General features: G+C 45.8%; 48 protein-coding genes (2 of these 48 cut by a window edge). 26 read left to right on the top strand and 22 right to left on the bottom strand.

Annotated features, from left to right (window positions below; genetic code table 11):
- Positions 1–959, top strand: the 3' portion of a protein-coding gene (locus RA178_RS17465) for an aromatic amino acid transport family protein (RefSeq protein WP_173248682.1). The gene continues 217 nt to the left of window position 1, outside the view; the window shows 959 of its 1,176 coding nt (coding positions 218–1,176); its start codon lies off the left edge, out of view; its stop codon occupies positions 957–959.
- Between the two features lie 269 nt (positions 960–1,228).
- Positions 1,229–3,385, top strand: a complete 2,157-nt coding sequence (locus RA178_RS17460; protein WP_306683048.1) for a S46 family peptidase — start codon at positions 1,229–1,231, stop codon at positions 3,383–3,385.
- Between the two features lie 460 nt (positions 3,386–3,845).
- Here RA178_RS17460 and RA178_RS17455 read toward each other — a convergent pair whose 3' ends face one another.
- On the bottom strand, positions 3,846–4,208 hold the full coding sequence (locus tag RA178_RS17455; protein ID WP_263172440.1) for a hypothetical protein: 363 nt from the start codon (positions 4,206–4,208) through the stop codon (positions 3,846–3,848).
- Positions 4,209–4,637: 429 nt separating this feature from the next.
- Between RA178_RS17455 and RA178_RS17450 the strand changes: the two genes are divergently transcribed.
- Complete coding sequence (locus RA178_RS17450) at positions 4,638–6,095, top strand: OmpA family protein (RefSeq protein WP_263168098.1); 1,458 nt, start codon at positions 4,638–4,640, stop codon at positions 6,093–6,095.
- Between the two features lie 162 nt (positions 6,096–6,257).
- Here RA178_RS17450 and RA178_RS17445 read toward each other — a convergent pair whose 3' ends face one another.
- Both RA178_RS17445 and RA178_RS17440 read right to left on the bottom strand, forming a co-directional pair.
- Positions 6,258–6,968 carry a 23S rRNA pseudouridine(2604) synthase RluF gene (locus tag RA178_RS17445; protein ID WP_306683045.1) on the bottom strand — a complete coding sequence of 237 codons (711 nt, stop codon included), beginning with the start codon at positions 6,966–6,968 and terminating at the stop codon, positions 6,258–6,260.
- 888 nt (positions 6,969–7,856) lie between these two features.
- On the bottom strand, positions 7,857–9,188 hold the full coding sequence (locus RA178_RS17440; protein WP_131525979.1) for a Na+/H+ antiporter NhaC family protein: 1,332 nt from the start codon (positions 9,186–9,188) through the stop codon (positions 7,857–7,859).
- A 723-nt stretch (positions 9,189–9,911) separates the two neighbouring features.
- On the opposite strand from RA178_RS17440, the gene RA178_RS17435 reads away from it, so the two are divergent.
- On the top strand, positions 9,912–10,757 hold the full coding sequence (locus RA178_RS17435; protein WP_173496924.1) for an FAD:protein FMN transferase: 846 nt from the start codon (positions 9,912–9,914) through the stop codon (positions 10,755–10,757).
- A gap of 245 nt (positions 10,758–11,002) precedes the next feature.
- Here the strand turns inward: RA178_RS17435 and RA178_RS17430 are convergent, their stop codons facing one another.
- The 3 genes from RA178_RS17430 to RA178_RS17420 all read right to left on the bottom strand — a co-directional run bounded on the left by RA178_RS17430 (position 11,003) and on the right by RA178_RS17420 (position 15,150).
- A complete protein-coding gene (locus RA178_RS17430) occupies positions 11,003–12,325 on the bottom strand; it encodes an IS4-like element ISSba6 family transposase (protein WP_259216148.1) in 1,323 nt (440 codons plus the stop codon).
- Between the two features lie 149 nt (positions 12,326–12,474).
- Entirely contained in the window at positions 12,475–14,106 is a 1,632-nt protein-coding gene (locus tag RA178_RS17425) for a methyl-accepting chemotaxis protein (RefSeq protein ID WP_212600405.1), read from the bottom strand.
- A gap of 153 nt (positions 14,107–14,259) precedes the next feature.
- Positions 14,260–15,150, bottom strand: a complete 891-nt coding sequence (locus RA178_RS17420) for a DMT family transporter (protein WP_212600404.1) — start codon at positions 15,148–15,150, stop codon at positions 14,260–14,262.
- Positions 15,151–15,363: 213 nt separating this feature from the next.
- On the opposite strand from RA178_RS17420, the gene RA178_RS17415 reads away from it, so the two are divergent.
- Complete coding sequence (locus RA178_RS17415) at positions 15,364–16,140, top strand: AraC family transcriptional regulator (RefSeq protein ID WP_212600403.1); 777 nt, start codon at positions 15,364–15,366, stop codon at positions 16,138–16,140.
- A 772-nt stretch (positions 16,141–16,912) separates the two neighbouring features.
- On the opposite strand, the gene RA178_RS17410 is transcribed toward RA178_RS17415, so the two are convergent.
- The 4 genes from RA178_RS17410 to RA178_RS17395 form a co-directional block, all read right to left on the bottom strand.
- On the bottom strand, positions 16,913–17,317 hold the full coding sequence (locus RA178_RS17410) for a GreA/GreB family elongation factor (RefSeq protein WP_212600402.1): 405 nt from the start codon (positions 17,315–17,317) through the stop codon (positions 16,913–16,915).
- Positions 17,318–17,922: 605 nt separating this feature from the next.
- On the bottom strand, positions 17,923–18,057 hold the full coding sequence (locus RA178_RS17405) for a DUF2474 domain-containing protein (RefSeq protein ID WP_105250029.1): 135 nt from the start codon (positions 18,055–18,057) through the stop codon (positions 17,923–17,925).
- Between the two features lie 101 nt (positions 18,058–18,158).
- Entirely contained in the window at positions 18,159–19,166 is a 1,008-nt protein-coding gene (gene cydB / locus RA178_RS17400) for a cytochrome d ubiquinol oxidase subunit II (protein ID WP_263208610.1), read from the bottom strand.
- A 60-nt stretch (positions 19,167–19,226) separates the two neighbouring features.
- The gene (locus RA178_RS17395; RefSeq protein WP_011790509.1) at positions 19,227–20,561 is read right to left on the bottom strand and encodes a cytochrome ubiquinol oxidase subunit I; all 1,335 of its coding nucleotides are present in this window, start codon (positions 20,559–20,561) and stop codon (positions 19,227–19,229) included.
- Positions 20,562–20,719: 158 nt separating this feature from the next.
- Between RA178_RS17395 and RA178_RS17390 the strand changes: the two genes are divergently transcribed.
- Positions 20,720–22,159, top strand: a complete 1,440-nt coding sequence (locus tag RA178_RS17390; RefSeq protein ID WP_306683041.1) for an aminotransferase-like domain-containing protein — start codon at positions 20,720–20,722, stop codon at positions 22,157–22,159.
- A gap of 122 nt (positions 22,160–22,281) precedes the next feature.
- Entirely contained in the window at positions 22,282–23,580 is a 1,299-nt protein-coding gene (locus RA178_RS17385; RefSeq protein ID WP_306683039.1) for an O-acetylhomoserine aminocarboxypropyltransferase/cysteine synthase family protein, read from the top strand.
- A 106-nt stretch (positions 23,581–23,686) separates the two neighbouring features.
- On the opposite strand, the gene RA178_RS17380 is transcribed toward RA178_RS17385, so the two are convergent.
- Positions 23,687–26,845 (bottom strand): DUF2339 domain-containing protein, encoded by a 3,159-nt coding sequence (locus RA178_RS17380; RefSeq protein WP_306683038.1) that lies wholly within the window; start codon positions 26,843–26,845, stop codon positions 23,687–23,689.
- A gap of 212 nt (positions 26,846–27,057) precedes the next feature.
- A complete protein-coding gene (locus tag RA178_RS17375) occupies positions 27,058–28,194 on the bottom strand; it encodes a methyltransferase (RefSeq protein ID WP_306683036.1) in 1,137 nt (378 codons plus the stop codon).
- 83 nt (positions 28,195–28,277) lie between these two features.
- Here RA178_RS17375 and RA178_RS17370 point away from each other — a divergent pair, with 83 nt between their 5' ends.
- The 16 genes from RA178_RS17370 (at position 28,278) to dinB (ending at position 43,767) form a co-directional block, all read left to right on the top strand.
- Entirely contained in the window at positions 28,278–28,892 is a 615-nt protein-coding gene (locus RA178_RS17370; protein WP_263211568.1) for an alpha-ketoglutarate-dependent dioxygenase AlkB family protein, read from the top strand.
- Positions 28,893–29,044: 152 nt separating this feature from the next.
- The gene (locus tag RA178_RS17365; protein WP_028761572.1) at positions 29,045–29,365 is read left to right on the top strand and encodes a BolA family protein; all 321 of its coding nucleotides are present in this window, start codon (positions 29,045–29,047) and stop codon (positions 29,363–29,365) included.
- A gap of 253 nt (positions 29,366–29,618) precedes the next feature.
- Positions 29,619–30,737 (top strand): TRAP transporter substrate-binding protein, encoded by a 1,119-nt coding sequence (locus RA178_RS17360; RefSeq protein ID WP_263200414.1) that lies wholly within the window; start codon positions 29,619–29,621, stop codon positions 30,735–30,737.
- 167 nt (positions 30,738–30,904) lie between these two features.
- Positions 30,905–31,414: an S-ribosylhomocysteine lyase gene (luxS, locus tag RA178_RS17355; RefSeq protein ID WP_028761570.1), complete on the top strand. Its 510-nt coding sequence runs from the start codon at positions 30,905–30,907 to the stop codon at positions 31,412–31,414.
- 164 nt (positions 31,415–31,578) lie between these two features.
- On the top strand, positions 31,579–33,633 hold the full coding sequence (locus RA178_RS17350) for a TonB-dependent receptor domain-containing protein (RefSeq protein ID WP_306683030.1): 2,055 nt from the start codon (positions 31,579–31,581) through the stop codon (positions 33,631–33,633).
- A 401-nt stretch (positions 33,634–34,034) separates the two neighbouring features.
- Positions 34,035–35,369 (top strand): Na(+)-translocating NADH-quinone reductase subunit A, encoded by a 1,335-nt coding sequence (locus RA178_RS17345; RefSeq protein ID WP_028761568.1) that lies wholly within the window; start codon positions 34,035–34,037, stop codon positions 35,367–35,369.
- Positions 35,369–36,568, top strand: coding sequence for an NADH:ubiquinone reductase (Na(+)-transporting) subunit B (locus tag RA178_RS17340; protein ID WP_105250021.1), 1,200 nt, complete (start codon positions 35,369–35,371; stop codon positions 36,566–36,568). The genes RA178_RS17345 and RA178_RS17340 overlap by 1 nt, the downstream gene beginning before the upstream one ends.
- Positions 36,561–37,349 (top strand): Na(+)-translocating NADH-quinone reductase subunit C, encoded by a 789-nt coding sequence (locus RA178_RS17335; RefSeq protein ID WP_028761566.1) that lies wholly within the window; start codon positions 36,561–36,563, stop codon positions 37,347–37,349. Before RA178_RS17340 ends, RA178_RS17335 begins: the two co-directional genes overlap by 8 nt.
- Entirely contained in the window at positions 37,349–37,981 is a 633-nt protein-coding gene (locus RA178_RS17330; RefSeq protein ID WP_006080467.1) for an NADH:ubiquinone reductase (Na(+)-transporting) subunit D, read from the top strand. The genes RA178_RS17335 and RA178_RS17330 overlap by 1 nt, the downstream gene beginning before the upstream one ends.
- A 5-nt stretch (positions 37,982–37,986) precedes the next feature.
- The gene (gene nqrE / locus RA178_RS17325) at positions 37,987–38,595 is read left to right on the top strand and encodes an NADH:ubiquinone reductase (Na(+)-transporting) subunit E (protein ID WP_006080469.1); all 609 of its coding nucleotides are present in this window, start codon (positions 37,987–37,989) and stop codon (positions 38,593–38,595) included.
- 46 nt (positions 38,596–38,641) lie between these two features.
- On the top strand, positions 38,642–39,898 hold the full coding sequence (gene nqrF / locus RA178_RS17320; RefSeq protein ID WP_306683017.1) for an NADH:ubiquinone reductase (Na(+)-transporting) subunit F: 1,257 nt from the start codon (positions 38,642–38,644) through the stop codon (positions 39,896–39,898).
- Between the two features lie 98 nt (positions 39,899–39,996).
- Entirely contained in the window at positions 39,997–41,043 is a 1,047-nt protein-coding gene (locus RA178_RS17315) for an FAD:protein FMN transferase (protein ID WP_131523870.1), read from the top strand.
- A gap of 15 nt (positions 41,044–41,058) precedes the next feature.
- The gene (gene nqrM / locus RA178_RS17310) at positions 41,059–41,283 is read left to right on the top strand and encodes a (Na+)-NQR maturation NqrM (protein WP_105250019.1); all 225 of its coding nucleotides are present in this window, start codon (positions 41,059–41,061) and stop codon (positions 41,281–41,283) included.
- Positions 41,284–41,536: 253 nt separating this feature from the next.
- Entirely contained in the window at positions 41,537–42,010 is a 474-nt protein-coding gene (bfr, locus tag RA178_RS17305; RefSeq protein ID WP_011845996.1) for a bacterioferritin, read from the top strand.
- Positions 42,011–42,019: 9 nt separating this feature from the next.
- On the top strand, positions 42,020–42,487 hold the full coding sequence (gene bfr / locus RA178_RS17300) for a bacterioferritin (protein WP_011918791.1): 468 nt from the start codon (positions 42,020–42,022) through the stop codon (positions 42,485–42,487).
- 203 nt (positions 42,488–42,690) lie between these two features.
- Positions 42,691–43,767, top strand: a complete 1,077-nt coding sequence (dinB, locus tag RA178_RS17295) for a DNA polymerase IV (RefSeq protein WP_263208629.1) — start codon at positions 42,691–42,693, stop codon at positions 43,765–43,767.
- 44 nt (positions 43,768–43,811) lie between these two features.
- Here the strand turns inward: dinB and RA178_RS17290 are convergent, their stop codons facing one another.
- A complete protein-coding gene (locus tag RA178_RS17290) occupies positions 43,812–44,711 on the bottom strand; it encodes a LysR family transcriptional regulator (RefSeq protein ID WP_173246432.1) in 900 nt (299 codons plus the stop codon).
- A 92-nt stretch (positions 44,712–44,803) separates the two neighbouring features.
- On the opposite strand from RA178_RS17290, the gene RA178_RS17285 reads away from it, so the two are divergent.
- Positions 44,804–45,736 carry a DMT family transporter gene (locus RA178_RS17285; protein WP_306683011.1) on the top strand — a complete coding sequence of 311 codons (933 nt, stop codon included), beginning with the start codon at positions 44,804–44,806 and terminating at the stop codon, positions 45,734–45,736.
- A gap of 152 nt (positions 45,737–45,888) precedes the next feature.
- On the opposite strand, the gene RA178_RS17280 is transcribed toward RA178_RS17285, so the two are convergent.
- From RA178_RS17280 to RA178_RS17270, 3 genes are all read right to left on the bottom strand, one after another.
- On the bottom strand, positions 45,889–47,535 hold the full coding sequence (locus RA178_RS17280; RefSeq protein WP_306683009.1) for a methyl-accepting chemotaxis protein: 1,647 nt from the start codon (positions 47,533–47,535) through the stop codon (positions 45,889–45,891).
- 95 nt (positions 47,536–47,630) lie between these two features.
- Positions 47,631–48,185, bottom strand: a complete 555-nt coding sequence (locus RA178_RS17275; RefSeq protein ID WP_028761558.1) for a cache domain-containing protein — start codon at positions 48,183–48,185, stop codon at positions 47,631–47,633.
- Positions 48,186–48,429: 244 nt separating this feature from the next.
- Positions 48,430–49,890, bottom strand: coding sequence for an aminoacyl-histidine dipeptidase (locus RA178_RS17270; RefSeq protein WP_306683007.1), 1,461 nt, complete (start codon positions 49,888–49,890; stop codon positions 48,430–48,432).
- A gap of 219 nt (positions 49,891–50,109) precedes the next feature.
- Between RA178_RS17270 and RA178_RS17265 the strand changes: the two genes are divergently transcribed.
- Together RA178_RS17265 and RA178_RS17260 are read left to right on the top strand one after the other, a co-directional pair.
- Positions 50,110–51,648, top strand: a complete 1,539-nt coding sequence (locus RA178_RS17265) for a M17 family metallopeptidase (RefSeq protein WP_306683004.1) — start codon at positions 50,110–50,112, stop codon at positions 51,646–51,648.
- 914 nt (positions 51,649–52,562) lie between these two features.
- Complete coding sequence (locus RA178_RS17260; protein ID WP_306683002.1) at positions 52,563–53,045, top strand: hypothetical protein; 483 nt, start codon at positions 52,563–52,565, stop codon at positions 53,043–53,045.
- Between the two features lie 45 nt (positions 53,046–53,090).
- On the opposite strand, the gene RA178_RS17255 is transcribed toward RA178_RS17260, so the two are convergent.
- The 6 genes from RA178_RS17255 to RA178_RS17230 form a co-directional block, all read right to left on the bottom strand.
- A complete protein-coding gene (locus RA178_RS17255; RefSeq protein WP_173246420.1) occupies positions 53,091–53,435 on the bottom strand; it encodes a DUF2956 domain-containing protein in 345 nt (114 codons plus the stop codon).
- Between the two features lie 115 nt (positions 53,436–53,550).
- Positions 53,551–54,390, bottom strand: a complete 840-nt coding sequence (locus RA178_RS17250; RefSeq protein ID WP_306683000.1) for a heme ABC transporter ATP-binding protein — start codon at positions 54,388–54,390, stop codon at positions 53,551–53,553.
- A gap of 10 nt (positions 54,391–54,400) precedes the next feature.
- Positions 54,401–55,417 carry a FecCD family ABC transporter permease gene (locus RA178_RS17245; protein WP_028761552.1) on the bottom strand — a complete coding sequence of 339 codons (1,017 nt, stop codon included), beginning with the start codon at positions 55,415–55,417 and terminating at the stop codon, positions 54,401–54,403.
- Positions 55,418–55,467: 50 nt separating this feature from the next.
- On the bottom strand, positions 55,468–56,454 hold the full coding sequence (locus RA178_RS17240; protein ID WP_263222595.1) for a hemin ABC transporter substrate-binding protein: 987 nt from the start codon (positions 56,452–56,454) through the stop codon (positions 55,468–55,470).
- 96 nt (positions 56,455–56,550) lie between these two features.
- Entirely contained in the window at positions 56,551–56,988 is a 438-nt protein-coding gene (locus RA178_RS17235) for an ExbD/TolR family protein (RefSeq protein ID WP_263222597.1), read from the bottom strand.
- On the bottom strand, positions 56,985–57,671 hold the 3' portion of the coding sequence (locus RA178_RS17230; RefSeq protein ID WP_263222599.1) for a MotA/TolQ/ExbB proton channel family protein. 69 nt of this gene lie beyond the right edge of the window; the window shows 687 of its 756 coding nt (coding positions 70–756); the start codon falls outside the window, past its right edge — the gene reads right to left on this strand; the stop codon is at positions 56,985–56,987. Before RA178_RS17230 ends, RA178_RS17235 begins: the two co-directional genes overlap by 4 nt.

The raw sequence follows: 57,671 nt of genomic DNA, 5'->3' as shown, positions 1-57,671 counted from the left end.
AAAAAGGTCAAATAATTCAAGGCGCTTCTTTCTTAAGTTTATTATTTGCTTTGACCGCCGCTTATCTCACCGGTGGGTCATCGCTATTAGTGCTTAAAGCGAAGAACATGTTTGATATCGTGCTCGATAATCAAGTCGCAGTGTTGTTATTTACACTGGTGCTCGGTGGCTTTGCGGCGCTAGGTGTTGCTTGGGTCGATAAAGTTTCACGTTTCCTATTTTCGTTAATGATTCTATTGCTCGTGGTGGTGGTATTATTTTTATTGCCCGAAGTCAGTATTGCTAGCATGGCAACTGGCGCGATTGCCGAGTCTATGACCAGCAATTGGATGGCGGCAATTCCCGTAGTGTTTACTTCGTTTGGTTTCCACGTTTGTATCGCCACTTTAGTGCGTTATCTCGATGGCGATGCGGTATCACTGCGTAAGGTGTTGTTAATCGGCTCGACGATCCCACTCGCTTGTTATGTTCTGTGGTTATTGGTGACTTTAGGCACAGTAGGCGGATATGAGGTGAATAGTTTTGAAGGTTCACTACCTTCACTCGTCACGGCATTGCAGGATATTGCTCATACGCCTTGGATCAGCAAATGTATTTCATTATTCGCTGACTTAGCTTTAGTGACCTCATTCCTCGGTGTGACCTTAAGTTTATATGACTTTATCGCCGAATTAACTCGTGCCAAAGAAACGTTTGCCGGTCGTATTCAAACTTGGTTACTCACCTTTATTCCGCCTGTTTTGTGTGCCTTGTATTTGCCTGAAGGCTTTGTGGCGGTACTGGGATTTGCGGCCGTACCATTGGTCGTGATGATTATCTTCTTGCCAATTGTTATGGCACTGCGTCAACGTCAGTCGCAGCTGGGTGGTTATCAAGTGTCTGGCGGATCTGTTGCATTAGTCATTGCAGGCTTGTTAGGTGCCGTGATTGTGGGTGCCCAACTATTTGTTGGGATCTAATTCATTGCGATAGATGAGGGCTTTTTAGCGAATACATCTGGGTAACTTTGATTAAATGTATTTGCTTTGTAAGCGAGTTTTTCAGAGTCTGTTATAGAGAGTGTCGCATGTGATAAAGTCAGGCCCCGGCCTGACTTTTTGCTTTTTAGGTTTTAAAGCGAGTGATGCTGGGTTTTAGCACAGTTATTTAAAATTAAAACAACGCTATTAAAACGAGAAAATGGCCCAGCTTGCGCGTGGCTTCATTCACATAAAACGGACTTAACACAATGAAAAAATGGTTACTCACAGTTGCCGTGGCCGCTAGTTTTGGCGCACAGGCTGACGAAGGTATGTGGCAGCCCCATCAACTGCCTGCTATGGCTGATGAGCTGAAAGCAAAAGGCCTTGAAATTGATGCAAAATCGATTTCTAAACTCACCGAATTCCCGATGAATGCCGTGATAAGCCTCGGCGGTTGCACTGCATCATTTGTATCGCCAAAGGGCCTAGTCGTGACTAACCATCACTGTGCCTATGGAGCGATTCAATACAACTCCACTCCTGAGAAAAACCTGTTGCAGGATGGTTTTTTAGCTAAGACCTTCGCCGATGAATTACCTGCGACCCCAGGCTCACGTGTCTATGTGACTGAAGATGTCACTAATGTCACTGAGCGAGTTAAAAACGGGCTTGAAGGTAAAGTGGGCAGCGCCTTCTATCAAGGCATTGAAAGCCAAGAAAAAGCGTTAGTTGCTGAATGTGAAAAAGAAGATGGTTACCGTTGCCAAGTGTATAGCTTTCACGGTGGTCTCGAATATTATCTGGTTAAACAACTGGAAATCCGTGATGTGCGTTTAGTCTATAACCCAGCCGCGAGCGTGGGTAAATACGGCGGCGATGTAGACAACTGGATGTGGCCACGTCACACAGGCGATTTTTCTTTCTACCGTGCTTATGTCTCTAAAGCGGGTAAACCCGCAGAATTTAGCAGCGACAACGTGCCATACGAGCCAAAAAGTTTCTTAAAAGTATCGGCTAAAGGCGTGAGTGAGGGTGATTTTGTGATGGTGGCAGGCTACCCAGGTCGCACCAACAGATATCGCACAGCCACTGAAGTTCAAAATGAGTTTGAGTGGGCTTATCCCGAAGGCAAAATGCTGCGTGAACGCTTTATAGAGATCATTAAAGAAACCGCGCCAGAGGGCAGCGACGAGCGTATTAAGTACGAGAGTCAAATTGCTGGCCTTGCAAATTACGCGAAAAACTTCACTTCTATGATCGAGTTTTACGGTAAATCAACCATGTTGGCCGACCGTAAAGCCCTCGAAGCTAAGCTTGCGGCGTGGATAGCCAAAGACAGCAGTCGTGAAGCGAAATACGGTAAAACCTTAGCGGAATTAGATGCCTTGATTGCCAAAGGCAAAACGCATCAAGAGCGTGACATGATCTTAAGCTACATAGGCAGTACGACTATGTTGCCGACGGCGCGCAGCTTATATCGCCTCGCGAACGAGAAACAACTGCCAGATATGCAGCGTGAACCGGGCTTCCAAGATCGTGATATGACACGTCTAAAAGCCAGCATGGAGCGTATCGACCGTCGTTATGCGCCAAGCGTTGATAAAGCGGTATTGCTCGACATGCTAAAACGCTACGCCGCACTGCCAGAAGATCAGCGCCTACCCGCATTGGATAAAGCCTTTGGTATCGATAAAAAGTTTAGTGAAGCTAAGCTTTCTAAAACCTTAGATAAAATGTACGCCAAAACTGAGTTAGGTAAGAAAGATGTTCGTCTGGCGTGGATGGATAAATCCGTTGCCGATTTTAAAGCCTCTAAAGATCCTTTCATTCAATTCGCTGTCGCTATGTATGACACTGATATGGCTGAAGAAAAGAAAGAAAAAGAACTAGCGGGTGAACTAATGAAGGTGCGTCCGCAATATATGGATGCCATTATTGCTTACAACCTAGAGCAAGGTAAGCCAGTGTATGCCGATGCTAACTCAAGCTTACGTGTCACAGTTGGCCATGTGAAAGGTTATTCGCCAAAAGATGGCTTAGTGGCCGTGCCATTCACTCGCCTTGAAGGCATAGTGCAAAAGGACACGGGTGTTGACCCATTCGATGCACCGAAGAAAGAGTTAGAGCTGATTAAGCAGAAGCAATATGGTGATTTCTATATGAAATCAATAGATTCTGTACCAGTAAACTTTTTATCAACTTTAGATACTACTGGCGGAAATTCTGGCTCACCGACCTTAAACGGCCGTGCTGAACTCGTCGGCCTATTGTTCGACGGTGTGTATGAAAGCATTATCGGCGGTTGGGCATTTGATAACGAGATTAACCGTTCTATTCATGTCGACAGCCGTTATATGCTGTGGGTAATGAAGTATTTAGATCATGCCGACAATTTATTAGCTGAGATGGAAATCGTTAAGTAATCCATTGCCGCACCAGCAATGGTGCGGCCTATAATGGCATAGTGAATTTGGATTATCAGCATTCAAGTGCGATTTAGTGCTTTAAGAATACTGAAATAACAAGACAACAAAATAGCGATAAACTCACTGGGTTTATCGCTATTTTTTTGTGCAATGACTGCTGATAGCTGTTGAGATAGCTTCGCTATGGTATTAGCTCACCGACTCGCAGCAAGTCCATCCGTGGATGCTCGACCGCCCCGTCCATGGGGCGGACGGTCGTCTCGCAAATCACCATAGCTCGCCTTTTTAGCATTAGCGGAACCTGTAGATTTAAAAGATTACGTAACATACTTTGGGACATAACCTTGTTAGATTTTTTACTCTAACCCATTGGTTTGGGATTAATATTTCTATGGATTAATACCGCCCACAGCAGCCTAGCGCAGCGAGGTCCAGCGCGCAAAGATGCTTGGCTTTGTTATGTGTGTGATAGAAGGTAAGAACCATATTCATCTTGAACAACGCCTTGGTTTACAAAATTGAGCGAACTTATACCCAACTCTTTAGTCGCATTCTCGATATTTTCAGAATGTACCACTTTGACCGGCTCATAGTACTCACCTGTTGGAGAGTCAAAGGTATAGATATCTAGGTAATCTTCTGAACCTTGGTCATAAACTTCCCAAAGACTACCGCTAATACCTTTCTCCGTCTTTGCAAAGGAAGCCCAACGAATGCACCTTTCATCATTGAGAGTAAACCCTCCGATGAATATCTCAACTAATTTTCCGCGATGCAGCGCGGAATTCGCTTCTTCAATAGTGAGGTATCTACGAGTCATAATTTATCCAAAATTGAATTACCACCGTTACTTTGGTCACTTTGAAGCATTACTAAAATTTGTTCAACTAGCGGATTACTTGCAAAGTGCTGATGTGGCACAAAAATCATTTTGGGGCAATAGCTTTTTTAGCTGAATGAAAAGCTAGTGGGTTAGTGAGGATTGGCATTGTTGCAACTGTGACCGTTGACGGCGGACATGGCTGCTCTTCATATTCGTATGTTCGCGGCATCTCCACTTCTGTGTGCTATTTAAAGATGGAGGGCTTTATATTCTCTCTTTATTTCTTCTGTGTATTTCCTTTTCAATAAAAAGTATTACTTTTATGCCGTTTATACCTAGATAAAAATTTTTATCGTATTATCCCATCACTATTTCTTTATCTAGTTGATTCGCGAGAGCTAGATTCCCCACAGAAAAGGATTATTTATGGGACATAAGACATTATTGAGTGCTGTACTTTTAACCGCGACCTGCGGTGTCGCCACTTTTGCGGTGAATGCTGAATCGCTGTTTACTCCCTTTCCTGACGCCAAATCGCCTGAAGAAAAGCGCATCCACTTTACGCCCTTTGAACTTATCACCGCAGTGAATGGTGACAAGTTCACTCTGTTGCCTGTATCGGGGAAATTGACTCGACAAAGCGTTGAGTTACCAGAGGGGTATAGTCCTGAGCATGTTATCAATAACTATTTGGCACAGCTAAAAAAGCTGAATGCTGAAGTGTTATTTAGTTGTCAGGCCGTCACCTGCGGTGATGGTCAAGCCATGCAAACTCAGCTAAAGCCGCTTAAAAGCGTGAATGCCGACTATCACAGTGCTTACGTGGCGGCAAAACTGAAAGGTACTCGCGGTGAGGTTTACACCAGTATCTATGTCGTCAATCGCGAGGACAGATATACCTATCTGCAAGTCGATATTCTCGACGCTATCCCTGAGCCGCTGGACTTAATCCAAGCGAATAGTGACTTTTTACAGCAGGCGCCGAAGAACATTGAGATTAAAGATAGGCGTAGTGACGATGCTCAAGGCTCGACAGACCATCCTTTGCTGGGACGTATGCCCGGCAGTTATATTACAAGTTACAAACAAACTAACTTTACCCAAGTGCCTGTATTAGTGGGGATCTCGGGCGCAAATTATCAAACCAAATCGCTGGACGCCAAGCTTACCCAAATAAGTTATCAGATGCCTGAAAGCTATTCCCTGTTTGAAATTAACAGCAATTATGCCGCAGCCGCACAAAAGCTTGCAGCAGAGCGGGTATTCCATTGCAAAGGCACGGCTTGCGGCGACGATGATAGCCTGATTAATGCCATCAAATTAATCAAGGACGATAAAGAGGACGAATGGCAGGAGTATCAGCTGTTTAAGCTTAGTCACGCAAAGGGCGATGTTTACTTCGATATCTATTCCCAAGGATATTTCGATGGCACACCTGCCGATACTACCCTCAGGGTAATGGAACTCTCTACTCTGAAGGATGATCGAGTGGCGATTGACCTCAATGCTTTGACCGATGCGATTAGCCAAACTGGCAAGGCGACGTTGGAGGGATTGCTGTTTGATTATGACAGTGAGCGCATGTTGCCTGAGTCCAAACCTGTACTGGAGGTGCTGGCAAGCTATCTTAAGCAGCATCCGACACTGAGTTTCTATGTGGTTGGACATACCGATGACAAGGGCGAGCGGAGTTACAATCAAAGCCTGTCGGAGCGCCGCGCCGCAGCTGTGATTAAGCAGTTGAGTGACGGGTTTCAAATTCCGTCGGCCCAATTAACCGCCCACGGTAACGGGGAATATAGCCCTGTCGCCAGCAATACTAATGACGCCGGACAAAAACTGAATCGCAGAGTGGAGTTAGTACTTCGTTCCGATAAAAAGTAGCTCATATTAATAAGCTTGAAAGGGGAGCTTCGTTTTATAGAAACGCCTGAGTCATCTCAGGCGTTTCTATCTTCATTGGAGTTCATTGGAAGATATTGTTCGCGCGGGCATTTGTCTAAAATTGAGGTTAGTAGCTTGAGTGTATTCGCCACTTGTCTTTCTCTAAATTGTCACTGCGGCTTTAAGCACTGCAACTTCCTGTGGGGTGAGTGGCCGCATCGCTCCTTCGGCTAAGGATTCTAGCGTTAATGTCATTAATGCGACGCGCTGTAAGTCAATTACCTTATAGCCTAAGGCGCTGGACATACGCCGAATTTGTCGATTTAGTCCCTGAGTCAGCACGATTTCAAAGCTGTCCGAACTGAGGCGGCGGACTTGGCAGGGCAGGGTTTGCACATCTTTATAATTCACTCCACTTGCCATTTGCTCAACAAAATCATCTGCGAATGGCCTATCGAGGCGCACATGGTAGGTTTTGCTGTGGGCAAAACTGGGGTGCATCAGTTTATGGGTCAGCTCACCATCGTTAGTTAACAGCAGTAGGCCGCGAGAATCTTTATCGAGTCTGCCGACGGGGTAGAGTCTTGGCGCTTTGGGAAGCAGGTGTATGAGGCTCGTTTCATCTTGCTCAAGCAGACGGCAATCCGTGCCCACTGCTTTGTTCAATACCCAATAGGCGAGTGTTTCGGTTTTAGTGATAGGTTTGCCATCAAACTCAATACGGTCGAGGCAGTGTAATGACTCGTCCAAACAGATGGGATCTGTGTGGCGGGCGATACCGCCATTGAGTGTGATGCGCCCAGCCTCAATCAAACGGCAGGCTTCACGGCGTGACCCTATGCCACACTGGGCGAGGTATTTTGCTAAGCGCATGGATTACCCTAAAGTATTTGGCGTTCTTGGGCGCGATGATACAGTATTTTTGATAGGCGCCGCATTGCAAAGGCTAGGCTTAAACACCAAATGATACTCAAGTTAGTTTGGAGCCACATATTGGCTGAGACAGGACAAAAGTGTGTTTGGGGCACACAGGGAGGGAAATCCAATATTGTCCAATCTAATTGCAGGGTTAAACTCACTGCACTACAAAAGCTGATCAGGCTCAAATAGAACAGTGGCTTTGGGCAAATAAACCGAGGCACTATCCCCGCTATAATCACAAGGCTGTGTAAGATGAGGGTGCTTAATAGATAACTCGTTGAAACTATTCTGTGTATGCTCAAAAAATTAATGGGGAATATTCCCATCAAAATCACAGAGACTCCTACCCAAGCACCTGTAAGTGCTATGCATTGGCTAAACGTATCTAGTTTTAGTAAGTAGAGCCCGGTCATTGAAATGAGTATGCAGAGCCCTGCAGCTAATAAGCTTAAATTAAACACATAAGCGAGGGGTGAGTTGATATAGTTACCTAAAAAATCAGCTCGTATTTGTAAGACTTGAACTCCAACGTTTTGATATTCAGCATAAATAGCAATTAAAACTCCAGAAGCACTAATAAAGGCTGCGCCTACAATCAACCATGTAATAAGACGATGTAGATCGTAATAACTTGGTTCTTGGTGATAAAGAGGATTCATGGGGGACTAAAAATATACTGACGGGAGATGACCACATTGAATGCGGTAACTTGCCTGAATTGTTTAATGAAGGCAAGCGAGTTAATGCTTTTTCGTCAAAAGAGGGCTTTAAAATGACAAGGAACGCCTAGTGCGTTCCTTGTCATAAACGTTAGATTCTACTCATGCATTCAAATATCATTTAGTGTCGTTTGCGGAAAATTACAATAGCAACAGCCACTGCGGCTAAAATCATACAGTACCAAGCGTGTGATACCGCTGCTAATGGCGTGATGCTAAAGGTTGAAGCAATCAAGAGTGCCTGTGCACCATACGGGATTAAACCTTGGATAATACAGGCGAAAATATCGAGTATGCTGGCGGCACGTTTCGGACTCACGCCATGTTTCTCTGCTAAGTCTTTTGCAATATCACCCGTCACCACGATAGAAACTGTGTTGTTAGCCACACAAGAGTTAGTCACTGCGACTATACCTGCCATGCCTAGCTCAGCAGCGCGGCATGAAGCTTCACCTTGCGCCTTGGAGAAACGAGTGATCAGCTTTTCAATCTGTTTACTCACAAAGGCAAGACCACCTTGCTGCTGCATGAGTGCGGCTAAACCACCCACTAGCATAGACAGAATGAAAATCTCCTGCATATTGCTAAAGCCAGCATAAATATCTTTACCGAATTGGATCACACCGTAATCCATAGTAAACAGGCCGGTTGCGCCCGCTAATAAGATACCTAAGGTCAAGACCACAAATACGTTCAGACCTGCCACAGCTAAGATCAAAATGGTCAGATAAGGAATGACCTTAATAAGATCGATATTCTGCGTTGCTAATTCTGCTTGGCCTTGTCCGGCAAATACAAAGGCGATTAAAGTTAGCAGTGATGCGGGAATAGCGAAAATCAAATTTTCACGAAATTTATCTTTCATATCACAGCCTTGGGTGCGCGTAGCTGCAATTGTGGTATCGGAAATAATCGACAAGTTGTCACCAAATAGAGCGCCAGACATCACGGCTCCTGCCATCAGTGCATAGTCGATTTGCGCTTGGTCGGCTACGCCTAGAGCGATGGGAGCGACAGCAGCGATTGTCCCCATAGAGGTTCCCATGGCCGTTGCGATAAAAGCGGCAATCACGAAGAAACCAGGTAGTAACAGGTTCGATGGGATTAACGATAAACCAAGAGCAACAGTAGCATCGACGCCGCCAGTGGCTTTAGCGACTGCAGCGAAGGCGCCTGCAAGTAAGTAAATTAAACACATTGCAATAATATTGCTGTGACCAATACCGCCAATAAAGGTATCAATCGATTGATTTAATTTCTGTTTTGATAAAATCAACGCCAGAATGATTGCAGGTAAAATAGCGATAACGCTGGGTAATTGATAGAAGGCAAAGTCGACACCTTGGCTTTGGAAATACACACCCGCGCCAATGAAAAGACCAAGGAAAACAAATAATGGCAACAGGGCAATAAAAGATGCCGGGCTGTGCTGTGCTGCTGTTGGATTGCTCAAATGTTATCTCTCTTTCGCTTAGGGTTTTTCCGCAGGATCCTTGGCAGTCAAACTCGCTTAAATTCAGTGTTGCCGCGGCATCGTATCCTAGCAACTTGAGGCAAAGCATATTTGATCCCTGACAACCTGTCAATTTAGACGTCTAGATGTTTTTACTTCCGTTGTGATCGCTAGGTTATTAATAGGTTGTATAAGATGAAAATTAGTCTTTATTTTAATTATTAATCAATATTTTACTTGTTTGTGTTTAGGTTGGGTTAGAGGGTTTATATCTGATTTAGCGTGTATTTCAACTGAATAGAATAGCGTGAAATTTAAGCGGATGACTGGTGTGATGGAGTAAGCTGGCTATTTATCGCTCCATTTAGTGTGAGCTGTTGGTGGGTAAGACAGCATAAATAGCGTAAATGATGAGTGGTATTAATCAATAGGGCTCATTTGGGGACGTATTGACTTAGTTCGCTTGTGCAGCGTTGTGATAGCAATGATAAGTCAAATAACTTTAATAAAACCTTAATAAGCAATCTATTGTTTTTAAATGTAAAACAGTTTCAAGCATCTAAAATCTCCATAAAAACTAATGGCAACAATTTGTATTGAAGTAGAGACTTTAATAGAATCCGCACAAATTATGTTAATTACTCTTAGTGCTTTGTTTAAATTTAACTGGATGAAGCGTTTATTGCTGATCCCTCAGATCTTCCTACTACAGTGGGTATTATCATGATACGTCGCGCTAAGCCATTACTCGGAACGCTGGTGGAAATTGCTGCCGAGTCACTGCCAAATCAAAGCGGTGAGGTACAACTTAAAGATAAAGCATTGGAAGCGGCTATTAGCGCGGCTTTTTCGCGTGTGACCCATATTGGGCGGTTGCTGAGCTTCCATCAACAGGACAGCGAGTTAAATCAGTTAAATCGGCAGCCTGGAATTTGGGTAACGTTAAGCCAAGATAGTTTACGAGTGCTCAAGTTGGCTAAGGGGCTGGGTAAGGCGAGCAACAACTTATTCAATTGTACCGTTGGCGGCGAAATGATGTCTCGCGGCGCTTTGCCTGCTTACCTTGGTATGCCATTGTTATTGCAAGGTGACTGGCAAGATATTGAAATAAAAGGTAATCAAGCGCGATTAGCTAGACCGCTAATTTTAACCTTAGATGGTATAGCTAAAGGTTATGCGGTTGATATGGCAGTGAGTGAGCTGCGTCGCGCTGGCGTGAGCGGAGGTTGGGTCAATGCGGGTGGCGATTTAAAAGTTTTTGGCAGTGCATCTTTAAATGTAGTGTGCCGCGGTCCATTAGGAGCGAGCCAAAAGCTCTGCGTTAGCAATATGGCGCTCGCCAGCTCAAGGGTCTCACAAACCTTAAGTCATGATTACCCTGCACTATTACTGCCAACTGGCAATGTTGCCGATACGAACGTCGATGCTGAAAGCGAGCGTATTGTTAGTGTGAGAGCCTCTTTTGCTTGGCGCGCCGATGCGTTAACGAAAGTCGCAGGCTATCTTAATCCCGACTTGGCCGCTGAAAAAATTGCTCACTTGGGTGGTCAATTAGTCAGTTTTGATTGATGTATCTTTTGGTTGTTTTACAGCTTTTGCAGATGATTGAATTAGAAATTCAATCATTACTGTGAGTTAACATTAAACAGTTAGTACTGTTATTCGCACTTTAACGGGTGAATCGATACAACTTGGGTTCAGTATCGTTACCGTTATTTGCAACTTGCATACGGTTGTTGGCTTTTATTGTCTTCAAGCTTTTCTTGGTATTATTTCCATTAAAAAGAGTGCCCATATTGGGTAATGCCGTTCACTTAAGAGTGAACGGCATTTTTCTTTGGTCTAACCGGGAACTTGTTTTTGCTCATTTTAAGAACTCGTGGATATGCCCTTTCCCGTTTACCATCCAGCTTAAATTGCCGTGCATTTCGTTCTATATCCAATACGTCTCTCGGGACATTCCCCGGTGTTTGTGATGACAGTTGTGTCAACTTGAAGATGATATAACTCGCCGCATCTCGAAAACTCAGTTGATTGGGGTGGACCGATGGCAAGCTTTTAGCCATCAGCAACATCTTATATCTAATGAGATTATAGGCCAGTAGCACGCCCCATAACTCTTGAGTCACCAGCTCCGGTAGTTGACTACGGAGCGTAAAACGGCTCTCCAGTAGATGTTGCTTCATCTCTCTGTAGCCCAGTTCTATTTCCCATCGATGGGCATATAAGTCGACGATGTCTTCGCTGGGGTAACGCATCGGGTCTGTCAACGAGGTCAAAATGGCGACTGGCTTACCTTTCACTGTCTTAGTCAATAAACGCGCTTCAAGAGTTTCAGGCAGCTGCGGCCATTTCTTTCTGGCCTGAGGTGTAGTGGTGAGTTTCACCCACTGATCATGCTTTCCTAGCGTTCGCACCACCTCATATTGAGTGCCTTTCTTCAATGGCAACAACCAGTGGCTATCAGGTTGCGCTTGCTGCCAAGCGTGTAACAGGCCGAGCGAGTAAAATCCTCGGTCAAATAGGGTTAGGCTGTAATTGGGAATGCTAGGAATGAGCTGGGATGCTAAGTTCATTTCATTTTCGGCAACCGAATCAAAGGCGCTGTTGACCAACAAATGGCTGCTTAATTCCATCAAGCAAACCATGCGAATTTGCGGATAAGCAGCTTCGCCTGAAGCGTTTGCGGTACGCGCAAAGGCGGCTTGATTTTGGACACTATCGGGTGTCCGCCACACTACACCGTCAACACCATACAAGTTAAGGCCGCACCAATGAGGATGTTCAGCTCTCGCGTGCCAGGTATTGGCGCTGCGACTAAATACTTCTCTAATAACCTCACTGCCCAATCGTTTACGCGCCTGAGTCACGGCGCTGCGTGCAACATAATCAATCTCTTGCGGCAAAACAATGTCGAGTTTGTTGATGAGTGACCGAACAGATTCCCCTCGGAACAAAGCCATTCCGATAACGGCCCAAATCATCGCGTCCATCGGCAATTTACGCCGTCTTAACGTCGCAACGCCCTGAGAGTCTAGGCAAGATTGAATTAACTCAGGTTCTAACACATCTGCTAAGCAGGTGAATTCGGTTAGGCGGGTAATATGAGTACGGGCGAGTGCTTCTGAGAGTTGCATAAAAAAATCCGATGACATGAGGTCATCGGATTTTGATCTTTTCAGCGAGATCGTCAAGCGATCTGTCTTAACTGATCGGCATTACCCATATTGGGCACTCTTTTCGTTTCAATAGCTAATCGCTAACTATGTGTCGTTAGTCATTTATCTTAAGCGACTTTAAATCGCGCAACTTCTTTTTGTAGGTTGCTGCAAATGGCTTTAGTGTTGACGACTATTTGCTGCGTTTCTTGGATCACTAAGTTGCAGTATCTTGTTTTATCGGATAATTCGGTCAAGTTACGATTAATTTCTTCGGTCACATGGGTTTGCTCTTCGGTCGCAGTCGCCGTTTGAGTGGACATCTCACTGACCTTAGAGGTAGAGTTTAGAATTTCATCTAATGCATCTTGGGTCTGGCTGGCGAGGGTGACGGTTGATGTAGTCAGGCTGGCGCCTGATTCAATACTCTTAACCGCATCATTTACGCCGCGTTGTAATTCTTCAATCATACGTTGAATATCTTGGGTCGAGGTTTCGGTGCGACTCGCCAGTGTACGCACTTCGTCGGCGACCACGGCAAAGCCGCGGCCCTGTTCGCCAGCGCGCGCCGCTTCAATCGCTGCGTTAAGGGCGAGCAGGTTAGTTTGCTCTGCAATAGAGCGGATTACATCGAGCACTGAGGCAATATTGGCTGAATTAACTGAGAGTTTTTCGATAACCGTTACGGCATTTTTAACTGATTCAGACAGTTGCTGAATATGATTAACGGACTGGGCGAGGATATTTTTACCTTCCACCGTTTGGTCGTTCACCTTAGTGATTTCGGTTGCCGTGTGCAGGGCATTGCTGGCGACTTCCCTTACGGCGGCACTCATTTCATTTACTGCTGTGACAATGGTATCGACAAACTGCTCTTGCTCATGGCTGATGTTGATTGTGGTGGCTGACTTAGTTGCAAGACTTTCAACGGTTTGGCTCACATCCTTAGTTTGACCAATAATCGAGATGACCATTTGCTGTAGCTGCTCTACAAATAAGTTAAATGCATGGGCGAGCTCGCCGATTTCATCCTGACGTGTGATAGGGATCCTTTGGGTTAAGTTACCGTCACCATCGACAATGTCGTTGATTCTGCTAGTGATATCTTCAATTGCATTGACTATGATTTTAGGGCCGAAGTAGGCAATCAACAGCGCCACAATGGCGACTAAGCTCGCTATCGTTAAGGATATTTGGGTTTGGGTGGTTGCCTGTTCCGTTGCTTGTAAATCTAGCTCTTTTACTCTGTTATCGGCGGCTTCGCCCGCGGCATTGTAGATATCTCTTAATGCCTTAAATTCTTGCTTGGATTTGGTTTCGTGGAGTTGTTTCGCGCGTTCAAAATCATTACTTTTAACGGCATTAATGACCTCTGATGAGGCTTGATACCAGAGCGAAAACTGCGCCTCAAAGCCATTGGTTGATTGCAGTACTTGCAGGTGATCTGTAAGGATTTTTTTAAATTCTCCCATTCTGTCACGGGCTTGATCGACATTCTCTTGCCAGTTATCAATCTCATTTTTGCGATTATCGGCAGATAATTCTTCCCTGAGTAACACTTCTTCACTTAGCTGCGCTTGATAAAGGTCGCGATCTGCATTGAGAATTGCCGAAATTGCGGGATTAAATAACTGACTAAATTCCTGCATCTGTTTCACAGTAGCACGGCTTTGCATAGCATCGGTGACCGCCATGACAATGAGGGCTGTCGCCATAATGGCAAACATCAGTGAAAACTTAACGCGAATACTGTTAAACATAGGACGATCTCCATTAATAACTTAATAAATAGCTTAGCCGTTATTTATAGAATTGCCTTTGCGTGCAGCAGATTGCGATGGGATTTTGTACGCATTGAAATAAGCGAAACCGCCTTGGTCACTATTACCAAGGCGTTGACGCATTACTTTGGATTATTCAGGACAAGCTAGGGTAGGGATGACTTTAGGCTTAGGTTTTATCTGCACTAGCATGACACCAATAATCACCATAGAACCGCCAATATAATGATAAATGGCTAAGGTTTCATCTAGGATGATGGCCGCCAGTATCGCCGCAATAATAGGCATTAAATTAAAGAATACGCTGGTGCGATCGGCGCCGAGTTTGCTTATGCCATTGATCCAAGCCCACGGCGCTAAAAGTGAGGCAGCGATAGCAGCGTAAAGTATCAGTGGTGCTGATTGGGCACTGATCGCTATGCTGGGACTCGTAAACAGCAGTGGCGTTAGCATGAATACGGCTATGAGTCCTTGAATATAAACCGATTCCCAAGTCGGTAGTGGCAGTTGCCAGCGTTTCAGTAATACGCCATAGAGCGCATACACAAAGGCGCTAAAGAGCAACAGTAAATCACCTTGGGTCACGCCGATGGCAAGGTTCATCATATCGCCGTGACTGAGCATAAAAATCAATCCAAATAGCGAGATTAAGGTGCCACCAAAGGCTAACGGTGATAATTTTTGCTTGAGTAATGGCACGGCTAAAAACAGACTGATCATAGGCACGAGAGAGGTGATTAATGCCATATTTGTTGCCGTGGTGGTTGCCGCCGCAAAATAGGCCAGACTTTGGTTTAGCACCATACCTAAGAAAGCCAAAGTAGCGAACTTAGGTAACAAAGGTAGTATCACTTGGCGTTTTTGCCAGACGCGACTTGCGACAAAGGGTGTTAACAATAACATAGCGAAAAACCAACGGTAAAATGCTATGGCTTCAGGATCGATAATCCCAAATGAGAGCTTGTTGACTATCGAATTGCCTGCCCAAATTAATACGGCCAACAGGGGAAACAAATACAGCATGGTCTTGCCTTTAGGTACTGGCTAAAGTGACTGGCCATAGCTTATGGCTTATCACTTAAGCATCCAGATAATAGATTAGTGGCTATTATCCATGGTCGGTTATGATATAAATATCGCTTATCAGACAAGGTCAATTCCTCTACGGACAAGCGTAATCTGGGTTAGCGATTTCGTTTGAGTTTTTTGGACCACCATAGCTTTGAGGGCATCAAAATGCGCACGGTTTACCATCCGCTCACGGCAGAACAAGAGCCTGCTGCAGATATCTTCTTCAACTATGAAGCTTTCCTGCCAAATACGGTAACGCCAAAACATCAACATGTTTGGGGGCAACTGCAGTTAATCAGCGGTGGAATTATGGAGTTACATGCTGCAGGGCAACGGTTTTTATCGCCGTCACAATATGCGATTTGGGTTCCTGCGGGGATAGAACATGAAAGTTACACTCGGCGCAGTATTCATTATTGCTCGATGAATATAGTTGCCGAGCGGGCTGCGGCTTTTCCCATAGAGACCTGTCTTTTAGCCGTGACATCCATTGCCCAATCGATCGTTAACGATCTGCGGGAACGGCAAGTCACTGTGGCAGAAACTGCGGCGGATAAGCGACTGGTTGAGGTTTTGCTCGATCAGCTGACCTTGGGTAAAGCTCTACCGCAATTTCTGCCCACCGTTTCAGATAAACTGTTACAGCCGTTGTTGCTGGCACTTGAAGCCGACCCTGCGAGTTCGAAAACCTTTAAATCTTGGGCCAGTGAATTACATACCACAGAGCGTACCTTAGCTCGTCGCTGCCAAGAGGTTCTGGGGATGAGTTTTACTGAGCTAAGACAAAGGCATAAGTTTATCTATTCATTACATCTATTACGTCAGGGACTTGCGATCAAAGAAGTGGCATTGACGCTCGGCTATAACCAAACTTCGCCTTATATCGTGATGTTTAAAAAATATGCTCAGTGCTCACCTGAGCAGTATCGCCGCCGATTGTGATTGAGTGGCTGATGGAGCAAGGCTTAATAAAGGCGAGATGATGAGATCTTATGCGAAAGTCACGTTAGATGATGCACTAAAAATATTGGGGGAAACTGTGAAATAAGATAGGGTGCTAAAGTGTTAACACCCTATTTTCGGCCTATTTAAAGAGAGGATTTAAGGTTTTTTACAGAGTTAGATAAGTTAGTCGGAAGCCTTTTGGCGGTTCCGTTTATCTTGACGCTTCTCTTTTAAGGTTTTCATTGGCGGTTTTTTGTTTTTTTCTTTACTCATAGATATAAACTCCAAAGTGAAGGTTACTATCCGAACCCGCGCCGCAAATCGGTTTCGATAGTTGGGCTCAATTTTTATTTCAGGCTTTAATTGAGACGGTTTATTTATAAAGAGTATAAAAATAAATTTAACGATTGAGGCGCCGTGCTAAACCTCTTAACCCCTTTGCTGTTTACTCTAAAGCGCTGCCATGACTTATACGTAAATAGTTGCAAAGAGTCGTTAATTGCAGTGTTAAACTTATCTAAAGTGTCTCTTTAATAAATATCGCGGCCAGTTAATGACTTCAAAATAACATTCCCTCTTATGATATTATGTTGAAAATGCCGCTATAAGCCGCCGCTAATAGCGAGTTCAAAGCATGTTGCCACTGAATTGAACATGCTTTATTTTAAAATGCTTACAGCCTAATAATCATATCTTTAAAATTTTATGAAATGTTGTCAAGTAGCAATATTCAATAGCCATTTACAAAAAGTATGCCCAAATGATTTTTCTATACAGACTTTTTAGGTTGTTTTTTCGTTAAACTGACATCTTTAATCATAAACAGAACTGGTTTGCCTAAAATGCTCACCTCTGCCAGTTCGCCCTTTGACAACCCAAGTAAGCTGACGCCTAAATCTGATATGACAGAGAAACGTCCTGCACTGGGTTTATGCCTTGGTGGATACACGAGTTCAATTTGGTACTCTTGCTGATCCTGCAGATTAACTAAGTGAATTTCCCGTCCCACAGTCACTTTATCACTCGTCGTATCATGCTTTAGCTGCTCAAGCTTACTAATCACGCCTGCCAAAGCCGTTGGGCGTAGAGAGGCATTAAAACTGTTTTGTAAATAATAGGTTTCAGTTTTTAGAATAAAATTCTGGAAAAGACTACTAAAAAAAGAATATGCCATTGCCGCCTCTGAAATAACAAAGTTAAAATATAAGCATAGAAATTAAAATGTGTATTACTCTGTGCTTATTTCACAAGAAGTTATAATTCTGCCGAGCGCGAGTGACGCTCGGCTTAGACTGGGAATTTGAGCGAGAGGCGGATTGAGCTTACTGAACTAGATGTGTTAGCTAACACATGGGAGAATAGTGATGAAAATGCAGTGCTAAACATAGTGTTACATCTCCAGTCAAAAGTTGATATTCAATTGATTATTTATTTTTGTATATCGATTTAGTATATCGGTCTTGCCATTAACTAAATAAGTAATTGCTTGGCTGATACCATAGGTCAAGTAAAAATATAAAGCAAGCCTAACTAAGCTAATCTTGCTGAATATACTGATAACAGTAAAACTGGATTTAACATTGTTTTAACTTTGTCATATTGGGGCTAGTCTTCGTCAATTTAATGCTAGCACTCGTAAAGTAAACTGAGCACTTGTTAATTTGGCTTAACTGAAAGCCAAATTAATTCAACCATTGAATGTTCTAGTGCAATGTCGCTAGATGCTATGGGTACTAACTGAATTAAGCCTTAATATAAGCTTCTAAAGTCAATATTTACTTAGGTTGTTAAGCCCGCACCTTTTAAAAGTATTTTGATACACATAGAGACGAGGAACAGACAGCTTACGCTTGTACACCAAATCAGCACTAACCAGCCGAGTCGATAGGCGAGGGATTTCGTTTGGGTCGTCATGTTGATCTCCTGCATATGTAAAGTCATCTAAAGTGAATCAGCGACCTAAGCCAAGTTAGCTTAGGTCGCGTTGTGGGAAGCCTCTTTTACCTGAGTCATGGCTAGTGATAGCCTGCATCCTTGGTTACTTTGCCGCGGAACACGTAGTAGCTCCAAAAGGTATAAACCAAAATCAGCGGGATGATCATCAGGGCGCCGACGAGCATAAAGCTTAGGCTGCTGTCTGGGGCTGCTGCCTGCCAAAGGCTGATGTTGGGGGGAATAATGTGCGGCCAGATGCTGATCCCTAAGCCACTAAATCCTAAGAAAATCAGCCCTAGAGTGAGTAGGAATGGCTGATAGTTATCATCACGATTTAGGGATTTTATCAAGGCCCAACTGCAGGCTAATACCAGTATTGGCACTGGGGCGAAGTAGAATAAATTCGGTAAACTAAACCAGCGCAGGGCAATATTGGGTTGCACGAAGGGGGTCCATAAACTGACTAAACCTATGGTCATCAACAGGCATAATGTCAGTGCTTTGCCGAGTTGTTGCATGGTCGTTTTAAGCTCGCCTTGGCATTTTTTTACTAACCAAGTCGCGCCGAGCAGAGCATAGGCCAGCATAAGGCCAAATCCACAGAAAAGTGAGAAGGGCGTTAACCAATCGAAACTACTGCCGCTAAATTGTTGGTTACTCACCGAAATGCCGGAGATAAACGCCCCCAGCACTACGCCCTGTGAAAAGGTGGCCGTGATAGAACCGAACATAAACGCTTTATCCCAGAATGGTTTAGCTTCTGCGCCCGACTTAAATCTAAACTCAAATGCCACGCCGCGAAAAATCAATGCCAGCAGCATGATGAGCAGCGGTATGGTTAGTGCTTCGAGTACTATTGCATAGGCGAGGGGAAACGCACCGAGCAGACTAGCGCCGCCGAGCACTAACCAGGTTTCATTACCATCCCAAACGGGGGCGACGGTATTGACCATAATATCCCTGTCGTCCTCATCGTGAATGAAGGGAAACAGTATGCCGATGCCGAGATCGAAGCCATCCATCACGATATACATTAAGGTGGCAAAAATGATGATCCCGAACCAAATCAAGGGTAGATCGAATTCCATGGTGAGCCCTTAAATATGTTTAAGATTGAATAAGTAAAACTAGATTCATTTACTTTAAAATTAATGGCTTGTTGCCGCGATATCTGGCCCTTTGCGGATGAGTCGCATCATATAGCGATAACCCACGCCGAAGATGCCGCAGTAACTGACGATGAAAATCCCTAGGCTGATACTCAAGTGGGTAACGCTGTGGGAAGACACGGCATCCTGAGTGCGCATCAATCCTTGGATCACCCAAGGTTGACGGCCAAGCTCGGTGGTAAACCAACCCGCTAGTGTCGCGAGCAATCCGGCGGGGCCGAGCACGAGTACAAATCGCAGAAAGTGTTTGTTGCTGTAGAGGCTCCCTTTGCGCCTGAGATAAGCACTCCACAGTCCAGCAAAAATCATCAATAAGCCTAAGCCGACCATGAGCCTAAAACTCCAAAACACTAACAGCACATTGGGTCTGTCCTCGGCGGGATACTCAGTTAAAGCTGGCACTTGTTTGCTTAAATCATGCTTTAAGATCAGGCTCGCCAGCCCTGGGATTTCGAGACTGAAGTGGTTTTTCTCTGCGTCCATATCAGGAATCGCAAACAAGATAAGCGGTGTGGGTTTGTCACCCTCATTACGCCAATGGCCTTCCATCGCCGCGACTTTTACAGGTTGATATTCAAGGGTATTTAAGCCGTGAAAATCACCAATTACAGCTTGCAGCGGCGCGACAATTAACGCCATCCACATCGCCATAGACAACATCTTACGGATCGCGGGCGTGTCGTTACCTTTGAGTAAGTGCCAAGCCGCCGATGCGCCCACAAAGAAAGCCGATGAAATAAAGGCCGCCACTGTCATATGGGCTAAACGATAGGGAAATGAAGGGTTAAACACTATCTGAAACCAATCCACTGGAATAACGCGATTGTTCACGATTTCAAAACCTTGGGGCGTCTGCATCCAGCTGTTTGAAGCTAAGATCCAGAAGGTCGAGATAATAGTGCCCGTGGCGACCATACAAGTGGCGAAGAAATGCAGGTTTTTACCTACCTTCTGCTGACCAAATAGCATGACCCCCAGAAAACCCGCTTCGAGGAAGAAGGCGGTGAGGACTTCATAGGTGAGTAGCGGCCCAGTTACGCTGCCCGCGAAGGCGGAAAAAGCACTCCAATGGGTACCAAATTGATAGGCCATCACTATGCCTGAGACCACGCCCATGCCAAAGTTTATGGCAAAAATCTTCGACCAAAATTGATAGAGTTGTTGGTAAACCTCATTCGCTGTTTTCAGCCATAAGCCTTCTAATACTGCTAGATAGGTGGCGAGGCCGATAGTGATGGCAGGGAAAATAATGTGAAAAGAGATGGTAAAAGCAAATTGGATCCTAGCGAGTACTGTGGCATCAAAATCAAACATAATTTCCTCGAGCGATAGGCATTTCTCGTTACAAAGGCATTGTTCTAGTCGCGTTCACTGAACCCTAAATTGGCTTGACGGTGAAAGCTTGTGTGCTATTAGACCATGGGATATGCTAGCTATAACAGACACAGAATATCTTGGCTTGGCTATAACAGATGACGAAGTATGAGCAGTTAGCGCAGGAATTAAAGACACGAATAGCCCAAGGTGTCTGGCAGGCGGGGGACAAGTTGCCGTCGCTGCGCCAAACTGTGGCCGATTCGGGCTTGAGTCTGATGACAGTGCTCAATGCCTATCAGTTATTGGAAAGCCAAGGCGTGATCTCGGCGCAGGCTAAGTCTGGCTATTTAGTGGCGCCAAAGCCGGAATTAATCGTGCGGCAGGGAGAAGCCTTTCGTTATCCCGAGCGACAAAAGCCGATTTATCTTTCCGATAGCGTGGATATTAATGAGTTTGTATTCAATGTTCTGCAGGCTTCAAAGCAGGCGGACATAGTGCCCTTTGGTTCAGGATTTCCCGATCCTAGTTTATTCCCGCAACAAGCACTGGCGCGATCTTTGGTTAAGGTGACTCGGCACATGTCACCTTCTTTTGCCGCCGATAATTTACCGCCAGGAAATGCGGGATTGCGTAAGGCTATTTCCCAACGTTATGCCAAATTGGGCATGAGCATTTCGCCCGACGAAATCATCATTACCTCGGGTGCCATGGAGGCGCTCAACTTGAGCTTAGCGACGCTGACTCAAGCGGGTGATTGGGTTGTCATTGAATCACCGACCTTTTATGGCGCGATGCAAGCCATTGAACGGCTTAAACTCAGGGCGATTGCGGTTGCTACCGATCCACAACAGGGGATTGATCTCGAGGCGTTGGCAGAAGTGTTAAATACCTATCCAGTGAAAGCCTGCTGGTTGATGAGCCAACATCAAAATCCTTTAGGTTGCAGTTTATCGGATGCTAAAAAACAGGCGCTTTATCAGCTACTAAACGAGCATAAGGTCAGTCTGATTGAGGATGATGTTTATCAAGAACTCTATGTCGACTCGAGCGCGCCAAGGCCAGTAAAAGCCTTCGATACCGAAGGACGGGTGTTGCACTGCGGCTCATTTTCTAAGTCTTTGATTGCTGGTTATCGTGTCGGCTGGGTAGCGGCAGGATGCCATGCACCGCAGTTACAACGCTTACAAGTCATGTCGACGTTATCGACCAGTGCGCCGATGCAGCTCGCCATCGCCGATTTTATCCAGTCGGCGCAATATGAACGGCATTTGAAACAGTTGCGTAAAAAGTTAGCCAGCCGTAAATTGGCCATGTATCAATTATTGTGCGCGCATCTGCCCGAATCTGTGGGGGTCAACTTCGCGCAGGGCGGCTATTTTCTCTGGTTAGCGCTGCCATTACACATGGACGCTACACAAATTTATTATCAGGCGATTGAGCGTGGGATCAGTATTGCACCCGGAAATCTCTTTAGTAATCAGGTCGAATTCCGCCATTTTATGCGTTTGAATGCCTCATACGAGTGCTCGCCAGAGATAGTCTCTGCGGTCGTGGTGCTGGCCGAACTTATCCGTAACTATTCGCGCCGAAGTTAAAGATGTGTCTAAAAAATTTTAGACTTCTAGATGTCTATCTGTTAGCTTGTTGAACATGCACAAATCTTGTGCAATTCTCAATGTCGATTGAATACTGGGCTGCTACGGATAAGGAAGGGAAAATGAAATTAGAGTCACTGGCATTACACCACGGTTATGAGTCAGAAGCGACCACGAAGGCGGCCGCAGTACCTATCTATCAAACGACCTCTTATACCTTCGATGATACCCAGCATGGTGCTGATTTATTTGACTTAAAAGTCGCTGGTAATATTTATACACGGATAATGAATCCTACTACTAGCGTGCTAGAGCAACGTCTGGCGGCCATTGAAGGCGGCATAGGTGCGCTGGCCGTGGCATCGGGTATGGCGGCGATTACCTATGCAATTCAAGCCTTGACTCAAGTTGGCGATAACATCGTCAGCACCAGTCAGCTCTATGGCGGCACCTATAATCTGTTTGCCCATACGCTGCCGCGCCAAGGCGTTGAAGTTCGCATGGCGGCCTTCGATGATTTTGAAGGCCTCGATGAGCTGATCGATGACAAAACTAAGGCCTTGTTCTGCGAATCGATTGGTAATCCAGCCGGCAATATTGTCGATTTACAGCGTTTAGCCGAGATTGCCCATAAACATGGCGTGCCTTTAATTGTCGATAATACGGTCGCGACTCCAGTGTTATGTCGCCCTTTTGAGCATGGCGCCGATATCGTTATTCACTCTTTAACTAAATATATTGGTGGCCATGGCACGACGATTGGCGGCGTGATTATCGATTCTGGCAAGTTCGATTGGGTGGCGAATAAGGAAAGATTTGCCTTACTTAATCAAGCTGATCCTTCCTACCACGGCGTGGTTTACACCGAAGCCTTTGGTCCTGCTGCATTTATTGGTCGTTGCCGTGTAGTACCGCTGCGTAATACCGGCGCCGCACTGTCACCGCACAGTGCATTTTTACTGTTGCAAGGCCTTGAAACCTTAAGCCTTCGAATGGAGCGCCATTGCTCGAATGCCTTGGCATTAGCTGAATATCTGGTGTTGCATCCGGCGGTCAGTTGGGTGAACTACGGCGCCTTGCCAAGCAGCCCTTATCAGGATAATTGCCACAAGATCACTGGCGGAAAAGCTTCTGGGATCATCAGCTTTGGGATTAAAGCGGCCACAGCAGAAGAAGGTAAGCTTGCTGGCGGACGTTTTATCGATGCACTGCTGATGATCCTGCGTTTAGTGAACATTGGGGATGCGAAATCCTTGGCCTGCCACCCTGCGAGCACTACGCACAGACAGCTCGATGCCGATGAACTGGCAAGGGCGGGCGTGTCTGAGGATCTTATCCGTATCTCGGTTGGGATTGAACATATCGACGACATCATTAACGATGTGGCGCAGGCGCTCGATAAGGCACTGGCGAGCAAATAGTCCATATTACATAACCGATACCTCATCGCTTTATTAAATCGTTAACAGTAAAAAGCCGCCATCGATTCAATTTGATAGCGGCTTTTTTAGTGCTTTAAAAACGATGTTAATCTTGCTGCAGTCGATTTCTCGCCTTTTGATAGAAGTAAGAAACAGTCAGCAAAATGACCCCGATCAGCATAAAGGCAATCACCTTTTGCACTAGCTCGAATGAAGCCATATCCAGTAATAGCACCTTGAGCGTCGATAAGGTAAATAGCCCAGCAGCGAGCCGGATCATATCGGCATTTTGTGGTTTTAAGCTGATAAACATCAACACACTGCCATGGATAACCAATAAAATCGCGCTGAGTGATGCGGCAATAATGTTATCGAAGCTATAACTCCACATGAAGTAACTCAAGGCGAGTAACAGATGCCAACCCCACTTAAGTCCTTGTAAAGGTAAGATGCGTCTATGCAAGCGTATTGCTGCACCGTGCTGCAAGATAAGCCTTGCTAGGAGTGCCAGTGATAAAAACTCGATTAACACAAACGAGGCATTATCACGATTAAGCCCGAGTGTTAGCTCAAAATGCAACATGATGGGCAACAGGGTTAAGCCTAAAGTGAGGCCATAGGCGAGATGGTAGCTTTCCTTTATTGCGGCTTGGATTTCGGCTGCGAGGGGGAATTTTGCGCTATATGAGGCTTGGCCTACAGATGCCTGACTTACACCTCTCAGGCTTAACCCTCTTTGGATTAGCAATGCAAAATAACCACTTAAGGCTAATGCTGTCATGGCTATTCCTACTAGCTCAGAATGATTAAAACCATAAACGATCACGGCCAATACCAGTGCAAAGTAATAAGGGCTTAATTGCCATTGTAGCTGCAGTAAGGGGCGCCATGTCTCGGGTAACTGGCGGTAGCGGAGCAGGGTGAAGCTCATAAAGAGGGCGCCAACGGCTAGCGCCGCGAGTCCTTGCCAAGCGTGAATAAGGCATAGCGAGGCTGTCATAAGAACCGCTAGCCAAGTGAGGATTTTGGCTTCTATGTTCAAACTCTTATGTTTAACAAAGTAGGCTAAACCTAGGCTCATAAAGGTGCTCAGCCAGAGTGCAATAGCGGTATATTCCCAATGGTTGCGGATGACTTTGGGCAGCAGAATAAGCGGCAGCAGCAAATAGCAGAAGATTTGCATCGTATAAGCGGCTTTGGCAAATAAGGCATCTTTATAGTGGCGACGATACCAATAATGGGCCAAGAGTAGGGCGATAAATAACTCAAACCGTGCCAGTTTTGCCATAAGCGGCTGGGCACTAAAGCTAAAACTGCCTGTGAGCGTTATGCCTTCAACAACCTTAAACAGCAGCGGCAATAGTAAGAGCCAAGCAGCAAACTCGCTGATAACGAGCCTGTCCTTTGCGCTCAAATACAGCAGTAATAGGCTGACCAGTGGCAAGATTGCGAGGTAGTAATCGCTGCTCAAAAGGTAAGCCGCGAGGATAATTGTCGCCACATAAAAACCGCTTAATAGCTCTTTTAACACTCTGTTTAGCTGACTTTCTAGGGTCAAAAGTAACGTATGATGGAGTGTTAATAGCCGAATCACTAAGACTAAGGCGGCGCAACTTAAGGCCAGTGCTAACAGTGGAAAGCCAAAAGCTGACAAGGGAGAAATTGGCGCTCCATCGATAAAGCTTGATTCTAAAAGGCTCATGCCCGTCAGTACACTAGACGCATTGAGCCCTAATCCCATCAGCAGCAATACATAGGCTTCGGCGCGAACGGAAATCAGTTCTTCTTTGGTGCCAATCCACAAGAGTAATAAGGCTTCGAGCAGTAATACTAATCCAAGGAAATTGTGGCTGAGTAAATACAGTGCGGCAAATCCTGCAAAACTCCCTGCAAAGACTAACAATAAGCCGTTGCGGGCTTTTTCTAGGTTGCCTGTGCGCTTCCAATAGAGGGCTGCGCAAATCAGGGCGTTGGCCGCAAAGATTTCCCCTGCGAACTCAGTAAATTGCGTCAACTCTAATAACACAAAGGCGAGCAATGCTATCGGTAGGGCGAGTATGCGATGGCTCAGTGCATTATGTTTTTCATCATGATGGGTAAACGGTTTGGTAAATAGTAGGCCTGTGATGCCGTAGAGATAAAAAAATGCATTAATACTGATAAGCGCGAGCAGACTGACGCCGCCAAAATCCCTGAGTGGTAATTCAATGAAATGGCTAAAAGTTTCGATGCAGCCTATGTGCAACAGGGCGGTGATTTCCAGTAGCAGCGGCCACTTAAGTTTGCGACTCTGGGCAAGGGCGCCGGCACCAATAAGCAGTAAATAAGGCAGATACAATAGCGGCGCATAGCTTTGGGATAACAGCATCATGGGCGCGGTCGAGCCACCGACTAAGGCGATCACGGCGATCACTTTGGCATCTAAGCGCATCGACAGGCCATAACCTGCCAAAGTGATCAATAACAGTAAGATAAAACTCGCGCTATTGGGAATTAACTCAAAATACGGCCCAATAAAGTACGCGCAGAGATAATTAAGTATGAGTCCGAGTCCGACAATACCTGAGCCAAAATCCGCCATACCCGCGCGTTTTTGGCGAATAAAAATCCCGCCCACTATGATAGCGTTCGCGCTGGCAAACCCGAGTAGCGCTTTGCCAAGTTCTGAAAACCAATGGTTGATTGAATATTGCAGTAAATAACCAAAGCCTAAGGTCAGGGTGATGATCCCTGCGACAGTCATTAAAAAGACAGGTCCTAATCCCTTAGCCTGATAATGATGGTAGAAAGATTTGACTTGCTCGTTGACTGCCGCAAAGGGTGCCATGACGGCCGCGAGTCCTTGGGATAGCAACTCATCAAATTGACTCGCCGCTTGCACGCTTGCCTGCAATTTGACTTCATCACTCAGCTGTTGATTTTGTGCTTGAATAGGGTGTTCGGTTTTAGCGGTTTGTTCTGTCGAGGTATTTTTCGTTTTTCTTTGCCAAGGGTCTTCTTGCCAAGGTTCTCCTGGTATAGGGCCTTGCTGCCATGGGTTGGGTTCTGCTGGGGCTGGTTCTACGGAAGCTGGCTCAAGGGTTGGTGTTTGTGCCGCATAGGTTAATGGGAGCGTGTCTTCAGCCGCAATTTGCTGACTTAAGGTCTCGAGCTTAGTGGAGAATTCTGCTAATTGACGACTGAGCGAAGATTGCTGCGATAAATGCAGCGATTGTAACTGTGCCAGCTCAGCTTTTAGTTGGGCAACGTCATCCTTTAACGGCATATCTCATTCCTAAGTGTTTAAGTGCTTAACTCATAAACCTTTGTCGGCAAGAAGTGTACTTGTATGTGTATTTTTCGGCTAGTTGTTGTTGATTTTTAGGAAATCTCCGACTGCTGCTTTTCCAACATGTCATTGCTCAGCATAAAAAGATCCCTGTATAAAAAAGAGCCAAACATTGCTGGCTCTCATTTAACGTGTCAATTTCGATGAGGTTATTTTTTCTGTGCCTGCAGGATCACAAATTTACCGTTGGAGGCGACTGTGGTGCAGTTCTTAAATAAGCGCTGTAATTTTACATGGTAAGCCAGATGACGGTTGCCGACGATATGTAAGATCCCCCCCTCTTTTAAGCGGCGGCGGGCATCTAAAAACATCTGCCAGGCGATATGATCGGTAATGGCTTCACCTTGATGGAACGGCGGATTACACAGTACCAGATCCGGTTGGACTTCTTCTGGCAGATGCGTCATGCAATCGTCCCAATAAAAGTGGCCTTTGTCTGCGGGCAATTGGTTGCGTGCCCAGTTTGCCTTGGCTGATGCGACTGCCATTTCTGAATCGTCGATAAAGTGAATGTCAGCCTCTGGGAATAACTGGGCGGTGCGTAACCCCAGCACGCCATTGCCACAGCCGAGATCGACAATCGACTTAAAATCCCCTTTGGGCAGATTCTCTAGCATGATGCGTGCGCCAATATCGAGTTTGTTGGCGGCAAACACATTACTTAAATTGCTGATCTCAAGTTGATATTCGGGTACGGCCCAAGTCACTTCTTTGGCTAATGGTCTTGGTTTGCCATCACTGACACAGGTGATCACTCGAGTGTTTTTCCACGCTAAACTGGCGCTTGCGGGGCCTAAATGCTTAGCAAAGATGTCGAGTAAGGCGCCATTAATCGATTTGGCTTTGGCGGCCACTAATACACGAGTGCCTGCGGGTAACACTTGCGACAGGCGCGTTAGCTGGTGGGCAAAGTAGCTTAAGTTCTTAGGCAACTTCATCAATACTAAGGCTAAGTTTTCCGGCAAGGTATCGCGGCTGGTAAACCATTGCAGATTATCCATAGGCAACTGATTGCGGCCATGGTTTTGTTCTGTGCCTAAAAAGCTGGTTCTGGCATCGGTTTCAACACGCAGTGGCCAACATGGATTCAATTTAGATAAACCGCAGCTTAAGGCGCCGAAACTGTCGTTGATAATGGCGGTTGGAACGGCGGCTTGCTCTGACTCAATAAGGCTTTTGAGTAAGTGTTCATCGGCGGCATCCCAAGCTTGAAGATTAGATTCCTGCTGAGCTGGATACCGTAAGAGTTCGAGTTCAACACCCGCTACTGAAAATTGTGTTGTCATGTGCCACACTGCGCCAATAAATTTAAGGCGCAGATTATCGCAGATTTCATGGCGCAGTGCGACGGCTCACATGGAGGACGTCAATGCAGCAAGGTAAGTTAGGGTTTGATACAGAGGGTGATGCTCAAATTAAACCGCCCATCACCTTAGTGCGGGGTTATCTTAATGCTGAGCAGCAAGCGGCGCTAATGAAAGAAGCGCTGACCTATCCCTTAAGTCGCCCTGAAATCCAAGTCTTTGGTCAGTTTCACGCGATTCCCCGCCAGCAAGTATGGTTTGGCGATTTGGGCTGCGACTATTTATATTCAGGACTGTTTATTCGTGCCTTACCTTGGCCTAAATATGCTCACAAGTTGAGGGATAAGTTAGCGCGGGATTATGGTTTGGAGAGCAATGGGGTATTAGTGAATCGCTACGCCGATGGTAAAGATTGTATGGGCGCTCACAGTGATGATGAACCTGAAATTGCTCAGGGGAGTCATATTGCTTCTATTACCTTAGGCGCCACGCGGGATTTTGTGTTTAAGCATAAGCACAGCCAAACCAAGTACAGCATAAGTTTGCACAGTGGCGATCTACTGATCATGCACTGGCCTATGCAAAGTGACTGGTTACACAGTTTACCTAAACGTTTGAAAGTAAAAGAGCCGCGTTGGAACTATACCTTTAGACAACTCATCGTTAATTTCCATGGTTAATTGCCTCCCGCTAACTGTCTATGGTGAAGCACTGCGAAATATGGCTGGATATAAAGTGGTAGGGCATCAACAAATTGAAAGCGTGAATTTGATCTTTTCAATTTGAAGCAGTACTCTGCGGCAACTGGATTTTCCCATTCTGAGACTCGAATATGTCCAATACTCATGTGCAGGGCACTGTGGCTAACACTATTTCGCAGAAATTAACCGAATGCTTTTCGCCGACCCATTTAGAAGTGATTAACGAAAGTAATCGTCACCATGTACCACCGAATTCAGAAACCCACTTTAAAGTTGTGCTGGTGAGCGAGCAGTTTGATGGCTTACGTTTATTAGCCCGTCATCGATTGGTCAACACTCACTTAGCCCATGAGTTAGCCAATGGCGTGCATGCTTTGTCTATTCACACTTTCACTCAAAATGAGTGGGATGCGAATGCACAAGTACCTAATACGCCAAATTGTCGTGGTTAATTAATCGTTCAGCAATACTGTTTAGCTTAGATTTCAAGGCCACTCTTCATAGAGTGGCTTTTTGTTTTAGACCAACTTAAGACTATTTTTGAGTTTGCCGACCTTAGTTTCTAGTTTCCCTACCTTAGTTTCTGTGTTAACAATATGTTTTATTTTAAGAGGTTGGGCGATGTGATTGTCGATACCCATCCTGAGTGCATTTCCATGTCAGTTGGATCCATGCGCTCGTTTGACATCAGAGAGAGTATTAAAAATGCGTAAGTTAGGGAGTTTGTTTATCTCAGTGCTGCTGATGGGACTGAGCGGTTGTAACCCCGTCTCCAGTGATGCGCAAAGCGTAGCCGCTTCCCACGCCGCAACTGATGTTCCCCACGCTTTACCTGCTATTGAATGGCGTCTTGCAACCTCTTGGCCGAAAAACTTCCCCGGTTTAGGCATGGCTCCTGAGCGTTTTGCGCATTTAGTCGATGAAATGTCTAACGGTCGGTTAAAGATTAGCGTTTATGGTGCGGGTGAGTTGATGCCCGCTTTTGCCGTATTTGATGGTGTGAGTCAGGGTAAAATTCAAATGGCCCACTCCGCTTCTTTCTACTGGAGAGGAAAAGCGCCCGCAGCGCAGTTTTTTTCATCGATCCCCTTTGGTATGACCGCACAGGAAATAAATGGCTGGCTTCACTATGGTGGTGGTATGGAGCTGTGGACTGAAGTGTATCAACCCTTTGGTATTATTCCCCTCGCGGGAGGCAATACTGGGATGCAGATGGGCGGCTGGTTTAATAAACCCATCAATACCATTGCTGATTTTAAGGGATTGAAGGTCCGCATGCCGGGCTTAGGTGGTGAAGTGTTGAAACGCGTTGGTGCTGTACCTGTAAACATGGCGGGGCGTGAACTTTATGGTGCACTGCAAACGGGGGCGATTGATGCCGCTGAGTGGGTAGGGCCAGTGAATGATCTTGCCTTCGGTTTACATAAAGTGGCTAAGTACTACTATTACCCTGGTTGGCATGAGCCAGGTTCAAATATGGAATTCTTGATTAATACAGCTGCCTTTGAGAGTTTACCTGAGGATTTACAGGCCATAGTCAGAGTTGCTGCGAGAGCCATTAACCAAGATATGCTCGATGAATACACGACCCGTAACGTGACCGCCCTTGAAACGTTAGTGAAGGACGAAGGTGTGGAGCTTAAAGCGTTTCCACCGAACGTCTTGTTGGAGCTTGAGAAAATTTCCAAACAAGTGATTGAAGATCAAGCGAATCAAGATCCCTTAATGCGAAAGGTGTACGATGCCTACCACACGTATGAGCAAGGTGTGCGCCAGTACCATAAAATATCTGAGGATGCTTACAGTCAACAGCGTCAACACTAAATGATGGTTTTTTTACTGCAAACTGTCACATTAGCATCTGATTTATATGAGATGATTTCATCTTAGATTATCTTGTTATCGGCGTAATTCATTTGGTGTTATGCTTGCAAGCCATAAATAGACAGTTACAGTGGCGTTGATGTCGCCCTGAGAATTTGGAGATCCCTATGCCATTACTTGATAGCTTTACCGTCGACCATACTCGGATGAATGCCCCTGCGGTTCGTATCGCTAAGCATATGAGCACGCCAAAGGGCGATGCCATTACTGTATTTGATTTACGTTTTTGCGCACCGAATAAAGAGATCCTCAGTGAGCGTGGTATTCATACTCTAGAGCATTTGTTCGCGGGTTTTATGCGTGACCATTTAAATGGCAGCGATGTTGAGATCATTGATATTTCGCCAATGGGATGTCGTACCGGTTTTTATATGAGTTTGATTGGTGAACCCACAGAGCGCCAAGTGGCCGATGCGTGGTTAGCCGCGATGGAAGATGTGCTTAAAGTGGTTGAGCAGTCTGAAATCCCTGAGCTGAACGAATACCAATGTGGTACGTATGAGATGCATTCATTAGAGCAAGCACAAGATATCGCCCGTAATATTATTGCGGCAGGCGTAAGTGTTAATCGTAATGACGATCTAAAATTAAGCGATGAAATTCTAGGTAACCTGTAATTGTTCGCACTCTTATAGTATGAGAGTGCTTCGTTAGTAAATTCAGTTTCCTGAAGTTAATAAGAGAAAGCGACGAGAGTCGCTTTTTTTTTCATTCAAACTCAGCTATTTTACAAGTTAATAACAAAAACACCGTACGCTAACAAAGTTTTTGGGAGCTTGGTATGCCTAGTCGTTACTTCACTGTATCACTTTGTGCAATTTCTGTATCTCTTGCCTGTTCTAGCACAACGTTCGCCGATGATCTTCACAGTCAAATGCTTGAATTGAACAAGCTCAATGACACATTTCATTCAACGTCTAATCGTTTAGCGTTAGGTCAATTGACGGCTTTGACGGTTTTGCCTGCGGATCTGAGTGGAAATCCCGCGAGCATCAGCATGCGCAGTGCGACTCAAGGTATTGCGGTATTACAAGATAGAGTGTATTTCTCACCTGCGCCTTATTCTGCACCGCAATTACAACTCTTACCTAATCTGCTGCAACAACAGAGTGTTACTGCCGCCCCGATGGCAAATATGGCTGTCGGTGGGCAAGGTGCGTTTGGGGTGGTGAGTTATCAAACCTTACCTGTTGCTGAGCAGACCGAGAATAGTAAGGCGACTCTCGAGGGCAATACCGATTCAGACTACAGTGTCGATATGAATTGGGGAGTGAAGCAAAAAGAGTATGGCATGATACTCGCGGTTAATTATGCAGATAATAGCGGCGCAGATCACTTGCTCAATGGTCAAGACACAGACCACCAAACGACAGACATCTTATTTAAAATTAACGCCGCGAGTTTACTCGGCGCCAGAAGTCCACAGGTGACTGAGTTTACTTACCAGTTTCTCGATGATGATAGTTATCGCTCTCAGCTTGGGTTAACACAGGCCGATTGGCAACAAGATCCTATGAGTTTGTATTCGGCCACTGCGGCGGATAAACATCAGGGGCGACATCATAAGTACCAACTGTCTCACCAAGTTACGCTCAATGGTGGGCATAAGGTCACCACAGACTTTTACTACCAGTCTTATTCGCAGCAATTAAACCAACTCAATCAATTTGATGGGCAAATGCTCGATGCCCAGAGTCTTGCTGCGTTGGCCGCATTTGAACGTCAGCCGACAGTCGATGGCGTCGAACTGGCTTCTTTACAGCAAGACAATGATTTCAGCTCCTTTGGGGCACAAACTGAATCAGTGAATCAGTATGGTGCCCATCAAATTATCTATAGCGCCCGTTATCATACGGATAAAGCCGAGATGCGCCTTGGCGATCAACAGAGTCTATGGCAGCAGGACTTGAGTTTAGTGAGTGATGCACAAAATGCGTTATTGGCCTATACCGACGATGCAACTGCATTTACTTCGGCAATCGATTCCTTGTTTAATTGGGACGAATTACAGATAAAGCTCGCGCTTGCCTATGAACAAGTGAGCGTCAATCGCAAGGTCGATTTAGCTTATGTAGGACTGGATGCGGCTGATTTCTCCGACAGCGATTGGATGCCACAACTCGGTGTTTTATATGATGCTGGAGATTGGCGCTTTAGTACGGATATTCGCCGCTCATGGACCGCCGCAAGTGCGGGGAATCTTGAGCAAGAGGCACAAGTATCATTGCAATATCAAGTCAGCGCCCAATATGCCAGTGAGCATTTTAGTGCTGACATCAAAACCTACGTTCAAGATTTTGATAACCTGCATGTCAATTGCGATGCGTATACCCAATGTGCCGACAGTCGCTTGTGGGTTCAAGGCAATGTCGTGGATGTGCTGACCAAAGGAGTTGAGCTGAATCTTGGCTACCAGTGGGATATTGGTAGTGTACAGTTACCATTAGTTTTAAATTATCAATATTCGAATTCGGAGTATCAAACCAATAGCTGTAACGAAATCCAAGGTTGCGTTGTGGCTGGTGATAGAGTGGCTTGGTTACCTGAGCAGCAATTGCATTTTAGTGCTGGAATGAAATATGCCGAATATGAATTGAATGCAAATGTCTTTTATCAATCCGAGCGGGAAATGGGCCAATTTGGTGCTGAATTACAACCTATCGCAGTACAATGGCGGGTAGATTTAGCGGCGAATTATCATTTTGATCGCCACCATGAGATTTATTTTAGGGTAGAAAATCTCTTAGATGAGTCATTAGTTACGACAGCATCAAATAGCGGAATTCGATCGGAAAATGGACGTATTAGCTATTTAGGTTATCAATGGCGCTTTTAAATTGAGTTTTATTTTGTTTGAATTTAAATCAATTGAAACAAATAAGATCGATTTCGGCTGCGTTTAGTGGACGTTTCGACTTTTTGCTAAATTAAATCTTTAATTATTAATGCTATAGTACCCAGTGGCCGTAATATTCTCTCTTTCTGATCAGTCACTAGGTCGGAAGGTGAACGCCGTAGCGCATGATTCTTTTCAATCCGTATTTTAGGTTTGAAATCACCTATAATTTTCGTGGCGATGCCAAGTCAATTGGGGTAAAATGCGCGCGACCAGCGTGATTGCGATCGCATTTCTGTGATAAATCTGCGCTAGCTCAATGCAGTAGGTTTTGTTTAAAACCTAAGTATTTAGCAGGAACGCGGCGCATTGTCTTTCCTTCAAACGTAGTGCTTGTGGATATGATTACAATTAAGAAAGGATTGGAACTGCCTATAGCAGGCGGACCAGAGCAAGTTATCCATAATGGCCCAGCCATTAAACATGTAGCTACTTTGGGTGAAGAGTATATTGGCTTACGTCCAACGATGAAGATCAAAGTGGGCGATAAAGTACAAAAAGGCCAAGTTCTTTTTGAAGATAAGAAGAATTTAGGCGTTAAATATACGGCTTTAGCCAGTGGTACTATATTAGACATTAACCGGGGCGCCCAGCGTGTTCTGCAGTCTGTTGTCATTGAAGTGGAAGGAAACGACAGCGTTGCCTTTGCTAAATATGATGCCACTGCACTCGATACGCTCGACTCGCAGTTAGTCCGTGACAATCTGATTGAATCAGGTTTATGGACTGCTTTGCGTACTCGTCCTTTTAGCAAAGTTCCTGCTGTAGACTCTTCTGCTGCTGGTATTTTTGTAACCGCAATAGATACTCAACCTCTTGCCGCTGATCCCGTTGTGGTGATCCGTGAGCATAAAGAAGATTTTGCTAATGGTCTTAAGGTCTTAGCAAGACTTACTGACGGTAAAGTTTACCTTTGTAAAGCGCCTGGCGCTGATATTCCTGCCGCAAACGCCCAAGTTGAAGAATTTGCCGGTGTGCACCCTGCAGGATTAGTCGGTACTCACATTCACTTCTTATTGTCTGCCTCTGCAAAACGTACCGTTTGGCATATTGGTTACCAAGATGTAATAGCAATTGGTCAGCTATTTACGACGGGTGAACTCAATACCGAACGTGTTATTGCGATCGCAGGCCCTAAAGCGGCTAAGCCAAGACTCGTACGCACTGTTGTGGGCGCGAGCATGACTGAATTAACCGCAGGTGAAGCCTTAGATGGCAATGTTCGTCTAATTTCAGGCTCTGTTCTGAATGGTCGTACAGCTGTTGGTCCACAAGGGTATTTAGGTCGTTACCATGTTCAAGTAAGTCTGTTAGAAGAAGGTACAGAGAAAGAATTTTTAGGCTGGGTATTACCAGGCTCAGACAAATATTCTATCACTCGTGCATTCTTAGGACATCTTGCTCCTTCTCGTCTGTTCAGCATGACGACCAGTACAGGTGGTTCAGACCGCGCTATGGTGCCAATTGGTAACTATGAGCGTGTAATGCCATTGGACATTCTTCCTACTATGTTGTTGCGTGACTTGATTTCAGGTGACTTTGACGGTGCTGCTACTTTAGGCGCGTTGGAGTTAGATGAAGAAGATCTCGCACTGTGTACGTTCGTATGTCCAGGCAAGTATGACTACGGTTCATATCTGCGTGACTGTCTAGATACGATCGAGAGGGAAGGCTAATGAGCTTGAAAGATTTTTTCGAACGTATTGAACCCGACTTTGAAAAAGGCGGTAAATACGAAAAGTTTTATGCCCTATTCGAAGCGGCATACACGATTTTTTATACCCCAGGTAAAGTGAACAAGGGCAAAACCCATGTTCGCGATAACCTCGATCTAAAACGTATGATGATTACGGTTTGGGCTTGTGCTTTCCCAGCGATGTTCGTGGGTATGTACAACGTAGGTTTACAAGCTCAATTAGCTTTAGTGGCTGGTTTTGCTACCCCTGACGTATGGCAAGTGAGCTTGTTCAGCATGTTCGGTACCGAACTGACGGCAAACTCTGGCTGGCCTGCGCTGATGTGGTATGGCGCCTGTTTCTTCCTACCTATCTACGCGGTGACCTTCGCCGTCGGTGGTATCTGGGAAGTGCTGTTTGCCTCTATCCGTGGTCATGAAGTCAACGAAGGTTTCTTCGTTACCTCTATCCTGTTCGCTTTAACGCTGCCAGCAACTATCCCATTATGGATGGTGGCGCTGGGTATCACCTTCGGTGTGGTCGTGGCGAAAGAAGTGTTCGGTGGTACAGGGCGTAACTTCTTAAACCCAGCACTAGCGGGTCGTGCCTTCTTGTTCTTCGCTTATCCGTTGAATATGTCAGGTGATACCTCATGGGTTGTGGCTGACGGTTACTCAGGTGCAACTGCACTGAGCCAAGCAGCGTCTGGCACTTTAGATTACGCAATTAACCAAAACTGGTGGGATGCGTTCTTCGGTTTCATTCCAGGTTCAGTGGGTGAAGTGTCTACATTAGCGATTCTGTTAGGTGGTTTGGTCATCATCTACACGCGTATCGCTTCATGGCGCATCGTTGGCGGTGTAATGGTGGGTATGATTGCCATTTCTACTCTGCTTAACGTTGTCGGTAGTGACACTAATCCAATGTTTGCAATGCCTTGGTACTGGCACTTAGTGTTAGGTGGTTTTGCGTTTGGCATGATGTTCATGGCGACAGACCCAGTGTCAGCGTCATTTACTAACCAAGCTAAATGGGCATACGGTATCTTGATCGGTGCAATGGCTGTGTTTATCCGCGTGATTAACCCTGCATTCCCTGAAGGCATGATGTTGGCAATTTTGTTTGCTAACTTGTTCGCGCCATTGTTCGACCACTTCGTGGTTCAGGCAAATATCAAGCGGAGGATTGCCCGTGGCTAGTAATAAAGATTCGTTCGGCAGAACCTTATTTATCGTCGTTGGCCTGTGTCTAATTTGTGCGATATTTGTGTCTACTGCAGCAGTGTTACTGAGACCGACTCAAGCAGAAAATAAACTGCTTGATAAGCAAAAGTACATTCTGGAAGCCGCTGGTCTTATCGATACTAAAGCTGGCAAAGTGACCAAAGCGCAAATTCTGGATACATACGGCAAACACATCGAAGCTAAACTGGTCGATTTGAAAACGGGTGCTTGGGTTGAGGGTGTTGATGCTGACACTTATGATCAACGTAAAGCGTCTCGTGATGTGAAAACCTCATTTGTACCTGAGAATGACATCGCTTCAGTGAAACGTGTTGCTGATAAGGCTGTGGTTTATCTTGTTCGTGACGGCCAAGGTAAATTAACCAGTGTCATTCTGCCAATCCATGGTTATGGCCTATGGTCTACTATGTATGCCTTCCTTGCTATGGATGCTGACCTAAACACAGTGCAAAGCTTAGTCTACTACGAGCACGGCGAAACGCCGGGCTTAGGTGGTGAAGTGCAAAATGCTCAGTGGAAAGCGAAATGGCATGGCAAAAAGTTATTTGATGAGCAAGGTAAACTCGCTATCAGCGTAACGAAAAACCCAACTGTTGCTAGCACTGAGTACGGTGTAGATGCATTATCTGGCGCAACCTTAACGAGTAACGGTGTACAACATTCACTGACATTCTGGTTGGGTAAAGAAGGTTTTGCGAGTTTCATTGAAAAAGCACGCAATGGAGGTCTCAACTAATGTCTGACGCTAAAGAACTGAAACAGGTTCTGACCGGACCTATAGTCAACAACAACCCGATTGCTTTACAAGTACTTGGTGTATGTAGTGCATTAGCGGTAACGAGCAAGCTCGAAACTGCACTGGTAATGGCGTTGGCGTTAACTGCGGTAACTGCGTTTTCGAACCTGTTTATCTCAATGATCCGTAATCATATTCCAAGCAGTGTGCGTATTATCGTACAGATGACCATTATTGCCTCTTTGGTAATCGTGGTTGACCAATTGCTGCAGGCTTATGCTTATCAGATCTCTAAGCAGCTGTCGGTATTCGTCGGTCTGATTATTACGAACTGTATCGTAATGGGTCGTGCCGAAGCTTACGCGATGAAAACACCGCCAATGATGAGCTTTATGGATGGTATCGGTAACGGTTTAGGTTACGGTGCAATTCTGTTAGCTGTTGGCTTCGTACGTGAACTGTTTGGTAACGGTTCTCTGTTCGGTGTTGAAATCCTGCACAAGATCTCTGATGGCGGCTGGTACCAACCAAACGGTCTGCTACTACTGCCTCCGAGTGCGTTCTTCCTGATCGGTGTTTTGATTTGGATTATTCGTACCTATAAGCCAGAGCAAGTTGAAGCAAAAGGGTAAGTGCGATGGAACATTATATTAGCCTGTTAATTCGCTCTGTTTTCATTGAAAACATGGCACTGGCCTTCTTCCTAGGTATGTGTACTTTCTTGGCTGTGTCTAAGAAAGTCACTACAGCCATGGGCCTAGGGATTGCGGTAGTTGTAGTGTTAACTATCTCTGTCCCAGCAAACCAAGTTATCTATCAAGGGCTGCTAGCTCCTGGTGCACTTGCTTGGGCTGGCGCACCTGAAGCTGACTTAAGCTTCTTGAAATTCATTACCTTTATCGGTGTGATTGCAGCTTTGGTTCAAATTCTGGAAATGGCACTGGACAAGTACTTTCCACCTTTGTACAACGCATTAGGTATTTTCTTACCTTTGATCACAGTGAACTGCGCGATTTTCGGTGCGGTATCATTCATGGTTGAGCGTGACTACAAGCTGGGTGAGAGTGTGGTGTTTGGTTTTGGCTCAGGAGTGGGTTGGGCATTAGCTATCGTATTGATGGCCGGTATCCGTGAGAAGCTGAAGTATGCCGACGTGCCTAACGGCCTACGTGGTTTAGGGATTACCTTTATCACCGCTGGTTTGATGGCCTTAGGTTTCATGTCGTTTTCAGGTGTGTCTCTGTAAGAGACACATAACGGCTTCTTGAATTGGACCTTCTAAGGATAAGTTAATGGATATTCTTGGTATTTTTAAATCTACTCCGCTCGAGGTTTACCTCGGTGTGAGTATGTTTACTGCTATCGTCCTCATCTTGGTATTAGTGATTTTATTCGCTAAGTCTAAGTTAGTGGCTAGTGGTGACATCACGATCGGCATTAATGACGATCCTGAAAAAGCGATTACAACCGGTGCGGGCGGTAAGTTGTTAGGCGTTTTGGCTAACAGCGGTATCTTCGTATCGAGTGCGTGTGGTGGCGGTGGCTCATGTGGCCAATGTCGCGTGGTGATTAAGTCTGGCGGCGGCGATATTTTGCCAACGGAACTTGACCACATCAGCAAAGGTGATGCCCGTAAAGGTTGTCGTCTTTCTTGTCAGGTTAACGTTAAGAACGATATGGAAATCGAGCTTGACGAAGAAATCTTCGGTATCAAGAAATGGGAATGTGAAGTTATCTCTAATGATAACAAAGCCACTTTCATTAAAGAACTGAAGCTACAAATTCCTGATGGCGAGTCTGTACCATTCCGTGCTGGCGGTTATATTCAAATCGAAGCACCAGCTCATCATATTAAATATGCAGATTTTGATGTACCTGCACAATACCGTGGCGACTGGGAACACTTCGGTTTCTTCAATCTTGAATCTAAGGTTGATGAAGAAACTATCCGTGCATACTCAATGGCTAACTACCCAGAAGAGTTCGGCATTATTATGCTGAACGTGCGTATTGCTACGCCTCCACCACGTAACTTGACTCTGCCTTGCGGTAAGATGTCATCTTACATTTGGAGCTTAAAAGCGGGCGATAAAGTGACAATTTCTGGCCCATTCGGTGAATTCTTCGCGAAAGATACCGATGCAGAAATGGTGTTTATCGGCGGTGGTGCGGGTATGGCGCCAATGCGTTCACATATCTTCGACCAACTGAAGCGTCTTCAGTCTAAACGTAAGATGAGCTTCTGGTACGGTGCACGTTCTAAGCGTGAAATGTTCTACGTAGAAGATTTCGACGGCCTAGTGGCTGAGAATGATAACTTCGTATGGCATGTGGCACTTTCAGATCCTCAACCAGAGGACAACTGGGATGGTTACACAGGTTTTATTCATAACGTATTGTATGAAAACTATCTGAAAAACCATGATGCTCCAGAAGATTGTGAGTTCTACATGTGTGGACCTCCAATGATGAACGCTGCCGTAATTGGTATGTTGAAAAATCTTGGTGTCGAAGACGAAAACATCCTGTTGGATGACTTCGGCGGCTAATGTTCATTAGTCCTAGATAGAAAAGTTGCAGATGTTGAGGTTAACCTTTCATCTGCAACTTTTGCATTTAAGGGCCCAAATAAGAGTAGTAGGTCACTATGTTTCAGACCTTAAAGATCAATACCTCAGCACTAAAGCATTCATTTAACTGGCTAGTCCTCGTGGGACTGGCCTTTTTTGTTTCAGCCTGTTCAAAGCAAAACGAAGTCATTTCGTTGGCCGGCAGCACTATGGGCACGACTTATCACATTAAAGTCGTCCCGAATGAGCAGATGCCGACGGCGCAGTTACTTCAAGCGGAGATTGATTTAGCCCTTGAGCTAGTCAATGACCAGATGTCGACCTATCGGCCTAATTCAGAATTATCCCGTTTCAACCAATTGCCATTGGAGCAAAGTGTTGAAGTCTCACCGGATACCATAAAAGTGGTGCAAGAGGGAATACGTTTATATCAAGTGACGGATAAGGCACTTGATATTACCTTAGGTCCTTTAGTTAATCTGTGGGGTTTTGGACCTGATAAGCGTCCAACGAAAGTTCCGACACAGGCTGATATTGATGCGGCTAAAGCCAAAACAGGGATTAGTGAACTTTCCATTGAAGGCAACCGTCTAAGTAAGCACAACACCCATTTATATGTAGATTTATCATCAATTGCGAAGGGATTTGGGGTTGATAAGATCGCTTCCATTCTTGATAAATACCACGCGACAGGGTATTTAGTCGAAATCGGTGGCGAACTGAGTATCAAAGGTGCCAAAGGTGATGGAAGCTCTTGGCGTGTTGCTATAGAGCAACCGACCAATGATGGCTCTGAAGCCGTACAGCAGGTTATTGCACCTGGTACTATGGCGATGGCGACCTCTGGTGATTATCGTAATTATTATGAAGAAGACGGCCAACGTTTTACGCATATAATCGATCCGCGTACTGGTTTACCGATAAATCATAAGTTAGCATCCGTGACGGTATTGCATCAAAATTGTATGACGGCCGACGGTTTTGCGACGGCCATGATGGTTTTGGGCACAGAAGCATCATTGGAGCTTGCCAAGAAGGAACACTTGGCGATAATGCTAATCGAAAAGCAAGGCGACGGATTTAAGGTCTATTACAGCGACGCCTTCAAGCCTTTCCTTATTTAGTTTTTGGAGTAAACCATGACCTCTTTTATCGCGGCATTTGTGATCTTGTTAGTCTTCTTTTTGCTCATGTCGATTGGTTATCTTATCAAGCGCAAAGCCGTTGAAGGAAGTTGTGGCGGTTTAGGTGTTCTAGGGATTGAAAAAGCGTGTGATTGTGATGACCCTTGTGACAAACGTAAACGTCGTATGGCCGCTGAAGAAGCGCGTCGTGAGAAGTTAACGAAAGACCGCATTATCTAAATAGTCTTGATTCGATCATAGCCTCCGATTTAGGGGGCTATTTTTTTGCCTCGTATTTTCTTACACGGGTTAATCATTTGAGATTTATCCTTGGGATTAGAGTGGGATAGCAAGTTAATCTAAGCAGGAATGAGAATGCTTTTCATCATTAAGTGGGTGAAATATAAAGATAATTTGAGTTGGCTGCTGAATTGTACTAGGCTAGAAGCTTGATTTAGATCAATCTTTTCACGCATACCAAGGATAGTAACTTATGAAAGGTCATCCTAAAGTGGTTGGGCAACTGAATCGGGTGCTTACCTGTGAGTTGACCGCCATCAATCAATATTTTCTCCATGCCCGCATGTTTAAGCACTGGGGCCTTGAGAAGCTAAATCACGTCGAATACAAAAAATCCATCCAAGATATGAAGCACGCCGATAAGCTCATCGAGCGCGTACTGTTTTTGGAAGGCCTGCCAAATCTGCAGCAACTCGAGAAACTTCGCATTGGTGAACATAGCCAAGAAATGCTCGACTGCGATCTGGCCATGGTGCAAGAGCAGCTTACATTGCTGCGTGATGCCATTAGCCTGTGTGAAACCGAGCAAGACTATGTGAGCCGCGATCTGCTGGAAGACATTCTCGAAGATGAGGAAGAGCATTTAGATTGGCTCGAGTCGCAGCAAGAGCTCATTACGCTAACCGGTATTCAAAATTATCTACAATCGCAAATTAGCGACCAATAGGAGCGGGATATGAAAGGCGATAAAGACGTCATCGATGCGTTAAATCGACTCCTAACGGGAGAACTCTCGGCAATGGATCAGTATTTTGTCCATGCCCATATGTACGAAGATTGGGGCCTGAATGAACTCTATGAGCGTATCGCTCATGAGTCAGATGATGAGAAAGCCCATGCAGCCAAATTAGTGCAGCGCATTTTATTCCTCGAAGGTACACCCAATGTTGCCGCCCGTGAGGCATTGAACATAGGTAAAGATGTAGAAGAGATGCTACGTAATGATCTTGCCTATGAATACAAGGTCGCGGACGATTTGCGCAAAGTGATTGCACTGTGTGAGCAGAAGCAAGATTACCAGACCCGCGAAATCCTTGAAGTATTACTCGACGATACAGAGTCTGACCATATGTATTGGCTCGAAAAACAACTTGGGCTTATCGACCGTGTTGGGCTGCAAAACTACCTGCAAACTAAGATGTGAGCCTTAGATTGTTAGGTTGAGTAAATACCTAGGCCACTGAGTGTAATGGCCTAGGAAACTCAGTTATTAAGCATGTCTGTTGTTCCTCACACTTGTCTTGTTCTCTTTTTCAGCGCTAGGCCACATCTTATTGGCCCCAAATCTATCAGGAATACTTGATTACTGTTTTTATATACAGTATTTTGGCGTTGGAGGAATTCAACGTGCGAAAAATTATTCATATCGATATGGACTGCTATTTTGCTGCAGTGGAAATGCGCGACTTTCCTGAGTACCGTGGCAAGCCTTTAGCCGTGGGTGGCAGTAGCGACCGTCGCGGTGTTATCAGTACTTGCAGTTACGAGGCACGTAAATTCGGTGTACGTTCAGCAATGGCAACGGCTTATGCCTTTAAGTTGTGCCCTGAGCTGATTTTAGTACCAGGCCGGATGCAGGTTTACAAAGAAGTGTCGCTACAAATTCGTGAAATATTTTCTCGCTATACCCAATTAATTGAGCCGCTTTCCTTAGATGAAGCTTATTTGGATGTGAGTGAGTGCCAGCAATATAAGGGCTCAGCGACCTTGATTGCCCAAGCGATTCGTCGCGATATCTTAGCCGAAACGGGTTTAACCGCATCGGCGGGTATCGCGCCAGTAAAATTTTTAGCTAAGGTCGCCTCGGATCTGAACAAGCCAAACGGCCAATATGTCATTACGCCAGAGACGCTTTCTGAGTTTGTTAAGACCTTATCGCTGCGTAAAATTCCCGGTGTTGGTAAAGTCACCGCAGAAAAGCTCTCTTCGCTCGGGCTCAATACCTGTGGTGATGTGCAAGCTTATTCTAAACCTGAGCTCTTAGCGCGATTCGGTAAGTTTGGTGGTGTGTTGATTGAGCGTTCCCAAGGCATAGATGAACGGGGGATTTCTGCCGACAGAGAGCGCAAATCAGTGGGGGTTGAAACCACATTAGCAAAGGATATTTATAGCTTAGAGCAGTGCCAGCAGGTGATGCCGAGTTTGATCCAAGAACTGTCGTTGCGTTTAAGTCGCAGTGCTAAGGAACGCAAAATACATAAACAGGTGGTCAAACTTAAGTTTAACGATTTCAAGCAGACTACAATTGAGCACCGCAGCGATGAAGTCTCGATTGTAATGTTCTATGAGCTACTCGCACAGGCTATGGAAAGGCAAGAAGGCCGTGGCATTCGTCTATTGGGTATTTCGGTCGGCCTTACCGATTCTACTCTTGTCGTCACCACAAGCTTAAACGGCCAGACTCAGCTGGATTTAGCACTCTAGCCGTTTATTGAGTTGATAAGCCGCAGACTCATGCCTGCATTGGCTCAATAAGCCTCGGGTGGATTCGCCAACATAAAATCAATTAACAGTCTGACCCGTAAGGGCAGGTTGTCTCGATCGCGATACATCAAGTAGGCGGTGCGCGGAATACCTTGCCACTCGGGCAGTATTTGAATGAGTTTGCCACTTCGTATCTGTTCACTCGCCATGCTGATGGGTATGAGTCCAATCCCAAGCCCCGCCACCACGGCCTGACAGGCAATCGCCATATCATCGACGGCTAATTTGATATTCCCCCTTGGTTCAAACTCGACATTTTGCCCTGTGCTATTGTGCTGTAAACGCCACGTTTTTGTGGGCTTGGCGATGATAACCGGATGCTGATCCAGCTCTTCAATGGATTGCAGCGCATGCCACTGCGTTGCTGATGTGCTGGTGCAAAGTACAAAGCTAATCGTGGTAAGTGGCCTTGCAATCCAATCGGGATCTTTAGGTTCGCCCACTCGAAAGGCGATATCGATGGCGTTTTCACTGACATCGATATTCATGTTCGACAGGCTTAAATCGATGTCGATATTGGGATAATGCCGTTGAAAGGCGTTGAGTGATTCACCTAGCCAGCGATAGGTTGTATTGATGGGCGCCGAGATCCGCAGTTTGCCAACCGCTTGATGTTTATCCGCATGCAACTCACCAGATACCTGGTTTAACTCGATAAACAGCGGGCCGCAGCGTTCGAGATACCGCTGACCTGTGGCGGTAAGGTTGACTTTATGGGCGTCTCTGTGCAGTAAACGCAGACCTAAGGATTGTTCTAACAGATTGATTCGACGGCTTAAGGTTGAAGGTGGAATGCCTAAATGCTGCGCCGCGAGCTTAAAACTCCCTTGCTGTGCCACCACCCAAAATAAGCGCATATCGTCTAAGGAATAATTAAGTTTCATATTTGGAATTTAAGCTCTCAATATTGTGTATTTTAATAATATATGAAACTTATAAACTAAGCTCAATCCCAATTACCTCCCTAGAGGCCGATATGAAATCCCATACACCTTACATGACATTCGTTTGTCTACTGATTTGCGTTTTTAGCTGGGGCAGTGTGTTTCCGATTGCTAAGCGAGTGCTGGAGGAGATGTCAGGAGAATCCCTCGTCTTCTGGCGTTTTACCATTGCGGCTGTGACTCTAGCGTTATATATCGTTTTTACTCGTCAGGTTTGGCCCAAATTGAGTTTGGTGCAATATATTGTCATAGCGTTAGTGGGTGTGATTGGTGTGGGCGGCTTAAATCTGGCGTTATTTAATGGCCTGCAGCATACCTCTGCTGCCAATGGTGCCTTGATTATGGCGCTCAGCCCGCTGGTGACTTCAATCGTCAATGCGCTATTACAGCGTGAATGGCTCAGCAGACAACAAGTGTTTAGCTTAGTGGGTGGATTGGCGGGCGTACTGCTAGTGATAACCAACGGTAGTGTTCAGCAGTTGCTCAACTTTAGTTTTAACCAAGGTGATGTGATGATTGCCGCCGGCATGTTGGCGTGGAGTGGTTATACCATTTGTTCGCAACGGGTCGGCCATTGGTTGCCTGTGTTGCCCTTTACCTTGCTGAGTATGATAGCTGCCAGTGTGTCTATGTCCGTGGTTGGGCTTGGCCGCGGTGAGTTTCACCCTTGGCTGGAGTTGATGGAACTGTCGGCAACGGCTTTTTCTAGCGTGCTCTACATAGGTTTGTTCGCCACTGTGCTCGGTTATCTGTTTTGGATTAACGGTGTTAAGGCGCTTGGCCCCGCTAAGGCATCGATTTTTTTTAATCTCGTGCCCGTTTTTGCAGCATTAACGGCGTTAGCCATGGGGCAGGCGGTGACGGAAATTCAATTGGTAGGGATGCTGATAGTGATCCTTGCGTTGATGTTACCTATGTTAGTCAACTTACGCGCGGCAAGAGGCTTAGTGGTTAAGCGCTGCTAATCAGTGCTAGCTTTGCTGTTTAAATATAAGGGAGCACCTGAATTCAGATAATCACTGCGACAGGTTTATGCTCCCTTATTCGTTAGAGGGGACTTTTCAAACATCACTGATTTACAAAAGGTAACTTATATAAAAGCTTTCACCCTCAAAAATTACAGTTTAAAGCGGCTGACCAGCGCCGTGAGATTACTCGCCATTGACGAGAGTTGTACGCTTGCTGCGTAGATTTCATCAGTGGTTCGTAGACTTTCCTCCGACTGTTCGGCAATGTGTTGAATATTTTGATGACTCTCGTTGGCCATAGTGGTTTGCGCTTTAGCCGCGAGGGCGATTTGATTGTTCATCTCACTAATTTGGCTGACCATTTCTGCAATATGCGCTAAGGCTTCACCGGCATTACTGGCGGCTTCTACGCTTGAGATAGCCTTTTCATTACCGATATTAATCGCTGCCACAGCGCTTTGAGTGCCATTTTGCACATTGGTGATCATCAATTTAATTTCTTCGGTTGATTGGTGAGTCTTAGAGGCAAGGGATCGTACTTCATCTGCAACCACTGCAAACCCGCGTCCTTGTTCGCCTGCTCGCGCCGCTTCAATTGCGGCGTTAAGGGCTAATAGATTCGTCTGTTCGGCAATGGCTTGAATCACCTCAAGCACGCGGCCGATATGTTGGCCTTCCTGTTCGAGTTTATTGATCTGCATTTCTGCCGTGCCTACATCTCCCGCAAGTTCACGAATCACATTGATGGTTTTTTTCACTCTTGCCTGACCGTCGGCGGTAAATACGTCGGCTTGTTTAGCGGCATCGGCGGCATGACTGGCACTGACTGATACTTCTTGCACTGATGCGGCAATATGATCGCTGGCATCGGCGATTCTGTGGGTGGCAGCTTGTTGATCCATCAAGGTATGTTTTGCTGATGCGCTGGTTTTGGCTAGACCTTCGGCAGCGGTGTTGAGCTCTGATGTAGACTGTTTAAATTGCGATATAATACCGTGTAAGTTATCGAGAAAATGATTGAATGCCTTGGCGAGATCACCAAGCTCGTCCTTAGAGGTTAAGTGGACTCGTTCGGTCAAATCGCCATCACCATCGGTAATGTCGTGGATTTTTGCGAGTAAAACCGCCAGCGGTTTGCTGATGAGTTTAGGCAGTGCAACGATAAAGAGTATGCAGATCAAGAGACTGATAGCTAAGGCAATTAACTGCATCTGTTGTCCATGATTGGCATCATCATCTACTTGGGCAATCGCTGCGGTAGTATTACTATTTAAATCATTGATTAAATGATTAATGTTCTGGTGTAGTTGCTCGAATTGCGTTGCTGCTTGACCGAAACTAAGATCAATCGCCGTCGTTCTACCGTTACGGCCATTTTGGGTGCGTTGATTACTGATTTCTGTGGTTGTCGCTCGCCAAGTATCGAAACTGTGATTCAATTCATTGAGCTTATCTTTAGCGAGGGGACTTGTGGTCACATCGGCAAACTTATCAATATGTTCTTTAACCAGAGAGATACTATTAGTGTGCTGCTTTAAAAGGTCGTTGTAAGAGTCTGTGCCCACGTTAACAAACATCAGGCTGCGCTCGGCCACCTGAGCTTGATAAAGCTCTTTATCGGCCTGTAGGAGTTCAGATTGGCTAGGTAAGTATTCAAGCGCGAGTGTATTCGCGCTGTGATTTAAGGCTTTGAGTCCTAAAATGCCAGTTGAAGAGGCGAAGATGACTACGCCAGCGAGTAGCAGACTCGGATAAGTCAGTTTCTGATTAACGGATAGATCTTTATACCATTCCATAGTCACGCCCTCCTTGATTGATGCACTGAAAAGGTGAGAGCCGCAATAACCTCTGTGGTAAGAGGATGCAGCCCATCACTGGCGTTCTCTGGTAATTAGAGTCCAAATTGATCTAGGTTGATCCCAATCGTGATAGCGCCAATTGCAGCATCGCCATCCATCACTGGAATAGAAATTTGTACTAGATAGGCTTGGGAGCTCTCGTCAAACTTGACCGGACCTATGTGTTTATCGCCTTTGCCATTGGCGAAGGATTTTTGCCATTTATCCTCATCACCCTGCCAATAATCTGAAGTTTTACTGATCATGGCGACGTTCGCGCCTTGATTGTCCATGAGGAAAATTTCTTGGTAGTAAGGTTTGCTGGCTTCGAAGGTCGTGAGAAACTTGGCCGCTTCGTTGTTCATCAGGGATGACATAAAGTCATCAATACCTGCGGTGGCAATCCATTTTTCATCTAATGTTTTGATTGAATCTAAGCTTTTGCCTTGGGCATTTTGCGCTTTAACAGCATTCACCAGTACCACTTCTCTGCCTAATGGCATCAGTGAATCGGCTAGGTCTATAACGGCTTTGGGGACTTCTTCGGCGAAACTGAGGTTACTGCTGAGCAGTAGTGCAGCGGCTGACAAGATTTTACCAAATTTCATGATCTCTATTCCTTAAGGCCACAGTATTGAAGGGGAAAGCGGTTATCTCTAAAAGCGCGATAAGCAAAAATACGTTAGGGTCAGACAGAACAACTATAGTAGAAAATTCAAGTTATTCAGTTCTTTCATAAAAATTTTATCGATGGCATTTCTACACAAATAGAATCCGCGGTAAAAAATAAGGCCACATCTGACTTGAGCAGATATGGCCTTGAATTGAGTGAGCTAGGGTAAGGTTAGAACATTAAGCCTTGACTGGAATGCGCTCGAGTACGGCTAATAATAATGTCCAATATTGGCCGACTGTGGTGATGTTTACCATTTCGTCTGGACCGTGTGGATAGCGAATGGTGGGGCCAATCGAGACCATGTCCATGTCTGGATAGGGTTTCTTGAATAGGCCACACTCGAGACCTGCATGGATCACCATGATCACTGGCTCTTTGTGGTAAATATCTTGATAGGTTTCGCGCACTATCGCCATTACAGGTGAGCTGTTATCTGGCTTCCAGCCTGGGTAAGCACCGCTTAAATCGATATCGGCTCCGGCTAAGTTGGTCAGCGCAGTTAACATGCCTTCGACTTGAGTACGGCCAGAATCGATCAGCGAGCGGATAAGGCACAGGATAGTGACTTCTTCATCGTTAGTGCTGATAACGCCAACGTTGAGCGAGGTTTCAGTCACACCTTCGACTTCATCACTCATGCGGATCACGCCGTTCGGGCACACATGCAGCAAATCGATCAGGGTATTTTGGCTGTTTTCGCTCATCACACGTTTTGGTGTTGGGATAGTGTTTAACACTAAACGCATATCGGGATCGGCAATGGCGAGTTCGGTGCGGATAAGCGCTTCAAACTCAGCGACTTTTTCGTTTAAGGCGCTGACGTTTTCTTCTGGCAACATAAAGCTGATGTTGGCTTCCCGTGGGATCGCATTACGCAGTGAACCGCCGCTAAATTGGGTCAACTCCAACGCTAAATCATCTGCGTTTTCAAAGAGGAAACGCGCCAATAGCTTGTTGGCATTGCCACGACCTAAGTGAATGTTCACCCCAGAGTGACCCCCTTTTAAGCCAGATAAGTGCAGGCTAAAGGCTGAGTAACTTTGCTCAGAGGCTTGCCACACCATAGGCAGGGTGATTTGAGCATCGACACCGCCGGCGCAGCCCATGTAGATTTCACCTTCTTGCTCTGAGTCGGTATTGATCAGAATGTCAGCGTCTAACATGCCCGCCTGTAAACCGAAGGCGCCTGTCATGCCTGCTTCTTCATCTATCGTCAGCAGCACTTCTAATGGGCCGTGCTTGATATTATCAGAGCCTAAAATGGCTAAAGCCGATGCCATGCCAATACCGTTATCTGAACCTAAGGTTGTGCCCTTGGCTTTAACCCAATCGCCATCGACATAAGCTTCGATAGGATCTTTAGTAAAATCATGCACTTTATCGGCATTTTTTTGTGGCACCATATCGATATGGGCTTGAATAACCACGATTTTACGATCTTCCATACCCGGCGTCGCAGGTTTACGGATGATCACGTTGCCAACGGCATCCTCAACGACGGCAAGTTGTTTGCTTTTAGCCCACGCTTGAATGTGCTGGCTTAATGCTTGCTCATGCTTAGATGGATGGGGAATCGCGCAAATTTGTTCGAACCATTGCCATAATGGCTGCGGGTATAACTGACTTAAGGCTGTCACTTGAGTGTCCCTCATAAGGTCTTGTGGGTATAGGGCAAATTTGCGGCCATTCTACCACATTCTGTGCAGCCAAATAATCTCAGCGTCACAGGCTTTTGGTGAGCTGGCAGCCAAAGTTTCCAGTTCGATTTTTTCTGGGAGTGTCGGTACCACTTTTAGATTGGTAATTAAGCGATAGAGCGGGAATAATGCAGGCACAATAATGAAAAAGGATGGGTCATGTTTCAAGTTAACTTCGTTGATGTAAAAGCAGAAAATGCCATTTTTGATGGTGAAGGCTGGGATGCGGTTGTGGTGGTGACGCCCGATCTGGATTCTATCGGTTTTGATGAGATAGGTTTATTGGCTCAGCACGGTGCCCACGTGGATAAGCGCGTGGGTAAGAGCCCGACATTACTGTTTGCCCCAGGGCTTGCGGGAGGGCGTTTGATCATTGCCCCTGTCACCCAAGTGAATGACGAGTATGTTGATGTGCGAGTCTATGCCGATGCTGCAAGGGCGGCGATTGTCATTGCAAAAGACGCAGGCGCAAAACGTCCGTTGTTATATGTAGTGCCATCGAAGGACTCACGTTTTAGTTTTGCCTCTGAAGTCGCAGCATTAGCTTGCGGTCAAGAACTGTGGCAAACCTTAGAGCTGCGTGAAGCGACTGGTTTAACGCCTGCATTTGAGTCTATAGGGTTATTATCTTCATCAACCCATAACAGCAATTTGCTCAATGCCTTAGAAGCGGGCCGCGTATTAGCGCGGGATTTGTGTGGTACTGAACCTGAGCGCATGTCGGCTAAAGCCTTTGCGGACTATTGTTTGCAATCCTTTGCGGGCAGCGTGATCAAAACCGCCGTGGTGGAAGACAGAGATATTTTAGAGCGTGATTATCCGCTGCTCAGTGCTGTGGCGCGTTCTTCTTTTGCCGTCGGTCGTCATCAGCCTCGCGTGGTGAAACTAGAGTATCTGCCAGAGGGGCAAGTGACTCGCACTTTCCTGTTTGCGGGTAAGGGCGTGATTTACGATACCGGCGGCGCCGATCTGAAAGTCGGCGGCGCTATGGCGGGTATGAGTCGTGATAAAGGCGGTGCTTCTGCTGTGGCGGGTTTATTTAAAACTCTGTCAATGCTCAAGCCTAAAGGTATTCGAGTGATTGCCGAGTTAGGTTTAGTGCGTAACAGCATAGGCAGCGAAGCCTTCGTGACCGATGAAATTATTACGAGCCATGCGGGTGTGCGAGTGCGGATTGGTAATACGGATGCCGAAGGGCGCTTAGTGCTGGCGGATTTACTGAGCCATTTACGTATCAAAGCCGTGTCGGCGGTGAAGCCTGAACTATTTTCGGTTGCAACACTCACAGGTCATGTCGTGCGTTGTTATGGCAGCTATCCCGCGGCGGTGGAAAACTCTGTGGCGAGTTCACAGCAATGCGCTGTCACTTTACAGCAGCAGGCGACTCAATGGGGTGAGCCCTTTGAAGTGTCTACATTACGCCCTGAAGACTTCGCTAAGATCCGCGATGTGTCAGGCGCTGCTGAAATATTATCTTCCAATAATGCACCATCATCGATTACCGCCCGTGGACATCAATATCCCGCGGCATTTTTACTGAAAGCATCGGGGCTATTTGACCATGGTGTAACAGCCCCTATTCCCTTGGCTTACACACACTTAGATATTGCAGGCAGTGCAACAGAAGGTGATCCGCTCTACGGCAAACCTACAGCGAGTCCGCTGGTGGGCTTGTATCAATATCTGATCAATCGCTAACGGGTAGGGCGTGTTGACGTTTCAGGGTTATTTTTACAGCGAGTTGGCTGGCTTTTATGCAAGGTAAAGCCCGTGCGGTGTAGTTATTCTACATAAACGGGCGATAACGCAGCAGAAATGCCAGCCAAACGCTGCCCGAAGGGTTCGTCTGGCAAGCTCTTGCTCTTTGTCACTCGTCATTTGAGTAGAATAACTACACGTCACTCCTCATTTCGCGATCACGAGCTTGCCAGAGCGAACAAAATTTAATCTCGAAACGTCAACACGCCCTAGTAACAAATAGAAATAATTCTGTAATATCTTATTTATTAGATATTTACAGGGTTATTTCTGTTTTTCTGTGAAGCAGGTCGCCATTAACCTCACTATAATTGTGTAATTTAATTACATTAAAAAGCCTTAATCAAAAAAAATACAAATAAAGGTTGTAATAAAACTACAAATCCATATAATTGCTTTCGTGGATTAGGCACTACGCCTTTCCTCTCTAGTCTATCCAGGATGGATATTTTTCTCCAAGGACCTGAGTGACAAGTCGTCTCAACGGATATGAGAATCTCTAGTTCCAAGGAACCGAGCCAAGCTTCACTAGAGTACTTAATCACAACTAATTTAGGAGTATTGACTATGTCTTATACAGGCAACAACCATATTTATTGGCAAAACACTTGGTTTAACACTGATGTTTTGCGTGGCGGTTTATTCGCCATGAGCTTTAAGGCCTAACCCTCCTTAAAGTTTGAGTTTCCATCATCCATCAACCTTTGTATCGCCTTTTTTGGCGTGTTTAGACTCAAGTAGCATGTTGATGTTTTGCATGAATATGCCAGGTTTTTCCCGCTAGCGCGGTAATGTACTTCCCCGAAAGGGACGCTTGAAATATGTCTTTGCCTGCTCATTGAGCAGGCTTTTTTTTGTCTTTTTTTTTGCTTAAGCGTTTAACGGTTTTGCCTGATGGTAATGAGCGTAAATGGTTCGTGTTAGAAGTGATGCGGTATGGACAACAAATGGATATGGGGTTCAATATACAAGCTATCGGCCTATCGCTTGTGATACTTGTTACTCAGGGACTGTTTATGGACACTAAGCTGTTTTTTCAAAATGGTAAGTTAACACTGGATATCAACCCCAGTGAGATGCGAATGTCGCATTGGGTTTATGCGCCAGTGTTAATCAATACTGAAACGGCGGAAGTGCTTTTTGATTTATCAGGGAAGGGCTGGGATTTTCGGTCTGCAGAAGAAAATGGTGATGACATCATTTTAAAGCTTGCCCGTTATCCTGATGCGAACAACGTATTTAGGCTCGTTCTGAATATATCAAAAGACCGAGCAAGCCTTAACGGTAATATTTTTTCAATTAATGATGTGTGTAAGGTATTAGAGGATATTGTCTAACAAGTGATATATAGATGTTTTAATTTTTATATAAATCATAGATCTTTAATCTGCAAAGATATATGCGGCAAACCCTACCCAACTTAATAGTAAAAGCGTTATGGCAATCCAAGTCGCGGTGGTGAACTGACGTTGAGATTCGAATAATGCGTCTGAATCCTCTAGTTCATCAGTGTCATTAACTGTGCGAGATTTTGCTCTCAACTGTTGTTTACGTGCTTTATCCCGTTCGCGAGCTTTGGCTTTTTGCAGCTTTTTATATTCAGCTATGCCTTTTTCTATCCCTTGGGCAATGAGTTTAGTTTGCTCTTTGGTTTGTCCCGGCTTTTGGGTGGCTTTGGCTGCGACCAGTGCTTCTTGTTGAGTTTCTGTCGAGATAGTGGGTTTCATCTGGGCTCTGCCTAAATTAATGCGGCTGCGGCTAAAAGGTGATAGCTAAAAGTGTAAACGCAGCGATTATACCCACATTAGACCTCAAAAACGTAAGATGAATATCTTCTTTCCATTAAAAAATCAGTGGATGTCCACCCTGTGGGGCGGGGATATATACGGGCTCGTAGTCCCATACTTCCCTAATGGTATCAACCGACAGAGCATCGGATGGCGTGCCTTCACTGACGATTCGCCCTTGTTTTAACACAATTAATTGATCGCTATAGCGCGCGGCTTGGTTTAAGTCATGCAGTACCACTATTACAGTGTAGCCTTGTTGGTGAGCTAAGTTTTGGGCTAACTCAAGTACTCTGTGCTGCTGGGCAAGATCTAACGCTGATGTTGGTTCATCCAGTAATAGTACGGGCGGAAACGGCGATTGCCTGAGTTGAGTCAAGACTCTGGCGAGTTGGACTCGCTGTTTCTCGCCGCCTGAGAGGGTTGGATAGCTGCGCTTAGCTAGATGGGTTAAGCCCACTTGCGCCAGTTGCTCGGCAACTAACACATCACCTTCTATCTTACTGATGGTTAAGGGATATAAACCCATTGCTACGACTTCTGACACAGTGAAGGGAAAGGTGAGACTGGCGTGTTGCGGCAGTACAGCTAAGGATTTTGCCAGCTCGCTCCTAGGCCAATCCGCCAGTTGGCTATGGCCTAGCCGTATACTTTGCCTTGGTGTGCTGATTTCTTGGCAAAGGGCTTTAAGCAAGGTGGATTTACCCGCACCATTTGGGCCGAGTAGGGCGGTTACTGTACCCGATTGAAACTGTACATTAATATCACTGAGCACGGTTTTTGGACCGATGCTGACATCGAGCTGACAAATGCTGAGCTCGGTGCGATCAAATTGCGCCTTAGCTGAATAAGTTGTCGATTGTGATGGTTGATTTGCAAAGGATGTTGCAGCCATAAAAACTCGCTTAGATTAGCTTACTGCGTTGTTGCAGTAGTAAAAAGATGAAGAAAGGCGCACCGATGAGCGCGGTGACGAGTCCAACGGGTAACTCGGCAGGCGGTAAAAAAGCGCGCGCGCCGATATCGGCCAATGCCAATAGGGCTGCACCTAAAAGTGCGCTGATGGGCAGCAGTTGGCGATGATCTGGGCCTAACATCATGCGCACTAAATGCGGCACGACGAGGCCGATAAAGCCGATAATTCCTGTTGCAGCTACACTTACGCCAACCCCTAAGGCGCAAAGCAAAATAAGCCTAAGTTTGAGCCTATCGACATCTATCCCTAAGTGGCGTGCTTCGGATTCGCCAAGCAGCAAGGCATTGAGTGCCGCCGCATCTTGGTGGAATCGCCAACTCAGTAGCGCTAAGGTCACAAGACACAGACTGACATATAGCCACTGCGCACCTGCAATCGATCCCATTTGCCATAGGGTTAAGTCACGTAGCGCCATGTCGTTGGCAAGATATGTGAGAACACCTATTCCTGCGCCTGCCAGCGCAGCTATGGCAACACCCGACAAAAGTAATAATACGACCGATGTACCTGTTGGGCTGCTGGCGAGTCGGTAGACGATAAGGGTGGTCACTAATCCCGATGCAAACGCACTGATGGGGATCATCAACGGATTCGCGTTGGGTAGCAGCACGATACAGATGGCTGCGCCAAGTGCAGCGCCGGATGACACTCCGATAATACCGGGATCCGCTAAGGGATTGCGAAAAAGCCCCTGCATTACCGCGCCGCACTGTGCGAGCGTAGCGCCTACTGCTAACGCCAGTAATGTCCGTGGTAAGCGCACATTGTTGATTACCAGTTGCTCGTGGGGCGCAATATTGCCGATATTTTGCTGGGTAGCCCAATTGAACACTGCATTTAGGGCGTCGACAAAGCTGATGCTAACGGGGCCAGTGCTGACCGAGAGTAAGCCGCTTAGGGCTAACAGTGTGACTAGACTCGGCCAGAGCCAGCGGTTGAGGAACATCTCAAATATCCTTTCTATTTTTATCTGGGGTTAATTAGTGCTAACTGTACTCATCGCTGCGTTTGTGAATGGTTTTGCTTGAGCAATGTGCTGGCGAGCGTATCCGCGGCGCTTATGGCACTGATGCCTAAACCACCGAGAAGGGCTTGCGGTGCTAGTGTTTGAATATGGCCGTTTTCACCTGCTGGGGTATGGGCGAGTAGTGGCATCTCTTTCAACAGTTCTTGAGCAATTTGTGCATTAGTTTGATCTGTGGGTTTATCGCTACGCTTTGACAGCAAAATAATGTCGGGCTGCAAGGACAGAATCCCTTCTTGAGACATGCTTTTGTAGCCATCAAACTCGGCGATATTTTGTGCCCCAGACAGCTCGATAATAGTATCTGCGGCTGTGCCTTTACCGCCAACCCGTGCACCGCGGCCTTCTTGTAACAGCATGAAGAGAATTTTTGGCTGAGAGCCCGCATCGCGCACTTGTTGTTTTTTACCCGCTAAGCTTTGCAGTTGTTGATGTAAATCTTGTTTTAATTTAACCGCATGTTCTTGGCGATTGAGTAAGTGACCTAAGGTATCCACATTGTTCATAAGTTGTGGTTCATCATTTGTTGCGGGTAATTGCACGACTTGGATATTCGCCTGTTTTAATACCTTAAGTGTGGTTTCTGGTCCCATCACATCTGAACCGACAACCAGCGTTGGGGAGAGGGCAATAATGCCTTCGGCGGAGAGCATTCTGTGATAACCAAGCTTAGCCACATGGCTCAAACTTTCAGGCACATAGCTGGTGGAGTCGATGGCGACTAGCTCATTGCCTGCGTCGAGGGCGAGCACGAGCTCTGTGACTCCTGTACCCGCACTCACGAGTCTTATCTCTGGCTCGGCACTCAGTTCAGCGCTAAAAACGCTTGAGGATAGTAAGGCCGTAAGTGCTGATGTGAAAAACATCAAATTTTTTAATATCTTATATGTGCGCTTATGTTGATAACGCTGAGCACTGGAACCTTTTTTTACTGGTATTTTAGTTGCTTGAAACAACATGGTTAAACTCCTAATACAACTTGTTCGCGACAGGCTTAGATGCCGTTTTTGATGTCAGACTTTTGCTTTCTCATTTAAACGGCTGGTTCGGATACGCTAATGCTCCATCAAAATTTGTGTCTGACTGATGGACTGCGTCTGCAACAGTGCAAGCAGTTGCATCAAAGGTTCCACTGGCGCGGCTTTGTCGGCGACAATGACAACCGTCGCCTTCGGCATAGTCTGAAAATGTGCAGTAAATTCAGTGGTAAAAGTGGCTAAGTCATCAAACTCTTTGCCATCAATAGCCCAATAAGGCGCTGTTGCCATGATATTGATGGCAATTGTTTGTTTGTTGTCGATTGCCGTGATAGCTGAGCTTGGGCTTTGTGGCACATCTACCGGCAAACTCAATAATTGGCTATTTGCCGTCAGTAGTAAAAACACCAGCACGATAAAAATAATGTCGATTAACGCGGTTAAATCTAGGCTCGGAAGTTGCTCAGGCGAAGCAATGCCAGCCTGCGATAAGAATGATTTATCTGCACTTATCATGTCTGTGGCTCAATTTGAGAATGGGGCTTGGATGCCAATTTTTGCTCGACGCTGGTTTTACTGACTCGGGTGAATGCATGGTAATGATTGGCATCAATTGAAATATCTTCGATACCCGCTAACCAGAGATTGAGTTGATTGAGCACATGCCCAGCGCGCAGGCATTGGCTTTGAGCCCAGATCCCAAAAAGATGGGCGGCGGTAATGGCGGGCACGGCGATCATGAGTCCGGCAGCTGTGGTGTTCATCGCAAGGCCCAGTCCAGCACTGAGTTGTGCTGGAGTGACGGGGCCTTGTGATTGCCCGAGTTGGGCAAACATTTCGATGAGTCCCAATACTGTGCCGAGCAAACCGAGTAGTGGACTAATGATGCCAATCACTTGTAAAACCTTGAGTCCGGCTTGCAAGTCGCGTTGTTGCTTATTCAGCCACAGACTGAGTAATTCTTCCCTTAGCACTTTTGGCTGGTGGACTTGTTTGAGTAACAAGGTCGCGCCACGGGCGAGTAAATCTTGCTGTGCGCTGGTTTGCGCTAGCAGCGCGCTAACGTTTTCAGTGGTTGCCGCTGAGCTTGATTGACGCAATGCTTTTACCCAGGCCTGTTTTTTTGGCCAGATTGACAGCAAAGTTTGTTGCAAAAACAAGGCGCTACGTTCAAGGCAGATCATCAAAGCTAAAAAAGC

This window comes from Shewanella oncorhynchi (assembly GCF_030848765.1).
Taxonomy (GTDB): Bacteria; Pseudomonadota; Gammaproteobacteria; order Enterobacterales; family Shewanellaceae; genus Shewanella; species Shewanella oncorhynchi.
The sequence above is the reverse complement of the archived record's forward strand: the minus strand, read 5'-3'. Positions and strand labels throughout refer to the sequence as shown.

What these genes read in the sequence shown, in the direction of transcription:
- RA178_RS17340 (WP_105250021.1), top strand. Translation starts at nt 35,369, where the DNA reads ATGAGCTTGAAAGATTTTTTCGAACGTATTGAACCCGACTTTGAAAAA.
- RA178_RS17455 (WP_263172440.1), bottom strand. Translation starts at nt 4,208, where the DNA reads ATGACTCGTAGATACCTCACTATTGAAGAAGCGAATTCCGCGCTGCAT.
- RA178_RS17385 (WP_306683039.1), top strand. Translation starts at nt 22,282, where the DNA reads ATGAAATTAGAGTCACTGGCATTACACCACGGTTATGAGTCAGAAGCG.
- RA178_RS17365 (WP_028761572.1), top strand. Translation starts at nt 29,045, where the DNA reads ATGTCCAATACTCATGTGCAGGGCACTGTGGCTAACACTATTTCGCAG.
- RA178_RS17405 (WP_105250029.1), bottom strand. Translation starts at nt 18,057, where the DNA reads ATGACGACCCAAACGAAATCCCTCGCCTATCGACTCGGCTGGTTAGTG.
- RA178_RS17360 (WP_263200414.1), top strand. Translation starts at nt 29,619, where the DNA reads ATGCGTAAGTTAGGGAGTTTGTTTATCTCAGTGCTGCTGATGGGACTG.
- RA178_RS17390 (WP_306683041.1), top strand. Translation starts at nt 20,720, where the DNA reads ATGACGAAGTATGAGCAGTTAGCGCAGGAATTAAAGACACGAATAGCC.
- nqrF (WP_306683017.1), top strand. Translation starts at nt 38,642, where the DNA reads ATGGATATTCTTGGTATTTTTAAATCTACTCCGCTCGAGGTTTACCTC.
- RA178_RS17395 (WP_011790509.1), bottom strand. Translation starts at nt 20,561, where the DNA reads ATGTTTGATTTTGATGCCACAGTACTCGCTAGGATCCAATTTGCTTTT.
- cydB (WP_263208610.1), bottom strand. Translation starts at nt 19,166, where the DNA reads ATGGAATTCGATCTACCCTTGATTTGGTTCGGGATCATCATTTTTGCC.
- RA178_RS17345 (WP_028761568.1), top strand. Translation starts at nt 34,035, where the DNA reads ATGATTACAATTAAGAAAGGATTGGAACTGCCTATAGCAGGCGGACCA.
- luxS (WP_028761570.1), top strand. Translation starts at nt 30,905, where the DNA reads ATGCCATTACTTGATAGCTTTACCGTCGACCATACTCGGATGAATGCC.
- RA178_RS17265 (WP_306683004.1), top strand. Translation starts at nt 50,110, where the DNA reads ATGTTTCAAGTTAACTTCGTTGATGTAAAAGCAGAAAATGCCATTTTT.
- nqrM (WP_105250019.1), top strand. Translation starts at nt 41,059, where the DNA reads ATGACCTCTTTTATCGCGGCATTTGTGATCTTGTTAGTCTTCTTTTTG.
- bfr (WP_011918791.1), top strand. Translation starts at nt 42,020, where the DNA reads ATGAAAGGCGATAAAGACGTCATCGATGCGTTAAATCGACTCCTAACG.
- RA178_RS17315 (WP_131523870.1), top strand. Translation starts at nt 39,997, where the DNA reads ATGTTTCAGACCTTAAAGATCAATACCTCAGCACTAAAGCATTCATTT.
- bfr (WP_011845996.1), top strand. Translation starts at nt 41,537, where the DNA reads ATGAAAGGTCATCCTAAAGTGGTTGGGCAACTGAATCGGGTGCTTACC.
- RA178_RS17290 (WP_173246432.1), bottom strand. Translation starts at nt 44,711, where the DNA reads ATGAAACTTAATTATTCCTTAGACGATATGCGCTTATTTTGGGTGGTG.
- RA178_RS17425 (WP_212600405.1), bottom strand. Translation starts at nt 14,106, where the DNA reads ATGTTTAACAGTATTCGCGTTAAGTTTTCACTGATGTTTGCCATTATG.
- RA178_RS17415 (WP_212600403.1), top strand. Translation starts at nt 15,364, where the DNA reads ATGCGCACGGTTTACCATCCGCTCACGGCAGAACAAGAGCCTGCTGCA.
- RA178_RS17250 (WP_306683000.1), bottom strand. Translation starts at nt 54,390, where the DNA reads ATGGCTGCAACATCCTTTGCAAATCAACCATCACAATCGACAACTTAT.
- RA178_RS17430 (WP_259216148.1), bottom strand. Translation starts at nt 12,325, where the DNA reads ATGCAACTCTCAGAAGCACTCGCCCGTACTCATATTACCCGCCTAACC.
- RA178_RS17450 (WP_263168098.1), top strand. Translation starts at nt 4,638, where the DNA reads ATGGGACATAAGACATTATTGAGTGCTGTACTTTTAACCGCGACCTGC.
- nqrE (WP_006080469.1), top strand. Translation starts at nt 37,987, where the DNA reads ATGGAACATTATATTAGCCTGTTAATTCGCTCTGTTTTCATTGAAAAC.
- RA178_RS17280 (WP_306683009.1), bottom strand. Translation starts at nt 47,535, where the DNA reads ATGGAATGGTATAAAGATCTATCCGTTAATCAGAAACTGACTTATCCG.
- RA178_RS17350 (WP_306683030.1), top strand. Translation starts at nt 31,579, where the DNA reads ATGCCTAGTCGTTACTTCACTGTATCACTTTGTGCAATTTCTGTATCT.
- RA178_RS17375 (WP_306683036.1), bottom strand. Translation starts at nt 28,194, where the DNA reads ATGACAACACAATTTTCAGTAGCGGGTGTTGAACTCGAACTCTTACGG.
- RA178_RS17255 (WP_173246420.1), bottom strand. Translation starts at nt 53,435, where the DNA reads ATGAAACCCACTATCTCGACAGAAACTCAACAAGAAGCACTGGTCGCA.
- RA178_RS17420 (WP_212600404.1), bottom strand. Translation starts at nt 15,150, where the DNA reads ATGCTGTATTTGTTTCCCCTGTTGGCCGTATTAATTTGGGCAGGCAAT.
- RA178_RS17285 (WP_306683011.1), top strand. Translation starts at nt 44,804, where the DNA reads ATGAAATCCCATACACCTTACATGACATTCGTTTGTCTACTGATTTGC.
- RA178_RS17435 (WP_173496924.1), top strand. Translation starts at nt 9,912, where the DNA reads ATGATACGTCGCGCTAAGCCATTACTCGGAACGCTGGTGGAAATTGCT.
- RA178_RS17240 (WP_263222595.1), bottom strand. Translation starts at nt 56,454, where the DNA reads ATGTTGTTTCAAGCAACTAAAATACCAGTAAAAAAAGGTTCCAGTGCT.
- RA178_RS17410 (WP_212600402.1), bottom strand. Translation starts at nt 17,317, where the DNA reads ATGGCATATTCTTTTTTTAGTAGTCTTTTCCAGAATTTTATTCTAAAA.
- RA178_RS17460 (WP_306683048.1), top strand. Translation starts at nt 1,229, where the DNA reads ATGAAAAAATGGTTACTCACAGTTGCCGTGGCCGCTAGTTTTGGCGCA.
- RA178_RS17380 (WP_306683038.1), bottom strand. Translation starts at nt 26,845, where the DNA reads ATGCCGTTAAAGGATGACGTTGCCCAACTAAAAGCTGAGCTGGCACAG.
- RA178_RS17370 (WP_263211568.1), top strand. Translation starts at nt 28,278, where the DNA reads ATGCAGCAAGGTAAGTTAGGGTTTGATACAGAGGGTGATGCTCAAATT.
- RA178_RS17235 (WP_263222597.1), bottom strand. Translation starts at nt 56,988, where the DNA reads ATGATAAGTGCAGATAAATCATTCTTATCGCAGGCTGGCATTGCTTCG.
- RA178_RS17330 (WP_006080467.1), top strand. Translation starts at nt 37,349, where the DNA reads ATGTCTGACGCTAAAGAACTGAAACAGGTTCTGACCGGACCTATAGTC.
- RA178_RS17445 (WP_306683045.1), bottom strand. Translation starts at nt 6,968, where the DNA reads ATGCGCTTAGCAAAATACCTCGCCCAGTGTGGCATAGGGTCACGCCGT.
- RA178_RS17275 (WP_028761558.1), bottom strand. Translation starts at nt 48,185, where the DNA reads ATGAAATTTGGTAAAATCTTGTCAGCCGCTGCACTACTGCTCAGCAGT.
- RA178_RS17245 (WP_028761552.1), bottom strand. Translation starts at nt 55,417, where the DNA reads ATGTTCCTCAACCGCTGGCTCTGGCCGAGTCTAGTCACACTGTTAGCC.